The organism is Candidatus Nitrosopumilus sp. (genome assembly GCF_028278985.1).
GTDB lineage: Archaea > Thermoproteota > Nitrososphaeria > Nitrososphaerales > Nitrosopumilaceae > Nitrosopumilus.
The window spans coordinates 1-43544 of sequence record NZ_JANQTA010000019.1 but is presented as its reverse complement, the minus strand read 5'-3'; the positions used below and the strand labels follow the sequence as shown (position 1 = coordinate 43544).

Below are 43544 nucleotides of genomic sequence, written 5' to 3'. Positions count from 1 at the left end.
GTGCGACCCAATCCCTTTCCGAACTTGGAAGTCAAACCTGACGTCGCTGTTGTGCTACTAAGATGCGAGAGCCCTTGGGAAGCAACAGTGCTGGCATTTTCTAATTCAATCAGTTTTATTATCGGTTTTCTGTATATTTTCTATGGTTTATTGTTCTGTATGTGGAGAACTATGTGATAATGATATTAGATTAATGAATCACATGATGGAAAAACATGGATGGAGAAATCCAAATGTTGGAAAACCTGATAGAAACAGTCGTGGATATTAGATTCATAACTTTTGTAAATAATCTAAAATTAATCTAACACCAAAACCTGTTGCTCCTTTTGGATTGTATGATTTTTCTTTTGTTGCAGTTTGGGTCCATGCAACTCCAGCAATGTCAAGATGTACCCATGGAGTTTTTTCTATTGCATTTCTTAGAAATGCTGCAGCAGTAATGGTTCCTGCTGCTCTACCAATTCCCATATTTTTCATATCAGCAACATCTGATTTTATCATGTCCATGTAGTCTTGGTTTAATGGTAATTGCCAAATTTCTTCAGTTGTTCTTTTTGATGAATCAAAAATCTTTCCTGCAAGTTTTTCGTCACTAGAAACCATTCCTGCAACATTAGTTCCTAATGCAATAATACAAGCACCAGTTAAAGTTGCAAAATCAATAATTGCTTGTGGAGAGTAATATTTTTCTCCATATGCTAATGCATCTGCAAGAATTAATCTTCCTTCAGCATCTGTATTCAAAATTTCAGCCGTCTTTCCATTGTATAATTTGATAATATCTCCTGGTCTATATGATTCTCCATCAGGCATATTTTCAACCGATGGAACAATTCCTATAACGTTAATTGGTAATTTCAGTTCTGAAACAGCTTTCATTATTCCTAAAACTGTACATCCTCCACATTTGTCAAATTTCATCTCATCCATATTTGCTCCTGGTTTGAGTGAAATTCCACCAGTGTCAAATGTTACAGCTTTTCCAACAAGAACTATTGGCTTTTTATTTTTAGGACCATGATTGTGCTCCATGATGATTAATTTTGGTTCATTCTTACTTCCTTGACCTACTGCTGTAATTCCCCCAAATCCATTCTTTTTCAGTTCAGATTTTGAAATAATTTTACATTTCATTTTATTTTTGTTTGAAATTGTTTTTGCAAAACTTGCCAAAGTTGAAGGAGTGCATTGATTTGGTGGTAAGTTTGCTATGCTTTTCGTGAAAATTGCACCATCTGCAATAATCTCTGAAGATTTTAGAGCTTTTGAGACTTTGGTTGATTTTGAACTAACAATTGTAAGATTTGGAAGAACAACCTCTTTCTCTGCTTTGAATTTATCAAATTTGTAAAGTGACATTTTTACTCCTTCCACAATTTGTGAAACACTTGCAGTTACTTCTTTAACAAAACTAGGAGGTGCAACAATTGTGAATTCTTTTAATTTTAATTCACGGGCTTTTAATGCAATTTTACCTGAAACATATCTTATTGTATCATTAGTGATTTTGTCTTTTTTTCCAATTCCTGCAAGTAGGATTCTTTGAGCAGGTTTTTTGCCAGAAATTGGAATTACTGTTAAATTCCCTAATTTTCCACCATTATCCTTAATTGATTGATTAATTGATGATGTGGTTTTAGTATCATATTTTGGTAATCCTAATACTTTGTCAGTTTCTTCTAGAATAAATCCACAAAGTAATTGGGTTTTCTTTTTGGCTGATGACTCTAACTTGATTTTCATTATGATAAATCACATTTGTCATGCTATTTAGATTTAATAAATTCCCAAATCAAATTACGATTGATCGGTTTTGATTAGAAGTAGATTTTTATTAAATTTGACAAGATAACGATCGAGATGGGGCTTAATTATTATCAAATCAAAAAGAATATTCTCAAAGCCCGAAAATTAGTCATTAAGGGTACAAACACTGCTGGTTCAGGACATCCAGGCGGTTCATTTTCAATGGCTGAGATTCTTGGATGTTTATTTTACAAACACCTGAAATTTGATCCTAATAATCCTCAATGGGAAGACCGTGATCGTTTAGTTTTATCTAAAGGCCATGCAGCACCTGGTCTCTTTTCTAACATGGCAGTAGCTGGATATTTTCCTGAATCAGAACTTGAAACTCTAAGAAAATTTGGAAGTAAATTACAGGGGCATCCAGATCTTAAATGTCCTGGAGTTGAATTTTGTGGCGGTTCACTTGGTACTGGCTTGTCTTATTCCATTGGAATTGCACTTGCTGGGAAATTAGATTCAAAAAACTATCATGTATATACAATAATTGGTGATGGTGAATCTGACGAAGGTCAAGTTTGGGAGGCAGCCATGACTGCATCCAAATACAAAGTTGATAATCTTACAGTATTTTTAGATAGGAATTTCATCCAACAAGACTCTTACACTGAACGAGTCATGCCATTAGATGAAAAATTAGAAGGTGATAACTTATCAGAAATGTGGAAGGATGCTTCAAGATGGAAAACTGGTGACAAATGGAGATCATTTGGTTGGAATGTCATTGAAGTTGATGGTCATCGTGTAGAACAAGTTGATGCAGCAATTAAAAAAGCAAATGCAACAAAAGGTATTCCAACAATAATTATTTCTAGAACCATTAAAGGAAAATCAGTTGAACATATGGAGGATAATCCTCAATGGCATGGAAAAGCTCCTGATTCAGATGTAGTTCCTATCATTAATCAAGAATTGGATTCACAATTCATGATTGCACCTTCAATAATTGCAGGTGATATGACAAATCTAGAAAATGAAGTAAAGCGATGTGTACATGGAAGAGCCGATTATATTCATCTTGATGTAATGGATGGTCAGTTTGTTCCAAACAAAACTTTTGATCATACAAAAATTAAAGAATTAAGGTCATTAACAGTAATTCCTTTTGATACCCATTTAATGATTAATGAACCTGTAAAACATATTCGAGATTACATTGATGCAGGAAGTGATGTTGTAACAGTTCATGCAGAAGTAACAGATGAATCAAGTTTTGGTGAGATTCATGATTTATTGAAACAAAATCAAGTTGGTGTAGGTTTTGCAATAAATCCTGATACTGATTTCCCTGAATGGGCTAACAAATTCATTCCTTCATTAGATCAAATTATTGTAATGTCTGTTGTTCCTGGAAAATCTGGTCAAAAATACATTGAAGCTACTCATGAGAAGATGGCCCGACTGAAATCTCTTCTTTCTGAACATAATTTCTCAGGCTACATTGAGGCCGATGGTGGTGTAAATCTAGAAAATATAGGCTCGGTCTTTGCTGATGGTGCCCGAGCTTTTGTTGGTGGAGGCGCAATTATTGGACAACAAGATGTCAGAGTTGCAATCAAAGACTTTAGAATTGAAGTATTGAAATCTAGAAGAAAACAACTACTTGAAAAAGCAAATCAACTTGGAGGTTCTGAATTAGTAAACAAATGGATTAATCTACACGTAATTGGAGAAAAACAAGAACAAATTAGAAAAATTGCACAGGAGGCAGGTTTTGTATGAATGATCCAATCATGACTGACATGCGTTCTGAATATTCAAAATCTCTAATCCAATTAGGAAAAGATAACCCAAACGTTGTAGTCTTAGGAGCTGATACCACTGATTCATTAAAAACATCAGGTTTTGGAAAGGAATTTCCAAATAGATTCTTCAATGTAGGAATCGCTGAAGCAAATCTTGTTACTGTCTCTGCTGGTCTTGCTGTTTCTGGAAAAACGTCTTTTGCTAGTACTTATGCAATTTTTCTTCCTGGACGTGCAGTAGATCAAATTAGAAATAATATTGCATATCCTTCCCCTTCTGGAAAGAAAGGCCTTAATGTAAAACTGGTAGTTTCTCATGGAGGGTTGTCTGTTGGACCTGATGGAGGATCACATCAACAGATTGAAGATATTGCAATAATGCGTGTTATTCCAAATTTTAGAGTCTTTATTCCTGCTGATACAATTGCTGTTTCAAAATTAACTCGATTGATGGCAAATGAATATGGTCCTTTCTACATGAGAATGGCTCGTTCAAAAACTCCATTGGTCCATTCTGAATCTCAAGAATTCAATATTGGAAAAGGCATCACAGTTAGAGATGGAACTGATTGTACTATTGCAGCATGTGGAATTACAGTTCGCATGGCTTTAGAGGCTGCAGAATCTTTGCAACAAGATGGAATTTCATGTAGAGTATTAGACATGTATTCTATCAAACCAATTGATAATGAAATTTTAGAAAAAGCTGCAAGGGAAACTGGTTGTATTGTCACTACTGAAGAACATAACATATTTGGTGGATTAGGTTCTGCAGTTGCAGAATCTGTTTCTGAATCTTATCCCGTTCCAATCAAGCGTATTGGTGCTCAAGATATGTTTGGTGAATCTGCTAGGGATAATGAAATTCCATTACTCTTAGAAAAACACGGTATAACATCAATTAATATAGCAAAACAAGTAAAAGAATTGAGGAGCAAAAAATTATGAAAATTTTTCTTGATACCGCTAATCTTGAATCAATAAAAAAATTCAATGACATGGGACTACTTGATGGAATCACAACAAATCCATCTTTAATGTCAAAAGAAAAAGGCAATCCAAAAGATGCAATGGCAGAGATTACATCAATTATCAAAGGTGATGTAAGTCTTGAAGTTGTTAGTACTGAATATTCAGGAATGATTGAAGAAGGAAAACGTTTACGTCAATACGGAGAAAATGTTGTCGTTAAAGTTCCTATGACACCTGATGGTCTAAAAGCCTGTAAAACATTATCTTCAGAAGGAATTCCTGTTAATGTTACTTTGATATTTTCACCAAATCAAGCACTCTTGGCTGCAAAATCCGGTGCTAAGTATGTTAGTCCATTTATTGGAAGATTAGATGACATTGGACAAAATGGAATGCAGTTAATTGAAGAAATCAAAAAAATTTTCTCCCATGAAAACTATAATTTTAAAACAGAAATTCTTGTTGCAAGTGTTAGACACCCAATGCATGTAGTTGAAGCAGCAAAGATTGGAGCTGATGTAGTCACTCTTCCACCTGCAGTTTTAGACAAAATGTTAGGCCATCCTCTTACTACAATTGGATTGGAAAACTTCCTTAAAGACTGGGAAAAAGTAAAAGCCGAAAATCCTGATGTCAAAATCTAGATTCCTTTGAGAGAATACTCTAGATGAATAATTATAAAAATGAAAAATTAAGATTTTATTCTTCTATTTTTTTCTAGAACCGGTACCACGTCCAGAACTAATTGTTCCTTTGTATTCTGGTCTTTCCTTTGGTTCTGGTATGTCGCTTAATTTTCTTCTACCAGTGCCTCTTCCTGAAGATACTGTTCTACCAGCAGAAGCTGCTTTTCTTGCTGCTTGAATTTTTTTAAATTCGTCACCAGACCATTTTGAAGGATCACTATCTACTTCCATAGTTCCTGTGCCTCTACCAGTTCTGATTTTGATTTTCCCCATGATTTTTCTACAGATATCTGGTATTTATCTAAGCTCATTATTTCCTAGTTTGATAGATCTTGCTATTTTTTTGAATTTAGCTATTGATCCAACCTAATTTCTTGAAATAAGCAAACATGAGAATTGCTGGAATTGCAGATGCAAGAATTACAATGATGAATGTGGTAAATGGTCCTAAAACAGTAGAACTGTCTCCAATTCCACCTGGCAAATCAACATTCATTCCATAAAAAGTACCGATCACAGTTGAGGGTATTGCTAATGTGAAGATAATTGTTAAAACTGCCAACACTTTGTTTGTTTTCTCTGTACTTAGCACGAAATCAGTATCTTTATAGATCTCCATCGTTTCTCTGGACTCTTCTAATGTCTCAATTACTTTGTCAATGTGGTCAATTACGTCATCAAAATACAAAGTAAGTTCCTCTTCTTCACGTTCTGAAAATCTTTTGATATTCTTTGCAATTTCTAAAACAAATCTCTTTAGTGGATTTGCGATTCTTCTTAATCTGTTAATCTCTCGTCTAAGTAAAGCAATACTTCTTGCAACTGGTTTTGTTTCGTCAAATACTCTGTCTTCCATCTCATCTAGATTAGCAATAATTTTTCTTGAAGTATGAAGTAAATCATCAACTAGAACATCGATAATCTCGTGAAGTAAGTGCCCAGATGATTTTCCTAGCAATCTTTCTTTGCGTTGCTCATCCGAACCTGTTTCACAAATATCAACCAAATCTACTAATGGTTTTAAATCACCTTGATGTACTGTAACAAGAAAGTCTTTTCCAAGGAAAATTGACAGTTGACTATTCTTTGAAATTCCTACCTTTTGTGAAAGTGGTGGAAAATGCAAAATTACAAAGAAGTGGTCATCGTAACTATCAAGTTTTGGTAATTCGAATTTAGTCATGCAATCTTCAATGTTTAATGAGTTGAAATTGTATTTTTCAGCTAATTTTTCAACTTCATTTCGATCAGGATTCTGAAGGTCTATCCAAGTAAACTTCTGCCCTTCAATTGGACGTGTTCTACTCTCAATAGAATTGTCTATTGATTTCTTCCCAGAACGTAATCTATTGATGTTAAATCCTTTTCTCAAGTCGAAAGGTACCCTGATTCAACAAATTTAAAGCGATCGCTTATAATTTTTGAAAATCCTGCATATCTAAAAATTCATGATAATTTTTTGAGCCTACTTGAATGGTAGTAAATAGTTCATTCCAACCCATGTAAGTCCCATTGCGATTGCCATTGCAACCCACCACATACGCATAATTCAAATCAATACTAGTCAATAATAAATCTACAGCCTAATTTCCCGTTTGAACTTAAAGATTATTACTGGATACAGAATTTTTCTTTATTGTGGCCTTCGTAGTACAGTGGTTAGTATAGAGGATTGTGGATCCTCGGACAGGAGTTCGATTCCCCTCGAGGGCCCTCTAATATTTTAAAAAATACCGTATTTGCTTGATTCCATCTCTTCTTTGATTGCTAGTTTGAATCTTGGAGATTTACTTTCAACATTTTTTGTTAACCAAGTGAGGAATTTCTTCTCAGTCCCTTTTCCCTTTAATTTTTCAAAATCTGGTCCCATCATTTCAACTAACTTCAAAACAAGTGATTTGTTTACACTAAGGACAAAAAAATGCCATCCAAAAGCAAATTCTGAATCTGTCATCACAAAATCTTCTTGACTGTGGACCATTTCTTCTAATAATGTCAATTGATGGGTTAATGCCTTACTTGTTTTATCATAATCTACAGCTGATACATTGATGTTTAATCTTCCATCCATAATTGTATATCATTAAAACAAAATAAAAGGATTACACAAATTATTCTTTTAATAGATATTCAAAATCAATATCAAAATGCATTTTCATGATATTGATGTATGTTTGAATTGATTCTGGTATTTCATCACCACATGCTACACCTAATTTTTTTGCATTAATCCAAATTACTAATGTTTGAATAATTGTTAAAAATCGATCATTCTTGATTTCTGGACTTCCTATAGATTTTGTGTATCTTTCTGCAAATTCCCAAGCAGTTACAAAATCTACACATTTAACTCCAAAAATAGCCAAAAGTTGTTCCTGCATGGTTTTTGCTTTGGAAAATGGTGTTTTGTTTAGGATATATGGGAAATTTACTTTATCTGGTAAACAATCAGGAAGCGGACCCCATATGGTAATTATTTTAGTTTCATCATTTAGGTTTTCAAATTTTTCAAACATTTTGTTAATGATTTTATCATCTGTAAACCAAAATAGAATTACCGTTGCATCACTCAAATCTGCATTTTCAATATCTTCACATCTAAATTCAGCATTAACATTTTTTTCTTTAATGTGGTTTTTTGCATTTTGTATTTTTCCTTGATTATTATCAATCCCTATTGCTTTTTTCACATTAAATTCTTGTTTGGCAATTTGAACTCCAGTTTCATCACTACATCCAAGATGATAAAAAATATCATTTTCCCCTAATTCAACAAATTTGAAAATTTCTTGAAATGATTTTTTTGGTAGCTGTACATCTTCTCCACTTAGTACATTTTCAGGTAATGTTTCAAGATATTCTTCTATTTTCAATATTAACTCTAAAACAATAGAGAATTTATTCTCTTATACTTTCTAGTTTTGAAACTGCCTGCCACAATTGAGTTCTTACATAAGATGGCATATTTGGATCCTGTGTTACGTCATCTAACAAACTAATTGTATTTGCAGCTCTTACTGACAATGAATATTCATCATTGTTTAAATCTGCAATTAAATCTGTAATTGATTTTTTGATAGTTTTTGGAGTAGAATTGTTTGCAGCAATTTGATTTAATGTCTCAATTGCTTCTTTCATTGATTCTTTATTTTGAGCCTCGTCTGCCATTTTTTACACCTTTTGTTAAAAATTAGAAGTATATAGTTACATCTCTACAAATACACTATCTGATTCTACAGAAACATTGTATGAGGTTAAATCTCTAATTTTAGCTGGGAATTTTATCAATTTGCCTGTTTTACAATCAAATTCTGCTTTATGCCAGCCGCATGTGATAGTACAACCATCTAATTGCCCTTCCGAGAGACTTGCACCTGAATGTGTGCATGAGTCGTCTGTAGCACAAAATTCTCCATCAATATTTGCCACCAAAATGTCTCTTCCATCAATTGATACTTTGATCATTTTACCTGGAGGAATATCTGATGTTTTACCAGCGATAATTTTTCCCATTTGAGGTTTTTATTTTGTATTTCTTAATATTTTTTCGTATAGTGAATTCAAATGATTAGAAAAGCAATAGACTCTGACAAGGAAACCATACTAAAATTCTGTCAAAATACATTTTCATGGGGAGATTATATTGAGTATGTTTGGGATTATTGGCTAAAGGAAGATAATCTTCTAGTTTTTGAAAATCCCAGCCCTGTCGGTATTTGTCATGCTTTAACGTCCAGAAATCAACTTTGGATAGAAGGGATTAGGGTTTCACCAAATCACAGACGCAAAAAAATTGCATCTGAATTGATCAGTTATTCTGAAAAAATTGGTTTAGAAAACAAAATTACAACATCATTCATGTTAATTGATACATCTAACACTGCTTCATTAAACTTGGCAATATCTTTAGGCTATACAATAGTTGAAACATGGAAGTTTTATTCATTGTTGCCAAAAACCATCTCAAATATTCCAATACAATTTGAAAATACTATTGATTCAAAATTATATCCGATGTATATTGATTCTTGGAGATGGTTTCCACTAGACAATTCTTCAATAGAAAAATTATCTACTGAAAATAGAATTATTTCTTCTCCTATATCTAATAATTTTTCTTTGTCAATTCTAACAGAATCTGAACATTTTGATAATACGCTTATTGCAACATTATTTTCGAAGAATCATGAATCTACCTCTAACATTTTATCATATTTACAAAATCTTGGTATGGATAGAAAATTTGAAAGAATTCAAATCTTAACTAAAGAGGAATTACCAAATCATGAAGGATTAGAGCACAAATTAACTTTTCATTTGTTAAAAAAATCTCTTGTTTAATTTGATTTTGTAAATTTGATGGTGTTGTGAAGCTTACCTAAATTTTCAATTTCCATTTCTACTTTGTCTCCATCTTTTAGGAAAACTGCATTAGGTTTGTTCAACATTACTCCAGCTGGCGTTCCTGTAGAAATGATATCTCCTTTCTCAAGTGTCATTACTTTGGAAATTTTTGAAATAATTTCTGGAATTTTAATAAACATGTTGCTTGTTGATGAATTTTGTCTAATTTCACCATTGATTTTTGTTGTTAATTTTAGATTTTGTGCATCTTTGATTTCATCAACTGTTGTTATCCATGGTCCACATGGTGCAAATGAATCAAAACTTTTCCCTCTCGTGAATTGTTTGTCTTTGAATTGAATGTCTCTTGCTGAAACATCATTGAATACCATATACCCAAAAATCTTATCTTGTGCTTCTTCCACTGAAATATTCTTACAATTTTTTCCTACAATTAGAGCAAGTTCTACCTCGTAATCTAATTGTGTTACAAAATCTGGACAAACAATATCTGAATTAGTACTGTTTAATGCAGTTCTTGGTTTTATTACCAATGCTGGGTCTTCGGGAGCCTTTAATCCCTGCTCTTCGGCATGGTCGACATAATTGAATGCTAAACAAATAATCTTATTTGGATTAGGAATTGGTGGTAGAATTTTGAATTTTGAAAGATCTGCTTCATATGGCAACTCATCAAGCTTGTCTTTAATCTCGTCATACCAGCCATCAAACAAAAAATCTTTCACATTGTGAGGAATTGGCACGCCTGTAAGATATGTAATTTCATCTTTCGTTGCCACTTTGTCTCCTTTCACAAATCCATATGTCTCACTATTTTCGTATAACAATCGTGCAATTTTCATAATTAATCACTTATGTGTAAAAATGGCTTGATTTTGTGAATCTTTTCTACAATATCCAAATCTAACAAATTGAATTTCTTCTCCTTCTTTTAATTGTAGATAATGTGGTTCAGTATAAACATCTAATTCTTCTAAACTGTCTTCATTGAATTCTTCTCCGTTGAACAATGTTTTTGGAATAATCATCTTAATCTCATGAGCATTCTTTTCAGATACCCATTGAATTTTTGGAATATTTGTTGTATCTCCATCACCTACAAAATCTCCCTCAAATTCAGAACCAACTTTTGTTATTGAAACATTTCCTAATCCTAAGAGTCTGATTTGCATGCCTTCTTTAATTGTCTCAGCATCTTCTCCTGAAATGTAAAATCCTGAATCTATTTCGATTTTTCTTTTACCCATATCATTTACAGGATGATTTGGAATCTCAACTGCAGTAAGCGATAAATTATTTACAGTTAGTTTTTTTGCATGACTTACCATGAATAATCTCTTACTTGTTGCATCCACAAATTTTCTATTGAAAGCTTCTAAAGCATCAAATGGAGCAAGTGTATTTGCTTTAGTCAATCCCAATGACATGATAAATTTTCTAATAGCTTCAGGTTTTACTCCTCTTCTACGTAAGGCCTCTAAAGTTGGGAGTCTAGGATCATCATACCAAGAAACTTTTCCCTCTTCAATTAGTGGTTTGATAATTCTCTTTGAAATAGGCATTCCTTTGAATTCTAATCTTGAAAAGAAGCCTTGGTATGGTTTTCTCATATCTAAGGCATCTAAAATTGCATCAATTAGCTCTTTTCTCAATTCAAATTCTTTTGAACGAAATGCATGCGTAACTCCATCAATACTATCCTCTATGGCTACTGCCATGTCGTAACTAGGCCAAATTCTGTACTTGTCCCCAACTGTATAGTGTTTTTCATCTATAATTCTGAATAAAACTGGGTCTCTCATTACAGCATTATCTGCTTTCATGTCTCCTCTGAATCTAACAATAGCTTCTCCTGGTTTGAATTTTTCATTCATCTTATCCCAATTTTTATTATTTTTTTCAATATCGTCAAAACTACATTTACAATCTTTTCTTTCTCTTCGATTTTTGCTTATCTCATCTCTCTTACAAGTGCAAACATATGCTTTTCCTGAATTTATCAACTCTTTTCCTTTTTCATAGAACACTTCCATATCATCAGATGTACTCTTTACTTGATCAAATTGTATTCCAAGCCATTCTAATCCAACTTTAATAGCAGCATGATATTCCATTCTTTCTGCTTCTGGGTTGGTGTCATCCATTCTTAGGATAAATTTTCCTCCATACATTTTTGCATATTCAGAATTTATGATAGCGGCTTTTGCATGTCCAATATGTGGATAACCATTTGGTTCTGGTGGAAATCTTGTAACAACTTTACCTTGTTCAGCTCCAGGAAGATCAGGCAATCCCTCTTTCTCTTCCACTTTTTCTTTTGGTTTTAATAATTCTGGAAATTCTTTTTCAATTTCACTTTGTTGTTCTTCAGATGATAATTGATTAACTAAAGCAACAATCTCTGAAATCACTTCAGAAATTTCTTTCACTTTTGTTCTAAATTCTGGTTTTGTACCTAAAATTTTTCCTAAAATTATTTTATCTTGAGTTTGTCCGTCATGTTCAAATGCATTTTGAAGTGCCATTTTTCGAATTTCTTTTTTTATATCGTCATCCAATATTCTAATCTCCTGTAGTCGATAATGAATCAGGCTTTTTTATAGTAACTGTAATTTACTATTTTCTTACACACTTCTCTTAACTACAAAATCTAATAATGCAATCAAGTCGTTTTTTGCTGAACCAGAGTATTTTGATAATGATTTTTCTGCCTTTGATGCGTATTTTAGAGCCTGTTTTCTAACACTTTCTTCAATGCCTAAGGAGCGAATGACCTCTACTGCTTTATCCAAATCTTTTCTTGAAATCTTTGAATTTCCAAAAGCCTTCAGAATAATTTTTTTATCATTTCCTTTAGCTGCTTTAATTGCCATCAAAATTGGTAATGATTTTTTTCCTTCTCTAAGATCATTACCTACAGGTTTTTTAGTAATTTTTGGATCCCCCATTACACCTATCAAATCATCTGTGATTTGAAAAGCAATTCCAAGATTTCTTCCAAATGATGACAAGTTTGAAATATCTTTTGTTTTGTTTGTTGCACAAATTGCACCCATTGCACATGATACATCAAATAATGCTGCGGTTTTCTTACCGATCATTGTGATGTAATCAGCTTGAGATGGAATTTTTTTCTCTTCAGCCATTTTTACATCTAGTAATTGACCTTCACAAACGTCTACACATGCTTTAGCTAATCTTGAAACTAGATGGGCTGTAGCACTTGGAGATAATTTTGAATCAGTAATGACTTGATATGCCTTGGAAAATAAAACATCTCCTGCTAAAATTGCAATTGGCATACCAAATTTTTTATGAACTGTAGGAACTCCATGTCTCATTTCATCATTGTCCATTATGTCGTCATGAACTAATGTAAAGTTATGAACCATTTCTACTGCACTTGCAGCAGGCATTGCATTGGATATTTTTCCATTAAGGATTTGACAACTTCTGATTACCATAAATGGTCGTAGTCTTTTTCCTCCATGTACAATTAGATGTCCTGCAGCATCATAGAGTTTTTTTGGATTCCCCTTTAATTTTGAAAATAGATACTTGTTTACTGTTTTTGCATTTTTTTCAATTTGTTTAGTTTTTTTCATTTATGAATCTCCATTTATCTTCAGGTAAATGCACATTAATTGCTTTTAGCAATCCTTCATGCATTTCATTACTCATCCACGCAGATAAGGTATTTTCGTATTTTTTGAGCGTGAATTGGTCTGATTTTTCTAAAAATTCAAGGGCAATTAACATCCATGGACAGTAAATCTCTGGATGCTCATTAATTTCTGAAAGTAAGTCTTTTGCAGAAATTAATTTAATTTCATCAATCTCCCCTTCAATTTTTTGTAATTTTCCAGATTCTTCAGTAATCCCAATTAGTGTTCCACAAACTTCATTTTCAGAACCTACATCTTTGTAAGGAACATGATATTCAAACTTGTGCAAATAATCTAGTTTTCCACTAATTCCTAATTCTTCAGGCATTCTTCTTTCTCCAGATGAAACATATGTTTCTCCTTCTCTTGGATGACTTGCAAAAGTCCCATCCCAATCACCTGGCCATAGCATTTTTTCTTTTGCTCTTCTAGTTAAAACCAATCTTCCATCTTTGTCAAATAACAATGCTGTAAATGCTCGATGAAGTTTTCCATTAGGCAAATGACATTTTACTTTTTCTTCTTTTCCTATTGGATTATCATTTCCATCTACTAAAATTACAAATTCTTCAGCCATATTATTTTCCTCTAAACAGTGTTCCTTCAAATCTCTTATTTTTAACCGCTTTCACAATTCGTTCAGGTTTGTTTCCATTTACAAAAAATACTTTCAATCCCATTTTTGCAATTTTTGTTGCCTCTTCTACCTTCCTTGTCATTCCACCTGTAACATCCATTTTATTTTCAGAAATGAGAGGTCTTTCTCCTTTCAATTCTCTAATTAGTTTTTTTGATTTAAGATCGGAATATAGTCCATCTTCATTTAATGCAAATATTGTTAATTTTGGTTTTAGAATTTTTGCAAAATGTGTCATAATTTTATCTCCTGATAAAATGTATGTTTTATTCTGACCATACCATAATGCATCACCAAAAGTGACTGGAATCATGCCTGATTTTGCTATTTTTTCTATTTCTGTGACTTTTTTTGAAATTGGCTTGTTTCCTGACATAAAATCAGTTGGTGGTAAACAATAAGGTGACAATTTGTTCTTAATCATAGAATCCAAAATTATTTTGTTTAATTCTATCATTGAATTTTTTACAATTGATACTCCTCTAAGATCATATTTTCTTTCTTTTGTATGCATATCATATTTTACTGACCAATAATGGCCATATGATCCTCCTCCGTGAACGATAATTATTGGTTCATCAATTTTTTTGAGATTTTTAACTATTTTTTCAATGGTTTTTCTTCTAGGAGATAGAGCTTTTTCTTTATTGGTTATAATTGAACCTCCTAATTTAATGAGAATCATGATGTTTCAAATTATTTAGTTCATTAAAAAGTATCTAGTCCCTTAAAATCAATTTTTACTGAAAAACATTCGTAATTTTTATTCTTAAATTCTTTCAAAGTTTCTTCTGCATTTTCCTCGTTTGCTAATGAAAAAATACATCCACCTCCACCTGCGCCAGTAATCTTGGATCCAAATGATGTTTTGTTACCAACCTTCACCATTTCTCTTAATGTGTCATTTGAAATTCCTATTATTTCCAAAAATTTTTGATTTTCAATGACTTTTTCACCTAACTCTTTAATTTCATTTTTTTTGAATATCCTTAGAACGCTTTCAATTAACTCTGATTCTTTAGAACATAATTCTGCAAATTCAGTTTCATTTTTGTCTTTGAATTTTTGTACTTCTGCAACAACTTTTTCTGTGGAATGTTCAATGTTTGAATTTGATATTACAAGTTGAAAATTAGGCTCAGATTCTATCTTTGTAAAGCCTGTTTTATCATAAACCATTATTCCTCCATGAGTGGAAACCGTACAATCTGCACCAGATGTGTTTTTAAAAATAGTTTTTTCAGCATCTATTGCAAGTTCTAAAATTTCATCTTTTGTTTTCTCTGAAAATAATCCTGAAATTGCCCCTGCTCCTGCTACACAACAAGCTGATGATGATCCTAATCCTACTCCAAGTGGTATTTCTGATTTGATTGATATTTTTATTCCTTCAATCTCTGATTGTTCTTTGAGTAATTTATCTGCAAGAAAATAGAATGGTTTGAGAGGTGAATTAATCTCATCAATGTTTTTGTTTTTATCTAATTCTAAATCTCCAATGTTTGATTTAATGCTGATTTTCTCTTCATCAATTGCTTCAGCTGTAACAAATACTCGCTTATTTATTGCACAAAGAACAGCTTTGATTCCATGTACGACAAAATGTTCTCCAAAAAGAATTACTTTGCCTGGAGCTGATGATTTAGATTTCAAGTAAATTCTAGAATGAAAAATTGATTATTCGATTTCCTCTTCGGCAATCTTTGTTTCAAAATCATCAATTTCATATTTCATTGGTTCATCTTCCTTCAATTCTCCTCTTTCAATGAGAATTTGACGTACCAATAACCAGTAAACTGTTGCAAGAGCTTTTCTACCTCTGTTATTTGCTGGAATAATGACATCAAGTTTGGATGTAATGTTGTCTGTATTTGCAATTCCAATAACAGGAATTCCTGCATTTGTTGCTTCAGTGACAGCTTGTTCATCTACTTGAGGGTCTGAAATTAAAACTAATTTTGGTTCAATGTAGTATGGTAATGATGGATTGGTTAATGTTCCTGGCATAAATCTTCCAAGTAATTTCTTGGAACCTAAAGCTTCACAGAATTTCTCAATTGGAGTCTCTGCGTATTGTCTTCCTGAACAAACGATAAGTTTGTCAGAACCTAATCTATTGATGAATTTTGCAGCAGTTTGAATTTTTTCTAATGTAATATCCAAATCAAGCATGTACAGTCCTTCTGGACTTGCTTTAGTGATGAATGGTTTCATGAATTTAGTTTTTACTTGTGTTCCTACTCTAATTCCTGTAGAGAGGATCTTCTTTTTGATGTCAGTTGTTTCTGCTTGTTGGCTCATTGCGATTTTAAATCTCTGCCATACCGCGTATTAAATCATGCTCTGATAGGCGTAATAATTCATTGAGTTTTGCCACTCTTTCCCCTCCAACAACGCCCACTTTGAGCATCTTTGACTTTGTTGCAAGACCTATGTGTGAAATTTGTGAATCTGTTGATTCGCCTGATCTATGTGAAGTGATTAATCTGATATTATTTTGGTTTGCTAGATCTGCAAACTCTAATGCATCAAAAAGACTACCAGCTTGGTTAACTTTTAGAATTGCTGCATTACATGATTTTTTCTCAATAGCCTTTGCAAGAATATTCTTGTTTGTTACAGTAAGATCGTCTCCAGTAACTAGTGTATTTGGAAACTTTGATGTTAATTCAGACATATCGTCAAATGCTTCTTCATGAACTGCATCTTCTGCATAAATTAATTTGAATTTATCAATAATATCTGCAGCAAAATCAATTTGTTCTCCTGTAGAGTTTTCAAATCCTGCTCTATCGTAAATGTATTTTTGTTTCTCTTCATTCCATTGTGTTGATGATGCAAAGTCAACACCTAAGGAAACTTCTTTTCCCAAAGTATATCCTAAATTCTCACATGCTTTTGCAGAAACTTCTAAAGCCTCTTGATTTTTTAATTTTGGAGCCCATCCTCCCTCGTCTCCTCTTCCATTGGTGAAATTAGGATCTTCTTTTAGCAAAATTTTCTGTAATTCTTTGTGTACTGCAAGATTTGTCTTAATTGCATCTTCAATTGTTTTTGAACCTGTTGCACAAATTAAAATTTCTTGTATGTCTGGAGTTCCAGGACCTGCATGTGCACCTCCTCCTAAAATATTTCCTAATGGAAATGGAAATTTGAATGATGATTCAGATGATAATGTTTGGAATAACGGTTGATTTGATGCCTTTGCTGCAGATTCCATTGAAGCAATAGTTACTGCAAATGCCAATGCGCCTCCAATCCCAGAATAATTATCAGTGTTGTCTATTTTTTTAAGAATATCGTGTATTTGCTTCAAATCTGATGATTCAAGACCAATAAATTTTTCAGAATTTTCATTTAAGATTCTAAGACTTTCTTCTGGTTTTCCATTTAGGAAACTAACAGCTTCATATTTTCCAACACTAGCTCCTGATGGGGCACATACTCTTCCTAGAAAATTGTTATCTGATGTAACATCAACTTCAACTGTTTTGCTGCCTCTACTATTGTATAGAATACGTCCTTCAATCGAAGTAATTTTGGCCAAATTACTCTAACTCAGATTGAACTTCTTGTTTTCTTCTCTGAATTGCTTCATAGAATGGAATTACTTGTTGAATTGTCTCAACAGTTGTCAACATCATCCTTCTGCAACAATACATTTCCATTCCTAATGAATCAAGAACCTTATCTGGATCTTCCCCAGCTTTGATTTTATTTTGATAATCATCAAACTTATCTGCAATTAGTTTTCCACAGGTAAAGCATCTAACAGGAATTAACATACAATCGAAAAGCTAATCAAGGATTATAAAAACCATGCAAGAAAATCTTGTTGCGGGCGTCGCCCAGCCTGGCCAAAGGCGCTAGCTTGAGGGGCTAGTCTCTCAGGAGTTCGTGGGTTCAAATCCCATCGCCCGCATACACAATTTCTGAAATTATTTCTTTAGATTTTGTAAAGTTTTGATTAAATCCGATCTTCTCTTTTCTTCAGTAATTGCAGATCTTACATCATCTACCAAAATTCTATTTACATCAATTTTTCTTCTTGCTTCTTTTACAACTTTATCGTACATTGAAAATGTGTAAAGATTTAGATACAAATTCTCCATTACATCAAAAATTCTTGTTGCTTCATCAATCTCACCAATTCTAATTTTATCAAAAACCATTCTCTTTAATTCTCCAACACAATCAAGTAATCCCAGAACATAAGAGTCTGGCATTACTGCCAAATTTTTGTCAGTTGGAATTTCTTTTTTCTCAACTACCGCAATTAATGCTGCTGCCTCTACAAATTCCTGTTCTGGAGTAGTAAGATATCGTCGTAAATCTCCAGTTGCTTTTTTCTTGTATTTTTTTAATAGTGATTCAGCTTGTTTCAAATTTGTTTTACCCGTTTTGACATCTCCTTTGTGAACTGCAATAATTGATCTACTGCATAAAACAACTATCTCTCTTGTATTTTTTAATAAAAATTCTCTAGCATCTTGAACTTCACCCAAAGATTTGGCAATCTTATTCAATGATGGTTTTACATTCTTTAATGTCATAATTGCTAATGGTTAAAAACTAGGATAAAGCCGTTTGCCAAAGCTCTTATTTTGGATATGGATTTTTTCTAATTATGGAAATTACTGTAGATCAAATGTACAATATTGAAAACAAAGGTCATGATATGGGATTTTTAAAAAAATTCATGATGGAAAATGCAGGAGCTGCTGCAGTTAGACGATTAATAGAAAAATATGGTGATGTCTCATCAAAAAAAATTCTAATTTTTGTTGGTATGGGAAATAATGGTGGAGATGGATTAGTAATGGCTAGACACCTTTCTGGCTATGATGCCAATGTAACTGTAAAATTACTTGGTTCAATTGAGAAAATTAAAACTGAAGAAAGCAACTGGAATTGGAGTATTCTTGAGAAGATGCCTTCTGTAACTCTGCTAACTGGTGATGAAATCGTATTTGATTTTGCTCCTGACATAATCATTGATGGAATCTTAGGAACTGGAATTTCTGGTGAAATTCGTGAACCATATGCATCTGCAATTAACTACATCAACCAAACAAATTGTTTCAAATTTGCAGTTGATGTTCCATCTGGCTTAGATCCTCAAACTGGCGAAACTGCAAATATTGTAACTAAATGTGACTTGACAGTAACTTTTCATAAAATGAAACAAGGAATTCCAAAACGAAAAGATCTGACAGGTGAATTATTTGCTGAAAAAATAGGAATTCCTCGTGAAGCTGAAGAGGGAATTCTATGATTGTACATCAATTACAAGTTGGCAATATGCAAAATTTCACATACATTGTAGAAGATGAAGATACAAGTGAGGCAATAATCATTGATCCATCTTGGGAATTAGTCGAATTAGAATTAATAATTAAGAGAAATGATTTGAAAATAAAATACATTGTAAACACTCATCATCACTTTGATCATACTTTGGGAAATGAGGCCATGGCTGAATCTACTCATGCCCCAATTATTCAACATGAATTATCTGAATTAAAACACGACATCACTGTAAAGGATGGTGATTTTATTGAATTTGGAAATTCAAAATTAAAAGTCATTCACACTCCTGGCCATTCTGAAGATAGTGTGTGCTTGATTGGAGATGGAAAGATTTTTTCTGGTGATACCTTGTTTGTAGGAAATTGTGGACGTATTGATCTCCCGGGTGGAAGTGCAAAAGAACTCTATCATAGTCTTTTTGATATTCTATATTCTTTAGATGATGAATTGATAATGTATCCTGGTCACAATTATGGGTCATCTGAAACCTCAACAATTGGTAAAGAGAAAAAAACAAACCTAGTTATGCAAAGAAGATCTGAACAAGAATTTCTTGAAATGATGGGTCAGTGATATTTTGGAAAGCTTTCAAATTTCCGGAAATTCAGACAAAGCAACTAATTTTTTAGAATCCATTAAATCCAAAAACTTTCTTTTTTCATTTGTTATTTCTTATACTGAAACTTGTGAAATACCTGAAATAACTATTGCAGGTGCTGAAAAAGAACTAATTCAATATACTCCACCTGCTGATGCTGAATACCTCCATTATGGATATTGTAAAACAATTGACAAAATACCAATGACTCCTGATGGCAAACCAACTCCTGGTTTATTGACTAAGGTTGCCTTGGAATCATCTAGTATTCCTCACATTACAATTAACGCAGGAAGTAAAATTGCACCCCAACTCCCATTCATTGAAACTGGATTGCCATTTGGAAAAAACATCTCTATTGAAAAATCAATGACTGATTCAGATGTATCTCATGCAGTAGATTATGGGAGAATTGTTGGAAGAAATTTAGCTTCTATGACCGATTGTTTGGTAATTGGTGAGTGTATTCCTGGTGGAACAACTACTGCTTTGGCAGTTTTGAAGGCATTAGGATTTGATGCAAAGGTTAGCTCTAGCATTCCAACCAATCCTGTCAAACTAAAAAATGAAGTTGTTTCTTCGGCATTAACTCGAATTAATTCTGATCATCCATACAGTATTGTTGCTGAAATTGGTGATCCTATGATTCCTTTTGTTGCTGGAATGCTTAGTTCTGCATCTGATGTAACCAAAGTTTTGTTAGCAGGTGGAACACAAATGGCAGCAGTTTTGGCATTTGCTGAAAAAATTGGTTTTCAAGATGAGAATACCGCTATAGGGACAACAGCCTATGTGACAAATGATGATTCTGCAAACTTCAGTGAACTGATTCAAGAAATTTCTGATATCCCTGCAATTTCAGTAGACCCTGAATTAGAAAAATCAAAATTTTCTGGATTGAAAGCATTTTCTGAAGGATTTGCTAAAGAAGGAGTTGGTGCAGGTGGCTGTATCATTTCTTCAATGATGAAATCGGGGCTTGACAAAACAAAATATCTTGAAAATGCAGAAAAAGAATATCACAGATTGTTTACTTCACTGTAACTGATTTTGCTAGATTTCTAGGGTAATCAGGATCTGTGTCCTTTTCTAATGCTGCATAATATGATAATAATTGAATTGGAATAATTTCTAAAATTGGAAATTCTGATTCAGAAATCTTGGGAATTTCTATCCAATAATCATAGACATCACTCTGAACATCTGAAATACCAATAATTTTTGCTCCTCTAGCTTTGATTTCTCGTGCACTTGTTAGAGTATCTGTATATGTTGAATCATTTGGATTGATAATTATTACAAATACATTGTCATCCATCAATGCCAATGGTCCATGTTTTAATTCTCCGCCTGGAATTCCTTCAGCATGAATGTATGTTAATTCTTTGAGCTTTAATGAAGCTTCAATTGCAATTGGATAATGGATTCCTCTTCCAAGAACGTAAATGTCTGAAATATCTTTTAGTTCCTTTGCAGTTTTCTGAACATTTGTAGGATTTTCTAAAATTTTTCCTATTGATTGTGACGTTTGATTGAAATCAATTTTCAAATTTTCCTCATTTAGGTATTTGACAATTTTATAGAGAATCACTAATTGTGATGTGAAACTTTTAGTTGCAGCAACACCGATTTCAGGTCCACAATTCATTCCTATTGTTACATCTGCCTCTCGTGCTAGTGATGATGTTAGTAGATTGACAATTGCAATAATCTTACAATTTGCTTTTTTTGCAATTTTTACTGCGTCAAGAACATCTGCACTTTCTCCACTTTGAGAAATGGCAATCAAAATTGAATTATCTTCAATAATGTCTGGTGAAAATTGGAGTTCACTTGACATGATGGGTTCGGCCTTAATTTTTGCATATTTTGAAAGAATTTGTTTTGCTATCAGTGCTGAATTGTAACTTGTACCACTTCCTGTAATGTAGATATTTTTAGCATGTCTGATGTAATCAGCTGTACTCTTAATTTCATCAGCAGTTTTTTCTCCTGCTTTGAGAATTGTTTCAGGTTGTTCATAGATTTCTTTCAATGTAAAATGAGCATAATCACCTTTGTAAGCATCTCCAAATTCTTTTGAAACTTTGGTAATTCCGTATTTTGCATGCTCCCCGTTAAAATCCAAAATTTGAAATTTATCTTTCTCTAAAATTACAAAATTTCCATTTTCCATGTAAATTGCATCATCAGTATATTCGATGAATCCTAAAACATCACTTGACAAAAAGAAATCATCTTGTCCAACTCCAATAATTAGCGGTTCATGAAATCTAGCTGCTGCTAATTGTCCGTTTTCAAACATTGCAACAAAAGCATAATGTCCTTGTAATTCAGACACTGTCTTTAGGATTGTTTCTTTAACATCTTTTGTGATTTCATAATTTTTTTGTAGAATATTGGCAATTACTTCACTATCAGTTTCACTTTTGAAAGAATATCCTTCACTTTCTAATTGATTTTTTAATTCTTCAAAATTTTCAATAATTCCATTATGCACAATTGCGATTTTTCCTGAATTACTTGGATGTGGATGTGCATTTAGATCCGTTACTTTTCCATGAGTCGCCCAACGTGTATGACCAATTCCAATTTTTCCTGGAAGCACATCTAACTGAACTTTAGAATTTACTTCATTTACTTTACCTGTGCCTTTTTTGACTTCGATTTCATTATCATTTTCTGTGGCAACTCCAACACTATCATACCCTCTATACTCCATTCTCTTGAGACCTTTGACCAAAATTGGTGCTGCAGTCTCATTTCCATAATAGCCGATAATTGAGCACATGAGTATTCTATCTCTAAATGGGGGTTATTTACTGATAAGCCTATTTTTTCGATTATTCTGTTGAAGAACTTTCATCTTTTGGTGCTTCTTCAGCAGCAGCCTCAGTTGCTTCTTCAGCAGCAGCCTCAGTTGCTTCTTCAGCAGCAGGAGCCTCTTCTTTAGTTTCTGATTGTGTTTTCTCTAACATTGCAGGAATTTTTGATTCTGGTGAGAAATGAATACTCTCTTCCTCAGCAATCGTTACAGTATATGATGGAATGTCTACTTTTCTTTCTCCAACCATAATGTGACCGTGAATGACTGCTTGTCTTGCTTGATAAGGTGTTTTGAATCCTAATTTCTTTGTAACAATGGTTTGCAGTCTTCTTGCAAGTAAATCATTAACGTTAAGATTCAATACATCATCTAAAGTTGCATCGCTACTTACTAATCCAATTCTTGCAAGTGATTTCATTAGAATTGGTTCTTTTTCAGCTCTTACTTCTTGTCTTAATGCAAGTAGTGATCTTGCTTGATGTCTAACTCGTGATAATTCAGTGTGAGCTTTCCATAATTCTCTTTTTGTTCTTAATCCAAAAGTACCAAGTGTTTTTAGCTCCTCCATTTTTAATTCATAATTAAGAGGTCTCTTTGGTTTTCTCCAGACTCTACGTGGATATTTTGGATCTCCCATTCAAAACACCTATTCTTTTTTCTCCGCTGGAGCTTCTTTCTTCTCTTCTGCTGGAGCTGCTGCAGGTGCATCACCTGAAGGAGCTGCTGCTGCGGCTGCTGTTGGTGCTGCTGGAGCTGCCTTCTTAGCTGGAGCTGCCAATCCACCTTTAGCTACGCCAACTGCTCCGCCTTTTCTACCAGAAGTTCTAGTTCTTTGTCCTCTAACTTTTAATCCGCTAAGATGACGATAACCTCTCCAACTGGCGGTAACTCTTTCTCTTTCAATATCGTTTCTTAATGTAAATGGAATATCTGATGTAAGTAAATGCAAATCTTTTCCTGTTTCAATGTCTTTTTGTCTATTGAGAAACCATGTTGGGAAATTTGATGATTTAGGATCTGTGATCAATTTCTCAATTCCTTGAACATCTGCATCTGATAAATTTCCGATGTTTGAATTTGAATTTATTTTTAAAGTATCCAAAATTGCAGTGGCAAAATTGTACCCAATCCCTTTGATTTGGGTCAATCCTAAGAGCATCTTCTTCTCTCCGGGGATATCGTTTCCCACAATTCTGACAATATGTCTATATTCTTGGCTACTCAAGTATTCCAAAATTCTAAGAATCCCCGATAAAAACCATGCTAGGCGTCAAATTGTTTTCAATATGAATATCTGTATAGGCATGAAAAATCCCTAAAATGACTAATTTTGCATTAATTATCTAAAGTCTTCATCATCTGTCCAGTCATTTCCCTGAACATTCCACTGATTGCATTGGCAGCATTTTTTGATGCCTCTCTGTGGGTCAATATCTATAGAATAACAATGTACGCCTTTTCCAGAAGGATCATTTGGACATAGTTTTTGCATAATTCTTCTTTCCTCTATTCCTAATTATACTCAACTTTTTTCAAAAAGTTTTAAATTTCTATATTTTTTAATTGAAGAAAATGTCTGATTCTTTTGATCGCGAGAAAGTTGTCGAATGTATGTTTGATCCTACAACTGCCTCGATTCTTGCGGCTTTAGAAGATGGAGAAAAAGAATGCTCATTTTTAGCAGAACAAGAAGCCATTTCTGAATCTGAAGTATTGGATAGACTAGCATACTTGATAGAACATGAATTCATTACTCACAAGACAGATGACGGTAAATGCAGGATATCAGCAAATACTAACAAACTTACTTCAATTGTTGAAGATAGTGAAAATTTTGATGGTACAATTAGTGGTCTTGAAAAAATGGATAGTTATCTAAATTGATTTTTTTCTCTTTTTAATTCCGTAAATTCCTGAAACAACTATTCCAATCATTCCCGCAATTAGGATATATGATGATAAAAATCCAAGTGATTTCTTACCTGCATCAGGTAATGGACCAATTGCTCCAAAAACTTGGGTTTCTTCATTACTGTTACTTTGAATAATTAATTTGTAGTTACCAGTTTGTTCTATCTCAAATTCTTTTTCCATTGTCTCAGATTCGATTACTTCTGATGAAATTTCAATATCTGATGAATCAAATACTTTTGCAGAAAATGTATTTTCTTTAAATTCCATTATTTGAACTGCATAAACACCATAGGTAAATTCTTCAGAAGAAAATTCTCCAGAAATTGTTAAATCTTGATTAATGCTAATTATTCCATTTCCTTGACTAACTCCTTCCAGTATTACTTGGTTTCCAACTACCAGCAAGATTAATCCAATAATGATTAGAATGCCCGAAACCACTAACATTATTCCTGATTTTTGCACATTTTTCGAAAAATCTTCTTTAGTTTAAACTTAATTTTTGCTAATCACATTTAGCCAAGATTAACAAAGTTAGATCAGGCTAAAAAAGTTAGCTCATGCTAAATTTAAATAATCCTGACTGCGAGTGTCTTTGCAGACATGAAAAAACCCATTTTGGCAGGATCTATTATTATTGTTGCAATAATTATTGGAGTTTCTGCAATTTTTGCTCAAAACAATGATGATGTGCATATTGATAATATTGAAAGTTCAGATAGCGATTCAGAGAAAATTATCATTACAACTACAACTAATGTGATTACAGATTTAGTAGAAAATATTGGTGGTGATAATGTTTCTGTTACTGGATTAATGGGATCAGGTGTGGATCCTCATTTGTATAGGCCTAGTGCAAGTGATGTCAAAAAACTACAGAGTGCTGACATTGTATTTTACAACGGATTGGATTTGGAAGGAAAAATGGGAGATATTTTTGTTAAAATTGGAAGAGAAGGAACTGCTGTTTGGGCAGTCTCGGAAAATATTCCTCCCGAATCATTGTTAAGTTTGGATACTGATGGTCATTTTGATCCCCATATTTGGTGGGATGTAGAACTTTGGATGGAAGCTGCAAAAGTTGTGGCAACTGGATTAAAAGAACATGATCCTGAAAATTCAGAAAAATATGAAAAAAATCTTTCAGAATATTTGATTCAATTGGAATCATTGAATTCAATAAATTTAAAAAAAATTGATTCCATTTCTCAAGAACAACGAGTTCTTGTTACAGCTCATGATGCATTCCAATACTTTGGACATTCATATGGTTTTGAGGAACTAGCCATTCAAGGATGGAGTACTGATAGTGAAGCTGGTATTAGAGAAATCCAAAATTTGGCTGATGAAATCTCAAAGCGAAAAATCAAGGCCTTGTTTGTAGAAACTTCAATTTCTCCAGCAACAATTGAGGCACTAAAGGCAGCTGTTCAAGACAAAGGACATGATGTTGTCATAGGTGGGGAATTATTTTCTGATGCTATTGGAGAAAAAGGAACCACTGAAGGAACCTATGTAGGAGCATTTACGCATAACATCGATACCATAGTAAAGGCTTTGAAATGATGGAACAAAAATCAAGCGAAAAAAATTCTAGAGCAGAGAAAAAATCTTCTGTAATAATTAGGAATCTTTCAGTCACATACAGAACTGAACCAGCATTGTGGAATATTGACCTTGACTTACCTGATGGAAAAATGATTGCTATTGTTGGTCCAAACGGCGCAGGCAAATCTACGCTGATTAAAGCTGTTATGGGATTGGTTCCAATTACTGCCGGTAAAGTAAGTGTTTTTGGAAAATCCTATTCTAAGAATAGAAACAAAGTTGCATATGTTCCTCAACGAGGTTCTGTTGATTGGGATTTCCCAACAGATGCATTAGATGTAGTTGAAATGGGATTGTATGGTAAACTTGGATGGTTTCATCGTCCAAATTCTAAAACACGCGATTTAGCTCTAGAATGTCTAGATAAAGTGGGATTATCTGATTATGCAGAAAGACAGATTGGAGAGTTATCTGGTGGTCAACAACAAAGAGTATTTGTGGCAAGGGCTTTGGCACAAAATGCTCAGATTTACTTGATGGATGAACCATTAAACGGAGTTGATGCAATAACAGAGAAAACAATTCTATCCATTCTTGAGAATCTTAGAAAAGAAGGAAAAACGATTGTCATGGTGCATCATGACCTTCAGACTGTCGACAAATATTTTGATTGGGTTGTAATGGTTAATAGAAATCTCATTGCTACTGGACCAATAAAAGAAGTGTTTACAAAAACAAATTTGGATAGAACCTATCAAGAAAAACAACGCATGTCTATTCAGTAAATGTATGTGATTTCAAAATGGTTCTTGAAGAAATTTTCTCTGCATTTCTAGGAATTTTTACTGATTATACTCTCAGATATGTTGCTCTAGGATCAGCTATTTTAGGAATAACTAGCGGTGCTTTGGGATGTTTTACGGTATTACGAAAACAGAGTCTATTTGGAGATGCCTTGGCTCATGCTGCCCTGCCAGGAATTGGATTTGCTTATCTATTTGCTGGAACAAAAGACTCGCTTCTTTTGATGTTAGGGGCTGCAATCTTTGCATGGTTTGGTGGAATTATCACACTTGCAATCACAAGTACTACTAGAATTAAACAAGATGCAGCACTAGGAATAACACTCTCAGTCTTTTTTGGATTAGGAATTGTTTTGCTAACTTATTTGCAAAATATTGGAGGTGCAAGCCAGGGAGGATTGGACAGATTTCTGTTTGGTCAAGCAGCTGCATTGATAGAATCTGATGTCATTAATCTTGGAATTTTAGCATCTTTTTGTTTTGCTGTTCTGATTGTATTCTATAAAGAATTCAAGATAACAACCTTTGATAGTTCATTTGGCAAAAGTTTAGGATTTCCAATAAAATACATTAACGCATTATTAACATCAGTAATCGTTGTAGCAGTTGTAATAGGATTACATACAGTTGGTGTTGTTCTGATGGTTTCTATGTTAATTGCTCCAGCAGCTGCAGCAAGACAGTGGACTTCAAATCTCAAAAATATGATAATTCTGTCTGCAATCTTTGGTGGTTTAAGTGGAATAATTGGCTCGATGATTAGTAGTACAACAGAAGGAATGTCTACTGGACCTGTCATTGTAATTACTATTACTGCAATATTGGGAATCTCATTATTATTTTCACCAAAACAAGGGTATCTATTCAGATATCTTCGTAATCAAAGGAAATCACCATCTCCTCTAGATGAAATCAAAACCACAGATAAAGAAAGGAGCAATCATGGAAATTTCTAGTGATTTAATTATCATTGGTACTGCCGTTTTAGTTGCCGCAAATTGTGCCTCAATTGGTGTTTTTTTGGTGTTAAGGCAAATGGCAATGATGTCTGATGCCATCAGCCATGCTGTATTACTTGGAATAGTTATTGCTATTTTTGCTGTGGGTGGCCGAGAACCGATTCCAGTAATTGTGGGTGGTGTACTATCTGGAATCCTTACAGTATCCTTGGTAGAGTTATTGTATCGTTCAGGAAAATTAAAACAAGATAGCTCAATTGGAATTATTTTTCCGTTTCTATTTGCAATAGGAGTTATTCTTGTAACACAAGCTGGTAATGTCCACATTGATGCACAACATGTTTTGTATGGATCAATAGAGTTTGCACCATTTGATTTGCTATATTTGGACGAACTTAATATCGGTTCAAAATCTCTATGGGTTCTTGGTATTTTGGCAATTGCCAATGTATCTTTTATTGGAATTCTTTACAAAGAACTAAAAATTAGCACCTTTGACAAGTCGCTTGCCTTAGGTGTTGGATTGATGCCTCTATTGGTTCATTATTTACTGATGATTATGGTTGCTACTACTGCAGTTGTTGCTTTTGAATCAGTTGGTGCAATTCTTGTAATTGCATTTTTCATTGTTCCTGCATCTGCATCATATTTACTCACAGAACGGTTATCCAGAATGTTAGTTCTATCAGTTTCCCTAGGTACTGTAAGTGCTGTAATAGGTTACTTGTTTGCTATAATTGCTGATGTATCAATATCAGGTTCTATGGCTACTACAGCTGGAATTATTTTTGGATTAACTTGGGTTTTTGCTCCCAATCGGGGACTGATTAGTAGATGGAGGCGAATTTCAAAACAACGATTTGAAATAGATTTAGGAATTGTACTAACTCTAATTCAAAATGAACATGATGCAGATCGTCAAGTTTCTACTTCTACAATATCAAATTCCTTAGGTTGGTCCAAAGAATATTCTAAAAAACTAGCTGAATTTGTTAAAGCGCAAAAATTTGTTGAAATAGATGCTCAAGGCAATCTAATACTTACTGGTCTTGGATTAAAAAAGGCAGAAAATTTTTCTAATTGATTTGAAAATCATTCGTCTGGTTCAGGATGAATGGTAATAACGGAGTTTTTAATTTCAGCTCGAATCAACTGCTCAATTTCTGAAGTCAAATCATGAACTTTTTCAATTGATAATTCTTTATCAAATGAACAATCAATGTCGATTTTTTGAATATTCTCAAATCTCAAAGAAACAATTCTTCCTATTGCCTTAATCTCTTTATAATTTTCTAAAATAGATTTAATTTCTCTCTCAGCATCCTTGTCTTCTAAATTAAAATTCTCAGGAACTGTGATAAATGGTTCTAAATGGATTGTTGCATGCTCAATTTCAGGAATCTCTTTTTGAACTCTTTTTTCTATAATCTCTGAAATTTTATGTGCTGAATCAAGATTAATTTCTCTATTTACCATGACGTGCAAATCTGAGAAAATTTTTCCGTTTGTTTTATGAGTACTTACATTGTGTACTCCTTTAACTCCCTCAACCCCTTGGGCTAAATCCTGAATTTTTGCATCCAATGGAACATTATCCCAATTTGGTTCAAAATGAATTGTAATTGATGCGTTTGAAATTTTATTTTTAATGTTCTTCTCAACATCACTGCTTATCTCATGGGCTTGATCAAAACTTGTATTTCCTCTTAATGAAATTGTGATATCTGCAAAAATCGTATCACCTGAACGTCTCATTAGAATTGGATTTGCATCTAGCACCCCTTGAGTCTCTAAAGAAATTTTTCTAACATCTTGTACAAGTTCTGGAGAAATAATGTCAGTCAAATCTAATGCTGTTCTATAAATCAATTTGATACTAAGTATTGCAAGTAATCCTCCAAGAATTAATGCAGCAATAAAATCTCCATTGTAGAATCCATATGACACAAGAACAATTCCTGCAATGGCAACTACGGTGGAACCTAAATCCATGAATGCATGATAGAAATCTGCTTTTAATGTAGAACCTCCAATTTTCTTAATTGATCTTCGTAATAGAATTACTCTGAAAATGTCTACTCCAATTGTATACAATCCGCCTATGATTGCAAATAGGCCTGGTAGAATAGTTGGTGGTGGACTTTGAATTCTATTAATTGATTCGTAAATGAAAAAGCATGCAATTAGAAAAATTGCGATTCCTCCAATTAATCCTCCTAATGATTCAATTTTTCCATGACCGTATGTGTGCTCTGCATCTGGTGGTTTAATTGCCATTCTTGCTGCTAAAAGTAAAACAACTGTAACAACACTATCCAACAGTGCATGAATACTATCTGTAATTAGTGCTAGACTGTTTGAAACTAAGCCAAAAACAAGTTCTACTACGAATGCTGAAAAAATAGCTAATAATGAAATCTTTAAAACTTTAGTTCTCTGTACAAACATTTCCATAAGATCTGATAATTTTTTGCTGTATTACAGGTTTCTAAGAAGAACTTCTACGACAATGTTATTTGTGATAACTGATTTTTTGAGCTGTTGGACCAGAAATATTGGTATGTAATGGCATATTTTTCAATAATTTCTCTACTACCAGTTTTAGATGCAGAAGCATTTAGCAATCCAAATTTGTTTGTCTCTGCTGAAAATTCTCAATTTGACAATCATTTTTCAGGTTCAATGATTATTGAAGTTGTAATTAATGATAATAACATTCGAGATACTGATGAAGGAAAAGGAGAACCTGATGTCACATTAAACGGAAAGTCATTAAGAATGGTTCAAGCCACTGATGGAAATTGGTATGCCTATTTTGCACATGTTGACAAAGCAAAAATTGCCGATTCTACAGTTGGTCTCGACGGAACAGGTTTAGATTTTGGTGTTTTTTGTGGAAGAGATACATCTGATTCTGTTTTTGGAATTTCATTAACTGAAACAGATGGATTTGCTGTTCCTGGTCCAGGTGGACTTGGTTCTTCTACCAATGGTGAATCTTCTTTTTTATCCTGTACAGGCTCACCTGATGGAGTTACTGATAACAATAATGTTGTCCGACAAAGCAAATCAATCAATACTAATTCCGATGTTCCTGTAGGACAGATTGGTCTTGATGAAGATGCATGGCCTTTGATACAACTTTTTTCGTTTGATGATGTTGAAATAGAGTATAATCCTGGAGGTCCTTCGCAAAAGGTTACATTAACCTATGATGAAATCCCAAATGTTTCATTAAGTAAAGATAGAGAACTGTATCCAGAAAACTCTGAAGTCTTTTTAACAATTAATGATTTTCAATTAAATCAAGATCCTACCGATGAAGATTCTTGGACATTTAACGTAAATTCTTCATCATCAGTTTTCTATCAAGCATTTGATGAAAATGGTTCTGATTCTGCAAATGGTGGTGCTGGATTAGTTGATCTAAAATCTTTTCTGTCTTCTTTAGGATTTGAAGACAATGGTGAACTTTCAATATCTGTTGGAAATATTCTTGAACTTCAATCAAATGATGAGCAACCAACAACAAATGTTTCAGATGGAACTCAAACGTTTTCAAAAATTTTAACATTTGTTGAGAATGGACCTAACTCTGGAATTTTTGATAGTGGAGATGATAATGATGAATCCAATTTGGGAATTTTAGATGATGCACCAAGGGGACAAACTGGAACAATCACCTATAATGATGAATCAATGTCAATTTTGACTGGTTCCTCAACTGCTTCTGTTGCTTTGCAATCACCATCTTTGAGTATTGTAAGTAATTTACCATCACTTACTCCGGGTACAGAATTTGAGATTGTTTTGACTGATTCTGATCAAAATATCAATTCTGGTGCAAAAGATGACTTGGATTTATTCCGAGATACTGCAATTATACCTACAATGAGAATTGGTGACCCTGTTACTCTTGAGGACGCATCAGATGTTGACTTCTTTACACTATCTACTACTGCTTTGAATCTAGGAGATTCTGCAAATTCGTCAATTCCTGATGAAAATTCAGCTATTTTACACATTGATACTTCAACTGTAACTAATGGTGGCTTTGAGAAAATCTCTCTAAATCTGGGAATTTCAGCCTCTACACTTCAATCTACTTTGATAGATTCTTCAGAACAAAATAGTGATGGTACAAATTGGATAAACTATGATTTGAGGTCTTTTGAAAATGATCTTGCAATCTCAGATTTCTCAGATACTACATTTACACTGACTTTTGGAACACTTGGAACTTCTCCAGTCACAATAATTGATTCTGGAGATCTTAACTCTTCTCAAGGATTTATTCAATTAGATAATGCAGATGTTCAAGCTATAGATGGTAAATCTGGAACTGTTTTCCTTGTAATCAATTTTGATTCTTCAAATGATAATGGTTCTGATGGTATGGTTTCAAATGAAAGTAATTCTCAACCAATTGTAATTGATTTCTTTTCATTTGGAGAAAAAAACTTGGAGGATACAAATAATTCTATTTACCGTTTTGAATTAGAAGAAACTTCTGATGATTCTTCAACCTTCGAAGGAACTTTTGAATATGCTGTAGCTAACCAATTAAATTTATTAGATTCTAACTTTATCCAAACAATTCGAACTATTGATGAAGATGTAAAGTTTCTAGTAGTTGACAGATTAATAGAAGATGAAGGAATAAAAATTTCATATTCAGATCTTGATGAGGTAGGTATCTCTCTTCTCACAACTTCTCAATCCGATATTAACACAAGTTCTGGAATAATTACATCTGATTCAACAACATATCGTTTTGGTCAACCTGTTACAATTACACTAAATGATCCAGATCTAAATTTGAAAAATGATATTGTTGATATCTATTTTGTTATCAATGATCCCAATTCTGATGATGTAGACACGGTTGGAAATGCAAACGGTGTTTTGCTAGAAGTTTTGATTAAAGATATTCGTTACAAAAGATGTACAGTAAATGGTGTTGAACATGGTGGTCTTGGAGCAACAGGATTCACTCTAGTTGAAACTGGCCCAAGTACTGGAATTTTTGAAGGTGTCTTCAAAATGCCATCTCAAATATGTAATAAATTTGGAACCGAGTTAATTTCATCATCAGGTGGCAGCCTTGATGCTAAGTATTTTGATTCAAGGGATAGTTCAGGAAATGCAAACACCTTCAGTTTGTTAAGAGAAAAATCTGCCACATCATTTTACACATTTCCTCAACTAAGTTCTTATGAAATTATCCGTCCTTTGTCTGGAGATGTTGAAGAGATTACTTTATCTGGCAATTTAGAAAACCACAGAAGGGGAATTCCACTATCTGTGACAATTGTATATCCTGATGGCAAATCACAAAGCTTTGCATCAATATTATCAAATGGAGGAAATTACAAATCAGTAATTTCAATTAATGAAAATTCCCCTGTTGGCTTGTACAAAATTGAATTATCTCACAATAGTTCTAATGTTGGAACTTTATCATTGAATGTAAAAACTCCAGAATTACCTATGTGGTTAAAGAATAATGCAAAATGGTGGTCTGCTGAATCAATTTCAGATTCTGATTTTATTGATGGAATTGAATTTTTAATTGATGAAGGATTGATCTTGATGTCTCCAACTTCTTCAGAACCTTTTGTAACCCAAGAAATTCCATACTGGGTAAAGAATAATGCAAAATGGTGGTCTGAAGATCAAATTTCGGATGATGACTTTTTAAAATCAATCCAATACTTAGTCAAAAAAGGTATAATTCGAATATAATATGGTCAATTTTTCTTTCATTCAAAATATAAATACTCTCAAGCCATGAAAAAATTGAAAATGAGGCTAACTGGATTCTTAGCATTTGCATTGTTATCCGTCTCGATTTTATCATACGGTATTAGCGGTTCTGCTTTTGCAGCTACAGATCCTAATCCTGCATTAACAATTTCATCTGATTTAGATACTTATTCTAACGGTTCAACAATTTCTATTTCTGGAACCATTGCAGATTATGATTCTGGAAAAGGACTAACTTTCATTGTTACATCACCTGATAACAATATTGTAACAATTGGCCAAATTACTCCAAACTCCGATGGTACTTTTGAAAAGACCTCAATTGCTGGTGGACCTTTATGGAAATTAGCAGGAGATTATAAAATTGAGTTTCACTATGGTGCAACTTCATCTGAAATTACAATAAATTATGTAGGTGGTTCACAGGTAATTACAGAACCAGAGCCTGAACCAGAGCCTGAACCAGAGCCTGAACCAGAGCCTGAACCAGAACCAGAGCCTGAACCAGAGCCTGAACCAGAGCCTGAACCAGAACCAGAACCAGAGCCTGAACCACAATGTGGAGCAGGAACAGAATTGGTTAATGGAGTTTGCCAAGTTGTTGCAACACAAGAACCAGAAGGTAATGGAGGCGGTTGTCTTATTGCTACTGCAGCATATGGAACTGAACTAGCACCTCAAGTACAATTCTTGAGAGAAGTTAGAGACAATACTGTAATGAGCACTTCATCTGGAATGGCATTCATGACCGGCTTTAACCAATTGTACTATTCATTCTCACCAACTATTGCTGACTGGGAAAGAGAAAACCCAATGTTCCAACAATCAGTTAGAGCATTTATCACTCCAATGGTTTCTACTCTTTCAATTATGACTCTTGCTGATAGCGGTTCAGAAATTGAAGTACTTGGATTGGGAATCTCTGTTATTGCATTGAATCTTGGAATGTATATTGCAGCACCCGCATTGATTGGATTCAAAGTACACCAACACTTCAAATCTAGAAAATAATTTTATTTTCTATAGTAACTTATTATACTGAAACTATCTAGACTATTCAATGAAAATTGAATATGAAGAATTTGATACCATTGAAGATATCTTCATGTATATGGCATCAGCTGCCCCTCCAATGAAAAATACCATGCCAGTAAATTCATACAAAGGCTATGTAATGTCCTTCATCCCACTTAGCCCAACTACTGGAGAAACATATCTGATGATCTATGCAAAGGGTTCTCTTGAACCAGGAATCTATGAATTTGATGTTACATCAAAATCTTTCAAAAAAGTTGATGGAATTGAAAGAGCAGACAAAGTTTACTTTATCTCTCTAACTCCAAAAAGAAACACAATAGCTGATTATGCTATTGAAAATCTATAATTTCTTTGTTTGAATCTTAGGGGCAGAGACTGATCTGCTTCTAGCATATTTGTCAATAATTTCGTCAGGAGTTCTTCCATTGAATAGATCCTTGCATAATCCTCTAAGGTATCTCATAATAGCCCAGGTTCCTGCTTTGAGAATTCCATACATGAACACCTTCATTGGTGGTCCGTAGGTTTTATTTCTCAAAATAATTGGAATGATATCATTAATTACTCTCAAATTATTTTCCCAGCATTTCCAGAATAATGTAAACTGAGCCTCGTTTAAGTTTCCAAAGTGCATTGAATTCTTTTCACTAAAGTCTTGGTATAACAATGGAGCTACCAATCCTCTGAAATCCATTTCTCTAAAGTCACTCATCATATCAATAGTATACTGAATATCATCAGGTGTTTCATCTGGCCATCCAATAATGATAGTAGCAGCTGGGAACCAATGGTTCTCATTCAAAATTTTTGCACCTTCTCTAACCACACTTCCCCATTCTTCTGGAGCAAATGGTTTTGTCTTTACACCAAGATGTTTCTTTACCATATCTGGTGCAACAGTTTCAATTCCTAAATTAGTTGCAAGCCATCTTCCAGATTCATGTTGATTATTAATTTCTGCAATGTTGTGCATCAGTTGTGGATCTGCAGCAACTGCTGAAAACGTCATGTGAGTTGTTCCAACAAAGTTTGCTCCCAGTCCTTTCAGTCCTTTCCACAAATCTGTTATAGCGTCTCTGTTTGGAATAAAATCTCTATTGTCACATCCATAGAGCAACATTTCATCTGAATGTAACCATACTGAATCAAATCCATAATCTAAGTTAGTTTTTGCTTCATGCTGTAATCTTTCTAATGGAAGGTCTTTCTTTGATCTTTTATTTACATCACAAAAGTCACAACCTCTTCCACATCCTCTCATTGCTTCAATTAGGGAATTGATAGTTGGACCTTCAATAACTGGGATATTTTCTAAATTTCTAACAAAACAATGCATAAGCTCTGGTGCATCTCCCTTCTCCAAGTCTTGGAATAGGTCTACAGCCAACTCATCAGCCTCTCCTACTACAACTGTGTCAAGACCATGAATTTTCATTCTATCTGATTTTGCTAATTCCCATGCGCCGTTACCACCAACTACAACTTTGAAATCATACTTTTTCTTTAATTGAATAATACTTGCACACATTTTTTTGAATTTCATTGCTACATAAGATAATTTTTCAGGTGACATTGTTGTAGTAACTGGTGCCATTCCTAATGGATCCATAACGTTAATTCCTACAACTTTTGTATCTGGACCAATTGATTTATGCAACATTTCAGGATGTGCCATGAATACATCTTCTCTTTTGTATCCTCCTTGCAACAAAGAACTTTCAACACGTCTTAGTCCAACTTGAGCAACTTTTACTTCTCCAGTGATTGGATCTGTTTCAACTGAAGGACAAAATACTTTGTCAAAAACCCATTCTGGAAGAACTTCATATGGACCACATGCAATAAATCCATAAAGAAAATTTCCTCTATAATTTGTCATTAAACTACGATCAGCAGTAAGTACGATACGTTTGCCAGCCAACTATTCAACTTCGTTAAAGTATGGTATATATCATTTACGAGGATGGCCAACCACGATTTCTCAAAAAGATCTTATTTTATCCTGATTGAACGATTTGCAATATTTGCAGCAATTCCTCCAGCTGCAATTCCATTGTCGATGTTGACTACTGATAATCCTAATGAGCAACTTTGTAACATTGATGCCAATGCCGCAATTCCTTTTTCGCCATATCCATAACCTACCGAAGTGGGAATACCAATTATTGGAATGTCTACCAATGTAGAGACTAGTGTTGCCAACGCTCCTTCCATTCCTGCTGCAACTATAATACAATCCACCTCTTCGTCTACCATTTTCTTTAATTCTGGAAAAATTCGTTGAATTCCAGCTACTCCAACATCATAACTAATAATGCATTTACAATTCATGGCCTCACACATTAGCCTTGATTCTTCAGCTACCCCAATATCTGATGTTCCTGCAGTCAAAATTCCAACCTTCCCTCCATTCTGTTTGATGGTCTTTTTGTAGAGTAAAAGTGAGGAAGAATTTTTACCAGTTTTTATTTTAACTTTTAATTTTTTAGAATATTCTTTAATTTTTGAATAATCATTTTTTTTAAGTCTAGAAACTATTACTGCATTAGATTTTTCTAAAACTCTCTTGACAATTTTTTTAATTTCATCTAATTCTTTTGTTTCAGCAAAAATTACTTCTGGAATTCCTCTCCTATTCTGCCTACTAATGTCTATCTTAGCAAATCCTTCAATTTCTTCAATTGAGTATAATGAAAGTAATTTTTTTGCTTGATTTACTGTAATCTTATTGTCTTTTAATGATTCTAGGATTTTTTCAACATCCAATATTTGTTGTAAAATAACTAGATAAAAAAATGCTTAGATTTCGATTCCAGAAATTGCGCCTTTAACACTATCTACTGCTTTGTTAAAGACTTGTTTTTCTTCATCATTAAGATCCAATTCGATGATTTTTTCTACTCCGTTCTTTCCAATAACTGCAGGAACTCCTATTGTGACATCTGAGTGACCATATTCACCATCAAGATATGTTGCAACTGGAATCACTTGTTTTCTATCTCTAACAACTGATTCTAAAATTGCTGATATTGCATTTCCTGGTGCATGAACTGTAGCACCTTTCAATTCAATAACTTTTGCAGCTACTTGTTTTGTATTTTGAACCAATTCCTCCAATTTTTCTTTTGGTAAGAATGATGATAATGGAATTCCTGAAACTGATGAGAATCTTGGAAGTGGCAACATGTTTTCTCCATGTTCTCCAATTACAAGTGCCCTAATGGAGTCTCTTGAATGTCCAGTTGCTTCATGAATAAATTGTCTAAATCTTGATAAATCTAACATTCCACCCATTCCAAAGACTCTACTTCTTTCAAATCCTGAAACTTTGTAGGTAATGTATGCCATTGGGTCTAATGGATTTGTGACAGGAATTATCATAGAATCATCTGCATATTTCTTGACATTTTCTACAACACTCTTTACAATTGATGCGTTAATTTTCAACAAATCCATTCTTGTCATTCCTGGTTTTCTTCCTGAACCTGCAACAACTACAACAGCATTGGAGCCTTTCATATCTGCAAAGTCATTTGAACCCTTTACTTCAACATCGATTCCTTGTTCAGATAACATGTGGTTGATATCCATGGCCTCCCCCTGAGGAAGTCCTTCTGCAACATCTAGTAACAAAATTTGATCATCTAATCGTTTTAATGCTGAAAATAATGCTGCATCGCCACCTACTTTACCTGAACCTATTATAGTAATCATGAAATTCGCTGTTAATTCTCAATAATTAAATCTAATGAAATTAAAATCAGATTAGGCGAATTTATAAGCATTTTTGCATTTTTTGAATTATGGTGTTAGTCATTGATCCTCAGATAGCTGGAATTTCTGGAGATATGCTACTCTCTTCATTAGTAGATCTTGGTGCTGATAAAAATAAAATCTTAGATGGGATAAAGAAATCTCAAAAATTCTTACCACATTCTACCATTAAAGAAATTGATTTTACAAAAATCACAAAGCGTGGTGTTGAAGCTACTCAACTAAAATTAGAAATCGATGAAGATGTTCATGAACGTAAAGGCATTGAGATCAGAAATGCTATTTCTGATTCAGCTCAATTATTGGGATTATCCTCCACAGGAAAATCTTTTGCAGAATCTTGTATTGATACTTTGATTTTATCAGAATCAAAAATCCATGGAATTCCCACAGATTCAGTACACTTCCATGAGGCCTCAAGTATTGACACTCTAGTAGATATCCTGGGAATTACTATTGCTTTAGAAGATCTTGGAATTTTTGATGAAAAGGTTTTGTGCATGCCAGTATCTGTTGGTGGAGGTTCTGTAACTTTTTCTCATGGCACAATGTCCAATCCTGCAAGCGCAATTCTCGAAATTTTCAAAAATTCTTCATTAAAAATTCAAGGTAATTCTTCTGAAAGTGAACTTACAACTCCTACTGGAGCCTGTATTCTATCAAATCTATCAAAAAATCCTATTGACTATTACCCAAAAATGAAAATTGAATCAATTGGATATGGTGCTGGCCAAAAGGATTTTGAAAATTTTTCCAATGTCCTAAAAATTGTCCGTGGAACACAAAATGAGTTAGATGTAGATTCTGTTAAAATCCTTGAAACAAATGTTGATGATGTCTCTGGAGAAATTTTAGGTAATTTGATTGAAAAACTAATGAGTAAAGGAGCAAAAGATGTGTCAATTTATCATGGAATTACAAAAAAGGGTAGACCTACAAATCTTGTAAATGTAATTTGTGATGAACAGAAAGCTGAATCCTTGGTTGATACACTGATTCATGAAACAGGAACTTTGGGAATACGCGTTTCTGAATCAAATCGCTTTATTGTTCCAAGAACCATTCATTCTACTAAAGTGAACATATCTGGCCAAACATTTGAAGTAAATTATAAAAAATCCTCATTTAAAGGAAAACATGATTTTAAAATAGAATTTGACGATTTGAAAACTATCTCTAATCATATCTCCAAATCGATTAAAGATACTGAATCATTATTAAGAAAAGAAATCGAAAAAATTGAGGATACAAATGAGTCATCTTGATGAATTAATCGATTGGTTTAACCCTGAATCAAAAGTAATGATTGCACTTTCAGGTGGAGTTGATAGTGGTTTAGTTGCTTATGCAGCATTTCAAAAACTAAAAACAAACGCAATTGCAGTTACAGCTGATTACAAGACTTTGTCAAAAGAGGAATCGGATACTGCAAAAGATGTTTGCAAGGAAATTGGAATTTCACACATTTTTTTGGATTATAATGAATTGGAAAATGAAGATTTTGTTAAAAATGACTCAGACCGATGTTTTCATTGCAGATCAGAACTAGGTACTCATTTAATCAATTTGGCAAAAGAGCATAATGTTGATGTTATTGTTGATGGAACAAATATTGATGATTTAGGTGATTATAGGCCTGGAATTGAGGCTCTAAAACAACACCAAATCAAAAGTCCTCTTGTTGAGACAAATTTTTCAAAAAATGAGATTAGAGAATGTGCCAAATCTGTTGGATTGTCAATTTATGATAAACCTTCTAACTCTTGCTTGGCTTCTAGAATTCCATGGGGTCAAAGAGTAACTGCTGAAAAATTAATTCGAATTGAAATGGGTGAGACAATTGTCAAACAACTAACTCATCTTAAACAAGTTCGAGTTCGTGATTTGGATGGTCATGCCAAAATTGAAGTTGAATCAAATTATATTTCAATTTTTAATAATTCCTTATTAGAACAATTATCCGAAAAATTAAAGATGATTGGATTCTCTGAAGTTGAAGTAGATCCAGAAGGATACAAACCAGGAAAAATTAATGTGATTGCAGATTGATTTATCTAGATAATGCAGCATCAACCCAAATTCATGAAGATGTAATTAATTCAATGCTTCCCTTTTTCAAAGAACAATATGGTAATCCTTCTTCTATCCATCGTTATGGACGCCAATCACGAAAAGCAATTGAAAAGGCTAGAAAACAAATTGCTCAACTAATCAATGCAGAACCATCTGAAATTCTAATCACTTCTGGAGGGACAGAATCTAACACTACTGTTTTACATGGACTGACATCAAAATCATCTAAAGGTAAAATCATCACTTCTTCAATTGAACATGATGCAATTTTAGAACCATGTAAGAAATTAGAAAAATATGGAGTTGTGGTGGAATATCTTCCTGTAAACGATTCTGGAATTGTTGAACCCTCTTCGTTAGAACAAAAAATTTCTGATGATACTACTTTGGTATCTATAATGTTTGCAAATAATGAGATTGGAACCATACAACCCATTTCTGAATTTGCCAAAATTTCCCATTCTCATCAAGTCCCATTTCATACTGATGCAGTTCAGGCAATAGGGAAGGTTCCGATTGATGTTAAAGCAATGAATGTTGATTTTCTTTCAATCTCGTCTCACAAACTAAATGGTCCCAAAGGGGTAGGTGCTTTGTATATTCGAAAAGGATTGGAAATTGACCCTGTAATCTTAGGAGGTGGTCAGGAACACGGTTTACGTTCAGGCACTGAAAATGTCGCTAGCATTGTTGGTTTTGGAAAAGCCTGCGAAATCGCAAAAACCAATCTTGACTCAAATATGTCAAAAATGCTTTCCTTACGTGATGATCTAATCCAAAAAGTTACTGATGAGATCCCTGAAGTTACTGTCAATGGAGATCTAAAATCTCGATTACCAAATAATGCTCATTTTACATTTTTAGGAGTTAATGGAGAAGATTTGATTATCAAACTTGATGAACATGGCATTGCAGCATCCACTGGTTCTGCATGTTCTGTTAATACTCAAAAAGCATCTCATGTATTACAAGCAATGGGCTTTTCTCATGAACAAATTACTGGCTCTCTTAGATTAACAATTGGCATCTTTAACTCGCAAGATGATATTGATAGAACAGTAATTTCACTAAAACAAATTGTTAAAGAATTACGAGATGTTTCTCCTTTCAAAGACAAATATTCTTTTTAATTAAATCCGCATTTGTAACTTGTTTCTTGTTGCCAAAATTGATATCATAATTCCAGTAACTAGAATTATCATTACAATTGCACCAAATTCTGGAACAACATATGTTCCAATAATTTCAATGTCTGAATCTCCTTGTTCAAAATTAATTGTTATTACTCTTGAATCTGAATGTACTACTGATTCTTGATATGCAACTTCGATTCCGTCAATTAATATGATAAAGGTATCATCTTTTCCATCTTGTTTTTCTGCTCCAATGAATTCTCTTGGAAGATCTAACGAAATGGTTCCCTCATCAGTAGAGTCTATTTGAACAATTAATGCAAAAATATCTGAATCAACTACCATGTCTTCAACAGTTCCTCCTTTGATGGTATATTCTACATCAAATGTCCCATGACTTCCTGCATCTACTTCAAAAATTGTTGTAGTTTCAATTGCTTCAGATTCTGGTGTATACCCAAATTCTGATTCTGCAATATTTCCTTCACCATATGATACTCTTACAAGATAATCTCCTGACTTGTTCCATAATGGGCCTTCCGCAATAACTGTGTGCGAATAACTGCCATCTTGGGCTACTGTTATTTGTGCAATATCTACAAGATTTCCTTCAGTGAACAGCTGAAGTGTGACTGGAGTTGCGCCTATCACTGTAGTGACTTGTCCTGAAATTACAATTGTATCACCTTCATCATAGTTATTGTCATCCGTTTGAACTGAAATCAATGATTCTTGAGCAAATACACTTCCTGTGGAAATTACTAAAAATGCCAACAGAACATAATGAATCCTTAAGCCCACAAAATTTTCTATGTGTGTATGTATATTTCCTTTACTATCAAAAATGAAAAAATGAAAAAAGATGTGATTTTTAGTATCTTGGCATAATGCTAAGTCTTGATTTTGCAGAGATTGCAATTATTGATATGATTGCAACTGCTAGAATCATGGCTGCGATTGTACCAAACTCTGGGACTACAAAGGTACCAATTATTTCAATTTCTTCAGCGCCTGCTGGGAACATCACTGTAATTTTTTCTCCAGCGATTTCAGAATCATCCCACTCTTCTCCGTCAACAAGTACCATGAAGGCACCGTCAAAGGTTTGTTTTGTTGGAGATACTGTTAGCATTCCATCTTCTTCAGCGTTGATACTAATGACAATTGAATTATCATTAGAATTGACTGTTGCACCTGTCACCATTCCACCAGTAATAGTAAATGGTGCACATTGTCCACCTACACTCAACTCATTGTTCTTACATTGTCTGTCTGGAACATCAGGAGTTTCGTATGTTGGTGTATATGCAACTCCACCAGTAAGCTCGACTTTTGCACTGTTAGTTTTTTCAGCGCTTCCATAGTTTGCTTTAATGGTGTAAGTACCGTCGTATTTCCACATTGCACCTGCTGTGTTTAGTGTTGTCTCAAAACTTCCATCGTCAGCTACATCGACTTGGTCAATTGTGACGATTGAATTTAGAGGACTCACAACAGTAATTGTAACTGGAAATCCAGAGGCTACATTTGCTACTTGGCCTTTTACCATAATCATGTCATTGTGACCATAATCTGTTTTGTCAGTCCAAACAGATACTGGAAGGTCATCTAGAAGCATCTGATTTGCTGCTTCTCTTGCATCTTCCATTGAGCATCCTACACATGCTTGTGGAAGATCATCAGCAGCATATGCTGATGACATGGTTAAAGTACCGACTGCAGTCAAAACGGCTAGTAGCGCGAACGACGTACGGCTGTTCATCTTGAAGCGAATTGAACGCGTCTCTATTTATGTATTTTAAAAAGAGAAAAAAGTTGTGAACTTAGTATCTTGGCATAATGCTAAGTCTTGATTTTGCAGAGATTGCAATTATTGATATGATTGCAACTGCTAGAATCATGGCTGCGATTGTACCAAATTC

48 protein-coding genes, 2 tRNA genes and 1 rRNA gene are annotated in these 43544 nt (G+C 33.7%); 22 read left to right on the top strand and 29 right to left on the bottom strand.

The features are described 5' to 3' along the window. Both rrf and Q0941_RS07135 read left to right on the top strand, forming a co-directional pair. A 5S ribosomal RNA gene (gene rrf, locus Q0941_RS07140) occupies positions 1–99 on the top strand; the annotation flags it as partial. A gap of 43 nt (positions 100–142) precedes the next feature. After that, positions 143–271 (top strand): hypothetical protein, encoded by a 129-nt coding sequence (locus tag Q0941_RS07135; RefSeq protein ID WP_299292473.1) that lies wholly within the window; start codon positions 143–145, stop codon positions 269–271. 2 nt (positions 272–273) lie between these two features. Here the strand turns inward: Q0941_RS07135 and Q0941_RS07130 are convergent, their stop codons facing one another. Next, the gene (locus Q0941_RS07130) at positions 274–1746 is read right to left on the bottom strand and encodes a leucyl aminopeptidase (protein WP_299292472.1); all 1473 of its coding nucleotides are present in this window, start codon (positions 1744–1746) and stop codon (positions 274–276) included. Between the two features lie 117 nt (positions 1747–1863). On the opposite strand from Q0941_RS07130, the gene Q0941_RS07125 reads away from it, so the two are divergent. The 3 genes from Q0941_RS07125 to fsa are packed head-to-tail and all read left to right on the top strand — an operon-like array spanning position 1864 to position 5170. Continuing rightward, positions 1864–3531 carry a ribulose-phosphate 3-epimerase gene (locus tag Q0941_RS07125; RefSeq protein ID WP_299292470.1) on the top strand — a complete coding sequence of 556 codons (1668 nt, stop codon included), beginning with the start codon at positions 1864–1866 and terminating at the stop codon, positions 3529–3531. Beyond that, a complete protein-coding gene (locus tag Q0941_RS07120; RefSeq protein ID WP_299292468.1) occupies positions 3528–4502 on the top strand; it encodes a transketolase family protein in 975 nt (324 codons plus the stop codon). The genes Q0941_RS07125 and Q0941_RS07120 overlap by 4 nt, the downstream gene beginning before the upstream one ends. Beyond that, positions 4499–5170, top strand: a complete 672-nt coding sequence (fsa, locus tag Q0941_RS07115) for a fructose-6-phosphate aldolase (protein ID WP_299292466.1) — start codon at positions 4499–4501, stop codon at positions 5168–5170. Before Q0941_RS07120 ends, fsa begins: the two co-directional genes overlap by 4 nt. A 63-nt stretch (positions 5171–5233) precedes the next feature. Here fsa and Q0941_RS07110 read toward each other — a convergent pair whose 3' ends face one another. Both Q0941_RS07110 and Q0941_RS07105 read right to left on the bottom strand, forming a co-directional pair. Next, entirely contained in the window at positions 5234–5485 is a 252-nt protein-coding gene (locus Q0941_RS07110) for a hypothetical protein (protein ID WP_299292465.1), read from the bottom strand. 76 nt (positions 5486–5561) lie between these two features. After that, on the bottom strand, positions 5562–6584 hold the full coding sequence (locus Q0941_RS07105) for a magnesium transporter CorA family protein (protein ID WP_299292463.1): 1023 nt from the start codon (positions 6582–6584) through the stop codon (positions 5562–5564). A gap of 269 nt (positions 6585–6853) precedes the next feature. On the opposite strand from Q0941_RS07105, the gene Q0941_RS07100 reads away from it, so the two are divergent. Further along, positions 6854–6925, top strand: a tRNA-His gene (locus Q0941_RS07100). Between the two features lie 10 nt (positions 6926–6935). On the opposite strand, the gene Q0941_RS07095 is transcribed toward Q0941_RS07100, so the two are convergent. From Q0941_RS07095 to Q0941_RS07080, 4 genes are read right to left on the bottom strand one after another with little or no spacing between them, the layout of a single operon-like run. Further along, a complete protein-coding gene (locus tag Q0941_RS07095; RefSeq protein WP_299292461.1) occupies positions 6936–7283 on the bottom strand; it encodes a hypothetical protein in 348 nt (115 codons plus the stop codon). A gap of 40 nt (positions 7284–7323) precedes the next feature. Further along, positions 7324–8085: a class I SAM-dependent methyltransferase gene (locus Q0941_RS07090; RefSeq protein WP_299292459.1), complete on the bottom strand. Its 762-nt coding sequence runs from the start codon at positions 8083–8085 to the stop codon at positions 7324–7326. Between the two features lie 25 nt (positions 8086–8110). Further along, a complete protein-coding gene (locus tag Q0941_RS07085) occupies positions 8111–8380 on the bottom strand; it encodes a UPF0147 family protein (RefSeq protein ID WP_299292457.1) in 270 nt (89 codons plus the stop codon). Positions 8381–8416: 36 nt separating this feature from the next. Then, positions 8417–8725, bottom strand: a complete 309-nt coding sequence (locus Q0941_RS07080) for a non-heme iron oxygenase ferredoxin subunit (RefSeq protein WP_299292455.1) — start codon at positions 8723–8725, stop codon at positions 8417–8419. A 51-nt stretch (positions 8726–8776) separates the two neighbouring features. Between Q0941_RS07080 and Q0941_RS07075 the strand changes: the two genes are divergently transcribed. Further along, entirely contained in the window at positions 8777–9553 is a 777-nt protein-coding gene (locus Q0941_RS07075) for a GNAT family N-acetyltransferase (RefSeq protein WP_299292453.1), read from the top strand. Here Q0941_RS07075 and Q0941_RS07070 read toward each other — a convergent pair. The 9 genes from Q0941_RS07070 to Q0941_RS07030 all read right to left on the bottom strand — a co-directional run bounded on the left by Q0941_RS07070 (position 9550) and on the right by Q0941_RS07030 (position 17664). Next, entirely contained in the window at positions 9550–10419 is an 870-nt protein-coding gene (locus Q0941_RS07070) for a fumarylacetoacetate hydrolase family protein (RefSeq protein WP_299292451.1), read from the bottom strand. The genes Q0941_RS07075 and Q0941_RS07070 overlap by 4 nt on opposite strands. Positions 10420–10425: 6 nt before the next feature. Continuing rightward, positions 10426–12135, bottom strand: a complete 1710-nt coding sequence (locus tag Q0941_RS07065) for a glutamate--tRNA ligase (RefSeq protein ID WP_299292449.1) — start codon at positions 12133–12135, stop codon at positions 10426–10428. Positions 12136–12201: 66 nt separating this feature from the next. Continuing rightward, on the bottom strand, positions 12202–13182 hold the full coding sequence (locus Q0941_RS07060; RefSeq protein WP_299292447.1) for a polyprenyl synthetase family protein: 981 nt from the start codon (positions 13180–13182) through the stop codon (positions 12202–12204). Then, positions 13169–13819, bottom strand: a complete 651-nt coding sequence (gene idi / locus Q0941_RS07055) for an isopentenyl-diphosphate Delta-isomerase (protein WP_299292445.1) — start codon at positions 13817–13819, stop codon at positions 13169–13171. Before idi ends, Q0941_RS07060 begins: the two co-directional genes overlap by 14 nt. 1 nt (position 13820) lies before the next feature. Beyond that, on the bottom strand, positions 13821–14564 hold the full coding sequence (locus Q0941_RS07050; RefSeq protein ID WP_299292443.1) for an isopentenyl phosphate kinase: 744 nt from the start codon (positions 14562–14564) through the stop codon (positions 13821–13823). 23 nt (positions 14565–14587) lie between these two features. Beyond that, a complete protein-coding gene (gene mvk / locus Q0941_RS07045; protein WP_299292441.1) occupies positions 14588–15532 on the bottom strand; it encodes a mevalonate kinase in 945 nt (314 codons plus the stop codon). 24 nt (positions 15533–15556) lie between these two features. Next, a complete protein-coding gene (gene rpsB / locus Q0941_RS07040) occupies positions 15557–16180 on the bottom strand; it encodes a 30S ribosomal protein S2 (protein ID WP_299292439.1) in 624 nt (207 codons plus the stop codon). Between the two features lie 7 nt (positions 16181–16187). Then, a complete protein-coding gene (locus Q0941_RS07035; RefSeq protein WP_299292437.1) occupies positions 16188–17426 on the bottom strand; it encodes an enolase in 1239 nt (412 codons plus the stop codon). A 1-nt stretch (position 17427) separates the two neighbouring features. Then, on the bottom strand, positions 17428–17664 hold the full coding sequence (locus tag Q0941_RS07030; RefSeq protein ID WP_299292435.1) for a DNA-directed RNA polymerase subunit N: 237 nt from the start codon (positions 17662–17664) through the stop codon (positions 17428–17430). A 52-nt stretch (positions 17665–17716) separates the two neighbouring features. Here Q0941_RS07030 and Q0941_RS07025 point away from each other — a divergent pair. Next, positions 17717–17801: transfer RNA gene (locus Q0941_RS07025), tRNA-Leu, on the top strand. A 16-nt stretch (positions 17802–17817) separates the two neighbouring features. Here Q0941_RS07025 and Q0941_RS07020 read toward each other — a convergent pair. Then, positions 17818–18432: an RNA-binding protein gene (locus Q0941_RS07020; protein WP_299292433.1), complete on the bottom strand. Its 615-nt coding sequence runs from the start codon at positions 18430–18432 to the stop codon at positions 17818–17820. A gap of 74 nt (positions 18433–18506) precedes the next feature. Here Q0941_RS07020 and Q0941_RS07015 point away from each other — a divergent pair, with 74 nt between their 5' ends. The 3 genes from Q0941_RS07015 to cobT are packed head-to-tail and all read left to right on the top strand — an operon-like array spanning position 18507 to position 20831. Further along, on the top strand, positions 18507–19154 hold the full coding sequence (locus Q0941_RS07015; RefSeq protein WP_299292431.1) for an NAD(P)H-hydrate epimerase: 648 nt from the start codon (positions 18507–18509) through the stop codon (positions 19152–19154). Then, positions 19151–19762 carry an MBL fold metallo-hydrolase gene (locus tag Q0941_RS07010; protein WP_299292429.1) on the top strand — a complete coding sequence of 204 codons (612 nt, stop codon included), beginning with the start codon at positions 19151–19153 and terminating at the stop codon, positions 19760–19762. Before Q0941_RS07015 ends, Q0941_RS07010 begins: the two co-directional genes overlap by 4 nt. A gap of 4 nt (positions 19763–19766) precedes the next feature. Beyond that, positions 19767–20831: a nicotinate mononucleotide-dependent phosphoribosyltransferase CobT gene (gene cobT, locus Q0941_RS07005; protein ID WP_299292427.1), complete on the top strand. Its 1065-nt coding sequence runs from the start codon at positions 19767–19769 to the stop codon at positions 20829–20831. Here cobT and glmS read toward each other — a convergent pair. The 4 genes from glmS to Q0941_RS06985 form a co-directional block, all read right to left on the bottom strand. Then, complete coding sequence (glmS, locus tag Q0941_RS07000; RefSeq protein ID WP_299292425.1) at positions 20818–22578, bottom strand: glutamine--fructose-6-phosphate transaminase (isomerizing); 1761 nt, start codon at positions 22576–22578, stop codon at positions 20818–20820. The genes cobT and glmS overlap by 14 nt on opposite strands. A 52-nt stretch (positions 22579–22630) precedes the next feature. Beyond that, positions 22631–23251 (bottom strand): 30S ribosomal protein S4, encoded by a 621-nt coding sequence (locus tag Q0941_RS06995; protein WP_299292423.1) that lies wholly within the window; start codon positions 23249–23251, stop codon positions 22631–22633. 9 nt (positions 23252–23260) lie between these two features. After that, a complete protein-coding gene (locus tag Q0941_RS06990; RefSeq protein ID WP_299292421.1) occupies positions 23261–23839 on the bottom strand; it encodes a 30S ribosomal protein S13 in 579 nt (192 codons plus the stop codon). A 114-nt stretch (positions 23840–23953) separates the two neighbouring features. Next, positions 23954–24106, bottom strand: a complete 153-nt coding sequence (locus Q0941_RS06985; RefSeq protein ID WP_299292419.1) for a hypothetical protein — start codon at positions 24104–24106, stop codon at positions 23954–23956. Between the two features lie 80 nt (positions 24107–24186). Here Q0941_RS06985 and Q0941_RS06980 point away from each other — a divergent pair, with 80 nt between their 5' ends. Further along, positions 24187–24498, top strand: a complete 312-nt coding sequence (locus Q0941_RS06980) for a hypothetical protein (RefSeq protein ID WP_299292417.1) — start codon at positions 24187–24189, stop codon at positions 24496–24498. Here the strand turns inward: Q0941_RS06980 and Q0941_RS06975 are convergent. Then, on the bottom strand, positions 24490–24993 hold the full coding sequence (locus Q0941_RS06975) for a hypothetical protein (RefSeq protein WP_299292415.1): 504 nt from the start codon (positions 24991–24993) through the stop codon (positions 24490–24492). The two genes, Q0941_RS06980 and Q0941_RS06975, sit on opposite strands and share 9 nt — an antisense overlap. A gap of 138 nt (positions 24994–25131) precedes the next feature. On the opposite strand from Q0941_RS06975, the gene Q0941_RS06970 reads away from it, so the two are divergent. The 4 genes from Q0941_RS06970 to Q0941_RS06955 are packed head-to-tail and all read left to right on the top strand — an operon-like array spanning position 25132 to position 28922. Beyond that, entirely contained in the window at positions 25132–26094 is a 963-nt protein-coding gene (locus Q0941_RS06970) for a zinc ABC transporter substrate-binding protein (RefSeq protein ID WP_299292413.1), read from the top strand. Then, a complete protein-coding gene (locus tag Q0941_RS06965) occupies positions 26091–26861 on the top strand; it encodes a metal ABC transporter ATP-binding protein (RefSeq protein WP_299292411.1) in 771 nt (256 codons plus the stop codon). The genes Q0941_RS06970 and Q0941_RS06965 overlap by 4 nt, the downstream gene beginning before the upstream one ends. A 17-nt stretch (positions 26862–26878) precedes the next feature. After that, entirely contained in the window at positions 26879–27835 is a 957-nt protein-coding gene (locus Q0941_RS06960; protein ID WP_299292409.1) for a metal ABC transporter permease, read from the top strand. Then, positions 27786–28922 (top strand): metal ABC transporter permease, encoded by a 1137-nt coding sequence (locus Q0941_RS06955; RefSeq protein WP_299292407.1) that lies wholly within the window; start codon positions 27786–27788, stop codon positions 28920–28922. Before Q0941_RS06960 ends, Q0941_RS06955 begins: the two co-directional genes overlap by 50 nt. A gap of 8 nt (positions 28923–28930) precedes the next feature. Here the strand turns inward: Q0941_RS06955 and Q0941_RS06950 are convergent, their stop codons facing one another. Beyond that, on the bottom strand, positions 28931–30286 hold the full coding sequence (locus tag Q0941_RS06950) for a cation diffusion facilitator family transporter (protein ID WP_299292479.1): 1356 nt from the start codon (positions 30284–30286) through the stop codon (positions 28931–28933). A gap of 117 nt (positions 30287–30403) precedes the next feature. Here Q0941_RS06950 and Q0941_RS06945 point away from each other — a divergent pair, with 117 nt between their 5' ends. The 3 genes from Q0941_RS06945 to Q0941_RS06935 are packed head-to-tail and all read left to right on the top strand — an operon-like array spanning position 30404 to position 34988. Beyond that, positions 30404–33583: a peptidase gene (locus tag Q0941_RS06945; RefSeq protein WP_299292405.1), complete on the top strand. Its 3180-nt coding sequence runs from the start codon at positions 30404–30406 to the stop codon at positions 33581–33583. A 54-nt stretch (positions 33584–33637) separates the two neighbouring features. Further along, positions 33638–34615, top strand: coding sequence for a CFI-box-CTERM domain-containing protein (locus Q0941_RS06940; protein ID WP_299292477.1), 978 nt, complete (start codon positions 33638–33640; stop codon positions 34613–34615). A 49-nt stretch (positions 34616–34664) separates the two neighbouring features. Then, positions 34665–34988 (top strand): hypothetical protein, encoded by a 324-nt coding sequence (locus Q0941_RS06935; RefSeq protein WP_299292403.1) that lies wholly within the window; start codon positions 34665–34667, stop codon positions 34986–34988. Here the strand turns inward: Q0941_RS06935 and Q0941_RS06930 are convergent. The 3 genes from Q0941_RS06930 to Q0941_RS06920 all read right to left on the bottom strand — a co-directional run bounded on the left by Q0941_RS06930 (position 34983) and on the right by Q0941_RS06920 (position 38356). Continuing rightward, positions 34983–36563 carry a radical SAM protein gene (locus Q0941_RS06930; protein ID WP_299292401.1) on the bottom strand — a complete coding sequence of 527 codons (1581 nt, stop codon included), beginning with the start codon at positions 36561–36563 and terminating at the stop codon, positions 34983–34985. The two genes, Q0941_RS06935 and Q0941_RS06930, sit on opposite strands and share 6 nt — an antisense overlap. 71 nt (positions 36564–36634) lie before the next feature. Continuing rightward, on the bottom strand, positions 36635–37408 hold the full coding sequence (gene larB / locus Q0941_RS06925) for a nickel pincer cofactor biosynthesis protein LarB (RefSeq protein ID WP_299292399.1): 774 nt from the start codon (positions 37406–37408) through the stop codon (positions 36635–36637). Positions 37409–37441: 33 nt separating this feature from the next. After that, the gene (locus Q0941_RS06920; RefSeq protein ID WP_299292397.1) at positions 37442–38356 is read right to left on the bottom strand and encodes a malate dehydrogenase; all 915 of its coding nucleotides are present in this window, start codon (positions 38354–38356) and stop codon (positions 37442–37444) included. A gap of 89 nt (positions 38357–38445) precedes the next feature. Here Q0941_RS06920 and larC point away from each other — a divergent pair, with 89 nt between their 5' ends. From larC to Q0941_RS06905, 3 genes are read left to right on the top strand one after another with little or no spacing between them, the layout of a single operon-like run. Further along, positions 38446–39681, top strand: coding sequence for a nickel pincer cofactor biosynthesis protein LarC (gene larC, locus Q0941_RS06915; RefSeq protein ID WP_299292395.1), 1236 nt, complete (start codon positions 38446–38448; stop codon positions 39679–39681). Beyond that, the gene (gene larE, locus Q0941_RS06910; RefSeq protein WP_299292393.1) at positions 39668–40465 is read left to right on the top strand and encodes an ATP-dependent sacrificial sulfur transferase LarE; all 798 of its coding nucleotides are present in this window, start codon (positions 39668–39670) and stop codon (positions 40463–40465) included. Before larC ends, larE begins: the two co-directional genes overlap by 14 nt. Further along, positions 40462–41619, top strand: a complete 1158-nt coding sequence (locus Q0941_RS06905; protein ID WP_299292391.1) for a cysteine desulfurase family protein — start codon at positions 40462–40464, stop codon at positions 41617–41619. The genes larE and Q0941_RS06905 overlap by 4 nt, the downstream gene beginning before the upstream one ends. Here Q0941_RS06905 and Q0941_RS06900 read toward each other — a convergent pair whose 3' ends face one another. From Q0941_RS06900 to Q0941_RS06890, 3 genes are all read right to left on the bottom strand, one after another. Next, positions 41620–42423 (bottom strand): PEFG-CTERM sorting domain-containing protein, encoded by an 804-nt coding sequence (locus Q0941_RS06900; RefSeq protein WP_299292389.1) that lies wholly within the window; start codon positions 42421–42423, stop codon positions 41620–41622. A gap of 70 nt (positions 42424–42493) precedes the next feature. After that, a complete protein-coding gene (locus Q0941_RS06895) occupies positions 42494–43324 on the bottom strand; it encodes a PEFG-CTERM sorting domain-containing protein (RefSeq protein WP_299292475.1) in 831 nt (276 codons plus the stop codon). Between the two features lie 121 nt (positions 43325–43445). Further along, complete coding sequence (locus Q0941_RS06890; RefSeq protein WP_299291251.1) at positions 43446–43532, bottom strand: hypothetical protein; 87 nt, start codon at positions 43530–43532, stop codon at positions 43446–43448. Between the last annotated feature and the right edge of the window lie 12 nt (positions 43533–43544).

What these genes read in the sequence shown, in the direction of transcription:
- Q0941_RS07010 (WP_299292429.1), top strand. Translation starts at nt 19,151, where the DNA reads ATGATTGTACATCAATTACAAGTTGGCAATATGCAAAATTTCACATAC.
- Q0941_RS06955 (WP_299292407.1), top strand. Translation starts at nt 27,786, where the DNA reads ATGAAATCAAAACCACAGATAAAGAAAGGAGCAATCATGGAAATTTCT.
- Q0941_RS06985 (WP_299292419.1), bottom strand. Translation starts at nt 24,106, where the DNA reads ATGCAAAAACTATGTCCAAATGATCCTTCTGGAAAAGGCGTACATTGT.
- Q0941_RS07050 (WP_299292443.1), bottom strand. Translation starts at nt 14,564, where the DNA reads ATGATTCTCATTAAATTAGGAGGTTCAATTATAACCAATAAAGAAAAA.
- Q0941_RS07120 (WP_299292468.1), top strand. Translation starts at nt 3,528, where the DNA reads ATGAATGATCCAATCATGACTGACATGCGTTCTGAATATTCAAAATCT.
- fsa (WP_299292466.1), top strand. Translation starts at nt 4,499, where the DNA reads ATGAAAATTTTTCTTGATACCGCTAATCTTGAATCAATAAAAAAATTC.
- Q0941_RS06950 (WP_299292479.1), bottom strand. Translation starts at nt 30,286, where the DNA reads ATGTTTGTACAGAGAACTAAAGTTTTAAAGATTTCATTATTAGCTATT.
- Q0941_RS07110 (WP_299292465.1), bottom strand. Translation starts at nt 5,485, where the DNA reads ATGGGGAAAATCAAAATCAGAACTGGTAGAGGCACAGGAACTATGGAA.
- Q0941_RS07015 (WP_299292431.1), top strand. Translation starts at nt 18,507, where the DNA reads ATGGAAATTACTGTAGATCAAATGTACAATATTGAAAACAAAGGTCAT.
- Q0941_RS06945 (WP_299292405.1), top strand. Translation starts at nt 30,404, where the DNA reads ATGGCATATTTTTCAATAATTTCTCTACTACCAGTTTTAGATGCAGAA.
- Q0941_RS07080 (WP_299292455.1), bottom strand. Translation starts at nt 8,725, where the DNA reads ATGGGAAAAATTATCGCTGGTAAAACATCAGATATTCCTCCAGGTAAA.
- Q0941_RS06895 (WP_299292475.1), bottom strand. Translation starts at nt 43,324, where the DNA reads ATGTCATCAGCATATGCTGCTGATGATCTTCCACAAGCATGTGTAGGA.
- Q0941_RS07135 (WP_299292473.1), top strand. Translation starts at nt 143, where the DNA reads ATGGTTTATTGTTCTGTATGTGGAGAACTATGTGATAATGATATTAGA.
- larC (WP_299292395.1), top strand. Translation starts at nt 38,446, where the DNA reads ATGGTGTTAGTCATTGATCCTCAGATAGCTGGAATTTCTGGAGATATG.
- Q0941_RS06920 (WP_299292397.1), bottom strand. Translation starts at nt 38,356, where the DNA reads ATGATTACTATAATAGGTTCAGGTAAAGTAGGTGGCGATGCAGCATTA.
- Q0941_RS07085 (WP_299292457.1), bottom strand. Translation starts at nt 8,380, where the DNA reads ATGGCAGACGAGGCTCAAAATAAAGAATCAATGAAAGAAGCAATTGAG.
- Q0941_RS07095 (WP_299292461.1), bottom strand. Translation starts at nt 7,283, where the DNA reads ATGGATGGAAGATTAAACATCAATGTATCAGCTGTAGATTATGATAAA.
- Q0941_RS07070 (WP_299292451.1), bottom strand. Translation starts at nt 10,419, where the DNA reads ATGAAAATTGCACGATTGTTATACGAAAATAGTGAGACATATGGATTT.
- glmS (WP_299292425.1), bottom strand. Translation starts at nt 22,578, where the DNA reads ATGTGCTCAATTATCGGCTATTATGGAAATGAGACTGCAGCACCAATT.
- Q0941_RS06980 (WP_299292417.1), top strand. Translation starts at nt 24,187, where the DNA reads ATGTCTGATTCTTTTGATCGCGAGAAAGTTGTCGAATGTATGTTTGAT.
- Q0941_RS07060 (WP_299292447.1), bottom strand. Translation starts at nt 13,182, where the DNA reads ATGAAAAAAACTAAACAAATTGAAAAAAATGCAAAAACAGTAAACAAG.
- larE (WP_299292393.1), top strand. Translation starts at nt 39,668, where the DNA reads ATGAGTCATCTTGATGAATTAATCGATTGGTTTAACCCTGAATCAAAA.
- Q0941_RS07075 (WP_299292453.1), top strand. Translation starts at nt 8,777, where the DNA reads ATGATTAGAAAAGCAATAGACTCTGACAAGGAAACCATACTAAAATTC.
- Q0941_RS07030 (WP_299292435.1), bottom strand. Translation starts at nt 17,664, where the DNA reads ATGTTAATTCCTGTTAGATGCTTTACCTGTGGAAAACTAATTGCAGAT.
- Q0941_RS07125 (WP_299292470.1), top strand. Translation starts at nt 1,864, where the DNA reads ATGGGGCTTAATTATTATCAAATCAAAAAGAATATTCTCAAAGCCCGA.
- rpsB (WP_299292439.1), bottom strand. Translation starts at nt 16,180, where the DNA reads ATGAGCCAACAAGCAGAAACAACTGACATCAAAAAGAAGATCCTCTCT.
- Q0941_RS06935 (WP_299292403.1), top strand. Translation starts at nt 34,665, where the DNA reads ATGAAAATTGAATATGAAGAATTTGATACCATTGAAGATATCTTCATG.
- Q0941_RS07020 (WP_299292433.1), bottom strand. Translation starts at nt 18,432, where the DNA reads ATGACATTAAAGAATGTAAAACCATCATTGAATAAGATTGCCAAATCT.
- idi (WP_299292445.1), bottom strand. Translation starts at nt 13,819, where the DNA reads ATGGCTGAAGAATTTGTAATTTTAGTAGATGGAAATGATAATCCAATA.
- Q0941_RS06965 (WP_299292411.1), top strand. Translation starts at nt 26,091, where the DNA reads ATGATGGAACAAAAATCAAGCGAAAAAAATTCTAGAGCAGAGAAAAAA.
- Q0941_RS06995 (WP_299292423.1), bottom strand. Translation starts at nt 23,251, where the DNA reads ATGGGAGATCCAAAATATCCACGTAGAGTCTGGAGAAAACCAAAGAGA.
- Q0941_RS06970 (WP_299292413.1), top strand. Translation starts at nt 25,132, where the DNA reads ATGAAAAAACCCATTTTGGCAGGATCTATTATTATTGTTGCAATAATT.
- Q0941_RS07130 (WP_299292472.1), bottom strand. Translation starts at nt 1,746, where the DNA reads ATGAAAATCAAGTTAGAGTCATCAGCCAAAAAGAAAACCCAATTACTT.
- Q0941_RS06960 (WP_299292409.1), top strand. Translation starts at nt 26,879, where the DNA reads ATGGTTCTTGAAGAAATTTTCTCTGCATTTCTAGGAATTTTTACTGAT.